This is a genomic window from Streptomyces sp. NPDC093018 (assembly GCF_040684035.1).
In the GTDB taxonomy this organism is placed as follows: Bacteria; Actinomycetota; Actinomycetes; order Streptomycetales; family Streptomycetaceae; genus Streptomyces; species Streptomyces murinus.
In genome coordinates this window covers 351209-408879 of sequence record NZ_JBFBFF010000002.1, presented here as the reverse complement: position 1 = coordinate 408879, position 57671 = coordinate 351209, and the positions used below count along the sequence as shown (strand labels likewise).

The following is a 57671-nucleotide window of genomic DNA, read 5'->3' as shown; positions in this document are numbered from 1 at the left end:
ACCTCATCGGCGAGAAGATCGACATCAACGGCGACGGCACCCCGCTGCGCTACATGGACAAGCCCAGCAAGGACGGCGGCTCGGCGGACTACTGGTCCTCCTCCGTCGGCAACCTGGACGTGCACTACTCGTCCGGTGTCGCCAACCACTTCTTCTACCTGCTGTCCGAGGGCAGCGGCGCGAAGACGATCAACGGGGTGTCGTACAACTCCCCGACGTCCAACGGCTCCACGGTCACCGGCATCGGCCGGGACAAGGCGCTCCAGATCTGGTACAAGGCGCTGACGACGTACTTCACGTCGACCACCAACTACAAGTCGGCGCGTACGGGCACGCTGTCCGCGGCGTCCGCCCTGTACGGCTCCTCCAGCGCCGAGTACAAGGCGGTGGCGGCGGCCTGGTCGGCGGTCAACGTCAGCTGACCCCCGCACGGCGGTGACGAGGGCAGGGTTGTGAAGAGGGCGGCACCCGGAGCGGATCTCCTGCGGGTGCCGCCCTACCCTTGTGCCCCATGTCCTCGGCACCCTTCACGTACGAACCGGTCGGAGCGACCCGCGACGACCTGACCTTCTGCCCGCCCGGGTTCCGCCCGCTGCTGGTGCGCACGCGTCTCGGCGAGGGCCACAAGGTCTTCAGCCGGGCCGCCGAGGCGGTCCTCACCTGGGAGATGCACCGCGCGCTCGGCGTGGGCATAGAGGCCACCGCCGACCGCGCCGCCCCCGGCGTGGACGTCACGGTCACGCTGGCCGGCATGGTCAAGGCGCCCTGCCGGATCATATGGACCGCCGAGGAACCCCGCCGCGCGGGCTGGGCCTACGGCACCCTGGAGAGCCACCCCGAATGCGGCGAGGAAGCCTTCCTGATAGACCGCACCGGTGACGGCACGGTCTGGCTCACCGTCGCCGCCTTCAGCAGACCGGCCAAGTGGTACGCCAGGGCGGGCGGCCCGGCCACCCGCGGACTCCAGCACGCGTACGCACGGCGCTGCGGGACCGTGCTGAAGAAGATGTGCGCCGCGTACGACACGGCCTGAACCGGCACCGGGCCGCCCGGCGCCGGTCTCCGGTACCGCCCCGCATCCCCCCTCGGCTACCGCAGCAGCACCCCCGCCCCCTCCCCCGCGTCCTCCGCGGGCAGCGCCACCACGCCCACCTCCGCCGCCGAGGCGAGCAGGCGGTGGGCGGGCAGGATGCGGACCGTGCAGCCGTAGGGACCGGTGCGGTCCAGGGAGAGCTGGCCCTCGTAGAGGCGGTGGCCCTCCAGATCGGGGGTGCCGGCCGGTTTCAGCGGGACGACCACGGCGTCGGTGATGCGGTCCTGCGCGTCCACCCGCCCGGAGACCGCCTGGACCTCGACGTCGTCGGGGGTCAGCGCGCCGAGCCCGACCCGCACCCGAAGCCCGATCGTCGTCCCCAGCTCCGCCGTGGCCGTCGTCTCGGTGGTCTCCACATGGTCGACGCTCACCGCGTGCCAGGCGTCCCGCACCCGCGCCTTCCACCCGGCCAGCTCCCCCGCGGTGTCCGGGGTCAGCGCGCGGTGGGAGCGGGCGGCCGGGGCGTAGAGCCGCTCGACGTACTCGCGGACCATGCGCCCCGCCAGCACCTTGGGGCCGAGCAGGGTGAGGGTCTGGCGGACCATCTGGATCCAGCGGTCGGGCAGCCCGCCCCGGCCGCGCTCGTAGAAGCGCGGGGCGATCCGCTGCTCCAGCAGGTCGTACAGGGCGGCCGCCTCGATGTCGTCGCGCCGCTCCACGTCAAGGCCGGTGCCGTCCGCGGTCGGGATGGCCCAGCCGAAGTCCGGCCGGAACCACTCGTCCCACCAGCCGTCCCGCACCGAGAGGTTGAGGCAGCCGTTCAGCGCCGCCTTCATCCCGGAGGTGCCGCACGCCTCCAGCGGGCGCAGCGGATTGTTCAGCCAGATGTCGCAGCCGGGGTAGAGCCGCTGCGCCATCGCCATGCCGTAGTCGGGCAGGAAGACGATCCGGTGCCGCACCCGGGCGTCGTCCGCGAACCTGACCAGCTCCTGCACCAGCCGCTTGCCGCTGTCGTCGGCCGGATGCGCCTTGCCCGCCACCACGATCTGCACCGGCCGCTCGGGATGCAGCAGCAGCTCCCGCAGCCGGTCCCGGTCGCGGAGCATCAGCGTCAGCCGCTTGTACGACGGCACCCGCCGGGCGAACCCGATGGTCAGGACGTCCGGGTCGAGCACCCCGTCGATCCAGCCCAACTCGGCGCCGCCCGCCCCGCGTTGCCGCCAGGACGCGCCGAGCCGCTCGCGCACCTCCAGCACCAGCTGCTCGCGCAGGGTGCGGCGCAGCTCCCAGATCTCCTGGTCCGGGATGTCCGCGACCGAGTCCCAGCGCTCGGAGCCGCCGACGGCGAGCGCGTCCTCGGCCCGCTGGGTGCCGATCTTCCGGGCGCCGAGCCGCAGTACCTCGGGGGCCACCCAGGTGGGGGCGTGCACCCCGTTGGTCACGGAGGTGATCGGCACCTCCTCGGTGTCGAATCCCGGCCACAGTCCGGCGAACATCTCCCGGCTGACCTGTCCGTGCAGCAGCGAGACCCCGTTGGCGCGCTGGGCCAGTCTGAGTCCCATCACGGCCATGTTGAACAGGTTCGGCTCGCCGCCCGGGTACGTCTCCATGCCGAGCGCGAGGATCCGGGGCGTCTCGATGCCGGGCAGCTCGGCGTCCGGGCCGAAGTGCCGGGCGATCAGGTCCCGTTCGAAGCGGTCGATGCCGGCCGGTACCGGGGTGTGGGTGGTGAACACCGTGCCGCCGCGCACCGATTCGAGCGCGGCGTCGAAGTCCAGCCCCCGCGCGCACAGTTCGGCGATCCGCTCCAGCCCGAGGAAGCCCGCGTGGCCCTCGTTGGTGTGGAACACCTCCGGCTCCGGGTGCCCGGTGATTCGGCCGTAGGCGCGCACCGCCCGGACGCCTCCCATGCCGAGCAGCATTTCCTGGAGCAGCCGGTGCTCGCTGCCGCCGCCGTAGAGCCGGTCGGTGACGGAGCGGGCGCCGAGGTCGTTCTCCTCCACGTCCGAGTCGAGCAGCAGCAGCGGCACCCGGCCGACCTGCGCCAGCCAGATCCGGGCGTGCAGGGCGCGTCCGCCGGGCAGCGCGAGCGAGACGCGCGCGGGCGTTCCGTCGGTCTCCGCCAACTGGGTGAGGGGCAGCTCGTTGGGGTCGAGCACCGGGTAGTGCTCCTGCTGCCAGCCGTCGCGGGAGAGGGTCTGCCGGAAGTACCCGTGCCGGTACAGCAGACCGACGCCGACGAGGGGCACGCCGAGGTCGCTGGCCGCCTTCAGATGGTCGCCCGCGAGGATGCCGAGACCCCCGGAGTACTGCGGCAGGGCGGCCGTGATGCCGAACTCGGGGGAGAAATAAGCCACGGCGCGGGGCAGTCCCTCGGGCTGCGCCTGATACCAGCGGTCACCGCTGAGATAGTCGTCCAGATCGTCCGCGACCGCGTTCAGGCGGCGCCGGAACCGCCGGTCCCCGGAGAGTTCGGCGAGTCGCGCGGGCCGCACCCGGCCCAGCAGCCGCACCGGGTCGCACCCGGCGGCGACCCATGCCTCCGGGTCCACGGACTGGAAGAGATCGCGCGTCTCCGCATGCCATGACCAGCGCAGATTGTGCGCCAGCTCGCTCAGCGGCCGGAGGGGTTCGGGGAGAACGGGACGGACGGTGAACCGACGGATCGCCTTCACATGCCACCTCGGCGGGCGCGTTACGGGGTGAGACGCACGGCGGCGTACGTCTCGTCGTCCCTTTCGACGGTAGTGGTTACCGGAGCGTCGGTGGGGACGTGCCTGCGGGGGTGTCGGGCGTGGGGAGACGGGCCCGGGGCACCCGTACAAGTGGGCCGGTCTGGTGGGTGGACATACGCGCGAGTAGTTAACAAAGTTCCGGATTGCCCACCCGAAAAGGGTGGGAAGGCTCCACCGGTACCCACCCCACAGGCAGTACCCGGCACCGCCCGCAGGACCCACCTCCCCTGGTCATCCACGTTGACGCGGACAGGAGCGGTCATGCCCGCCACGCACCACTCGTCAGCCGTATCGCACACCCCGTCGGCCGCCGCGCGCGCCGGGTCGTCGTCCCCGCCGGGCGACGCCCCGCCCCCGGGCGGCGCGCCCGCGGCGGCGGCGCAGAAGCCGGCGGCCAGGAAACGCGCCAAGTCCCCCGCCGGGACACCGTCGGAGCAGGCCACCGCCGTCGGCCGTATCCCGGTCCTCGATGTACGCCCCGCGGTCCAGCACGGGCGCCGGCCCGCCAAGGCGGTGACCGGGGAGTCGTTCGAGATCTCGGCCACCGTGTTCCGCGAGGGGCACGACGCGGTGGCGGCCGATGTGGTGCTGCGCGATCCCCGGGGCCGCCGGGGCCCCCGGACGCCGATGCGGGAACTCGCCCCGGGCACCGACCGCTGGGGCGCCACCGTCACGGCGGGACCGCCCGGCCGCTGGACGTATACGGTCGAGGCGTGGGCCGATCCGCTCACCACCTGGCGGCACCACGCCGGGATCAAGATCCCGGCCGGTCTGGACACCGAACTGGTGCTGGAGGAGGGCGCGCGGCTGTACGAACGCGCCGCCGCCGGGGTCCCGAAGACCCACCGGCGCAAGATCCTGGACGCGGCGGCCGCCCTGCGCGACGAGGACCGCCCGGCCGCCTGGCGGCTCGCGGAGGCGCTACGGCCCCCCGTGCGGGAGGTCCTGGACCGTTACCCGCTGCGGGAGTTGGTGACCGCCTCCGATCCGCTGCCGCTGCTCGTGGAGCGGGAGCGCGCCCTGTACGGCTCCTGGTACGAGTTCTTCCCGCGCAGCGAGGGGACGGCCGAGAGGCCGCACGGCACGTTCCGGACGGCGGCCCGGCGGCTGAAGCCGATCGCGGAGATGGGCTTCGACGTCGTCTATCTGCCGCCGATCCACCCGATCGGCGCCACCTTCCGCAAGGGCCCGAACAACTCCCTCACCGCCGGTCCCGACGACGTCGGGGTGCCCTGGGCGATCGGCTCCCCCGAGGGCGGCCACGACGCCGTCCACCCGGATCTCGGCACCATCGAGGACTTCGACCACTTCGTGGGCGAGGCACGGAAGTTGGGCCTGGAGATCGCCCTGGACTTCGCCCTCCAGTGCTCCCCGGACCACCCCTGGGTGCAGAAGCATCCGGAGTGGTTCCATCACCGCCCGGACGGGACGATCGCCTACGCGGAGAACCCGCCGAAGAAGTACCAGGACATCTATCCGATCGCCTTCGACGCCGACATGGACGGGCTGATCGCGGAGACGGTCCGGGTGCTGCGGCACTGGATGGACCACGGGGTGCGGATCTTCCGCGTCGACAACCCGCACACCAAGCCGGTGGTGTTCTGGGAGCGGGTCATCGCCGAGATCAACCGCCGGGACCCCGATGTGATCTTCCTGGCGGAGGCGTTCACCCGCCCCGCCATGATGCAGGCCCTGGCGCAGATCGGCTTCCAGCAGTCGTACACCTACTTCACCTGGCGCAACACCAAGCAGGAACTCACCGACTACCTCGGCGAGTTGGCGGGCGAGACCGCGGCCTATATGCGGCCCAACTTCTTCCCCAACACCCCGGACATCCTGCACGCCTACCTCCAGTACGGCGGCCGTCCCGCCTTCGAGGTCCGTGCCGTGCTCGCCGCCACCCTCTCCCCCTCCTGGGGCGTCTACAGCGGCTATGAACTGTGCGAGAACACCCCGCTGCGCGAGGGCGGCGAGGAGTACCGCGACTCGGAGAAGTACCAACTGAGGCCCCGGGACTGGGAGTCGGCCGAGCGTGAGGGCCGTACGATCGCGCCGCTCCTCACCCGGCTCAACGCCGTCAGAAGGCGCAGCCCCGCCCTGCGGCAGCTGCGTGACCTGCACTTCCACCACGCCGACAAGGACGCGGTGATCGCCTACTCCAAGCGTGCGGGATCGAACACGGTTCTGGTCGTCGCCAACCTCGACCCCCACCACACCCAGGAGGCCACGGTCTCGTTGGACATGCCGCAACTCGGCCTGGAATGGCACGAGTCGGTGCCGGTCCGCGACGAGCTGACCGGCGAGACCTACCACTGGGGCAGGGCCAACTACGTGCGCCTCGAACCGGGCCGACGCCCCGCGCACGTCCTCACCGTCCTGCGACCGTCCAACCCGCAGATCGGAGGGTCACCCACCATATGATCGTCAATGAGCCCGTCCCGGACACCTTCGCGGACACTCCCGCCCGGGACCGGGACCCGGACTGGTTCAAGCGTGCCGTCTTCTACGAGGTCCTGGTCCGCTCCTTCCAGGACAGCAACGGCGACGGGATCGGCGACCTCAAGGGCCTGACCGCCAAGCTCGACTATCTCCAGTGGCTCGGCGTGGACTGCCTGTGGCTGCCGCCCTTCTTCAAGTCACCGCTTAGAGATGGCGGTTACGATGTCTCGGACTACACCGCGGTGCTCCCCGAGTTCGGTGACCTCGCCGACTTCGTGGAGTTCGTGGACGCCGCCCACCAGCGCGGCATGCGCGTGATCATCGACTTCGTCATGAACCACACCAGCGACCAGCACCCGTGGTTCCAGGAATCGCGCAAGGACCCCGACGGCCCCTACGGGGACTACTACGTCTGGGCCGACGACGACAAGCAGTACCAGGGCGCCCGCATCATCTTCGTGGATACCGAGGCGTCGAACTGGACTTACGACCCGGTACGCAAGCAGTACTACTGGCACCGCTTCTTCTCGCACCAGCCGGACCTCAACTACGAGAACCCGGCGGTGCAGGAGGAGATGATCTCTGCGCTGAAGTTCTGGCTGGACCTCGGCATCGACGGGTTCCGGCTGGACGCGGTGCCGTACCTGTACCAGCGCGAGGGCACCAACTGCGAGAACCTGCCCGCGACCCATCAGTTCCTCAAGCGGGTCCGCAAGGAGATCGACACCCAGTACCCGGACACCGTGCTGCTGGCCGAGGCCAACCAGTGGCCCGAGGACGTGGTCGACTATTTCGGGGACTTCCCGAGCGGCGGCGACGAGTGCCACATGGCGTTCCACTTCCCCGTCATGCCGCGGATCTTCATGGCGGTGCGGCGGGAATCGCGCCACCCGGTCTCGGAGATCCTCGCCAAGACGCCCGCGATTCCCTCGCGTTGCCAGTGGGGGATCTTCCTGCGCAACCACGACGAGCTGACCCTGGAGATGGTCACCGACGAGGAACGCGACTACATGTGGGCGGAGTACGCCAAGGACCCGCGGATGCGCGCCAACATCGGCATCCGCCGCCGTCTCGCGCCGCTGCTCGACAACGACCGCAACCAGATCGAGCTGTTCACCGCCCTGCTGCTGTCCCTGCCCGGCTCGCCGATCCTCTACTACGGCGACGAGATCGGCATGGGCGACAACATCTGGCTCGGCGACCGCGACGCCGTCCGCACCCCCATGCAGTGGACACCGGACCGCAACGCCGGGTTCTCCTCCAGCGATCCGGGGCGGCTCTTCCTGCCCACGATCATGGACCCGGTCTACGGCTACCAGGTCACCAATGTCGAGGCGTCGATGTCCTCGCCGTCCTCGCTGCTGCACTGGACCCGGCGCATGATCGAGATCCGCAAGCAGAATCCCGCCTTCGGACTCGGCTCGTACAACGAACTCCCTTCCTCCAACCCGGCGGTGCTCGCCTTCCTGCGCGAGTACGAGGACGACCTGGTGCTGTGCGTGCACAACTTCTCCCGCTTCGCCCAGCCCACCGAGCTGGACCTGAGCCGCTTCGGCGGCCGGCACCCGGTCGAGCTGTTCGGCGGGGTGCGCTTCCCCGCGGTGGGTGATCTGCCGTATCTGCTGACCCTGGCGGGACACGGCTTCTACTGGTTCCGGCTGCGCCGCGATCCGGCGTAATACCGCCACGCGGGGCGGCGGAGCGTTTTCGCCGCCCCGCCCCGGGCACCTGACAGTGACACCCCGACCAGATCCGGGGAAAGGACGTGACGCCCGTGACGGAAGCGGTCACCCCTTCGGCGAGTACCACCCTCGACTCACTGGCCCCCCTGCTGCGCGCCTGGCTGCCCCGGCAGCGCTGGTTCGCGGGCAAGGGCCGCCCGGTCACCGGGTTCACCCCCGTGGCCGTGACCCAACTCCTGCCGCGAGGCGGCAGGTTGGACCTGTACCACGTCCTGCTGCGCGTCCATCAGCCACCGGAGTCCGCGCACCCCGGCGACTGCTACCAGCTCCTCATAGGCGCGCGCGAGGCGCTGCCACCCCGGCTGGCGCCCGCGCTGATCGGCCATGTGACCCGGGGCCCGCTCGCCGGACGCACGGTGTACGACGCCCTGTACGACCGCCGGCCCGCCGAGGTGCTGCTGGAGGCCCTGCGCACCGGGGCCCGCGTCGGCGGGCTGCGCTTCGAGCGGGACCCGCGCCAGGAGATCCGGCCCCATCTGGTGGCCCGGATGCTGGCCGCCGAGCAGTCCAACTCCTCGGTGGTCTATGGAGATACGTTTATTCTCAAGCTGTTCCGCCGGGTCGTCCCCGGCGTCAACCCCGATCTGGAGCTGCCGCGGGCGCTGGCCCGCGAGGGCTGCCCCCGAGTGCCCGCGCCGACCGCGTGGCTGCGCGCCGATCTGGACCAACAGCCGTACGTACTCGCGGTGTTGCAGCCCTTCGTGAGCGGTGCCGCCGACGGCTGGGAGCTGGCGCTGCGCGAGCTGGCCAAGAGCGAGGACTTCACCACCGAGGCGCGGGCGCTGGGCCGGGCCACGGCCGAGGTGCACACCGCGCTGGCCCGCGCCCTGCCGACCGTCACCCTCGGCCCCGCCCGGCTCGGGCCGCTGGTCGACGGGATGACCGAGCGGCTGGCGGCGGCGGTCCAGGCCGTACCGGCGCTGGGGCCGTACGAGCGGGGGCTGCGGTCGGCGTACACCGCGCTCGCCGAACTGGCCGCCGGGGGCCGCACCTGGACCGCCCAGCGCATCCACGGCGATCTGCATCTCGGGCAGTGCCTGCGCGCGCCGTCCGGTGACTGGTCGCTGATCGACTTCGAGGGGGAACCGGCCAGGCCCCCCGCCGAGCGTCGGCTGCCGCAGCCGGTGGCGCGGGACATCGCGGGGATGCTCCGCTCCTTCGACTACGCGGCCTGCTCGGCGAGTTCGGCCCCGGCGCGGTGGGCGCACGACTGCCGGGCGGCCTACTGCTCCGGCTACGCGGAGGTGTCCGGCCGCGATCCGCGCACCGATCCGGTGCTGCTGCGCGCCTTCGAGACCGACAAGGCCGTCTACGAGGTGGTGTACGAGGCACGCCACCGCCCCGACTGGCTGCCCGTGCCGCTGTCGGCGATCCGCCGCCTCGCCGTGTCCGACCCTCACTGACCCGACTCTCGCCCCGGGAGACTCGCTCGTGACGTCGAAGAAGCACCAGACCGATCCCGCCGTGGGAGCCGAGGACCGCGCCCGGCTGCTGGCCGGCACCCACCACGACCCGCACTCCGTGCTGGGCGCCCACCCGGTGCCGGGTGGGGTCGCCTACCGCGCCCTGCGCCCGGGCGCCCGCTCGGTCACCGTCGTCTCCGGCCCGCTGCGCACCGAACTGCGCGACGACGGCGACGGATTCTTCTCCGGACTGCTCCCCCCGGACGCCGCAGCGGAGGCGAGCCGGCTGCGGGTGGCGTACGGCGACACGGTCCAGGAGACGGCGGACGCCTACCGCTTCCTGCCCACGCTCGGCGAACTGGATCTGCATCTGATCGGCGAGGGCCGGCACGAGGAGCTGTGGCGGGCGCTCGGCGCGCACGTCCTTGAGCATCAGGGCGTGCGCGGAACCCGGTTCGCGGTGTGGGCGCCCAACGCCCGGGGCGTCCGGGTCGTGGGCGGCTTCGGCTTCTGGGACGGCACCGGGTTCCCGATGCGCTCGCTGGGTTCCTCGGGGGTCTGGGAGCTGTTCCTGCCGGGGGTCGGCGAGGGCGAGCTGTACAAGTTCGAGATCACCCGCCCGGACGGCTCGGGCACCCAGCGCGCCGACCCGCTGGCCCGCCGTACCGAGGTGCCGCCCGCGACCTCGTCGATCGTGCATGTCTCGCATCATGAGTGGGGCGACGCGGAGTGGATGGCGCACCGCGGGGACACCCCGGTGCACGAGGCGCCGTTCTCCGTCTACGAGGTCCATCTCCCGTCCTGGCGCCCCGGCTCGACCTACCGCGAACTGGCCGACCGACTCACCTCCTACGTGCTGGAGATGGGCTTCACCCATGTGGAGCTGATGCCGGTCGCGGAGCATCCCTTCGGCGGTTCCTGGGGCTACCAGGTCACCGGGTTCTACGCGCCGACGGCCCGGCTGGGCACCCCGGACGACTTCAAGTACCTGGTGGACCGGCTGCACCAGGCCGGGATCGGGGTGCTGATGGACTGGGTGCCGGCCCATTTCCCGCGCGACGAATGGGCGTTGGCCGAGTTCGACGGGCGGCCGCTGTACGAGCACCCCGATCCGCTGCGGGCCGCGCATCCCGACTGGGGCACGCTGGAGTTCGACCTCGGCCGGCGCGAGGTGCGCAACTTCCTCGTGGCGAACGCCGTGTACTGGTGCGAGGAGTTCCATGTGGACGGGCTGCGGGTGGACGCCGTGGCCTCCATGCTCTACCTCGACTACTCGCGCGAGCTCGGGGGCTGGCGGCCGAACGAGCGCGGCGGCCGGGAGAACCTGGACGCGGTGGCCTTCCTCCAGGAGATGAACGCCACGGTCTATCGGCGCTGCCCCGGCGTCGTGACCATCGCCGAGGAGTCCACGGCCTGGGACGGGGTGACGCGGCCGACCCATGTACAGGGTCCGAGCGGGTTCGGCGGCCTCGGCTTCGGCCTGAAGTGGAACATGGGCTGGATGCACGACTCGCTCCAGTACATGTCCCACGACCCCGTGCACCGCGCCTACCACCACGGCGAGCTGACCTTCTCCATGGTGTACGCGTACAGCGAGAACTACGTCCTGCCGATATCCCATGACGAGGTGGTGCACGGCAAGGGCTCCCTGGTCTCCAAGATGCCGGGCGACTGGTGGCGGCGGCGTGCCGACCTGCGCGCCTATCTGGCCTTCATGTGGGCCCACCCGGGCAAGCAACTCCTCTTCATGGGGCAGGAGTTCGCGCAGGGCGCGGAGTGGTCAGAGGCGGTCGGGCCCGACTGGTGGCTGCTCGACCCGGCGTACCCCGCGGCCCCCGACCACAGGGGCGTCCGCGACCTGGTCCGCGATCTGAACGCCTGCTACCGGGCCACCCCGGCACTGTGGCAGCGCGACACCGACCCCTCGGGCTTCGAGTGGATCACCGGCGACTCGGCGTCCGACAACGTGCTCGCCTTCCTGCGCCGCGACGCCGACGGCTCGCCCCTGCTCGCCGTCTGCCACTTCTCCCCCGTGGTCCGCCCCGACTACCTCATCGGCGTCCCCGACTCCGTCCCGGCCTGGACCGAGGCCCTGAACACGGACGCGGAACGCTACGGCGGCAGCGGCGTGACCAACCCGGGCCCCCTGAAGCCGGAACCCCAGCCCGCCCACGCCCAGCCGACGGCGGTCCGCCTGACCCTGCCGCCCTTGGCCACGGTGTGGCTACGACCGGCTTAGGGAGCGCCGGACGGCTGGGCGGGTCCCGGCCGGACGGGCCCCGGAGAAGAAGTCCTCCGGGGCCCGTCGGACGGCCGCTCTACTCGTCCCGCCGGGCCAGCGCCCGCGGCAGATCGCCGGTGTGCAGGACGCCCAGGCGCTGGGTGGCGCGGGTCAGGGCGACATAGAGGTCGCTGGTGCCGTACTCGGCCGGTTCGACCACCAGGACCGAGTCGAACTCCAGGCCCTTGGACTGCCGGGGGTCGAGGAGGACGACCGCCTGGGTGAGGTCGGGTTCGGCACCGGCGGTGACACCGTCCAGGCGGGCGGCGATCGCGCGGTGCAGCCGGCGCGGCGCGATGACCGCCAACCTGCCCTCCACCGGCGCGAGTTCGGCGGCCGCCTTGGCCACCGCGCCGGGCAGATCGTCGTCCTCCCGCCGCACCCAGGGCCGTACCCCGGTGGAGCGCACCGAGCTGGGCGGCCGGAAGTCCGGCTGCTCGGCGCGGACCACGGCCGCGGCGAGGTCCATGATCTCGGACGGGGTGCGGTAGTTGACGCCGAGGCGGGTGTGCTCGTACCGGTCCTCGACATACGGCGCGAGGATCTTCGACCAGGAGCCGACCCCGGCCGCCTCGGCGGTCTGCGCGGGGTCGCCGACCAGGGTCATCGAGCGGGTCGGGCAGCGCCGCATCAGCAGCCGCCAGGCCATCGGCGACAACTCCTGCGCCTCGTCCACGATGATGTGCCCGAACGCCCAGGTCCGGTCGGCCGCCGCCCGCTCCGCCGCGCTGCGATGGTCCGCCTCCTCCTGCCGCTCGGCGAACCGCTCGGCGTCGATGATGTCGTGCGCGGACAGCACCTCCGAGCCGTCCGGGTCGCCGTCCTCCTTGTCCTCGAACTCGTACGTCCGTGACGCGTAGGACACGTCCAGCACGCCCTGCGCGTACGCGATCTGCGTCTCGCGCTCACGATCGGCGCGGAAGCGGGCGAGCCGGTCGTCCTCGCCGAGGAGTTCGGCGGCCTCGTCCAGGAGCGGCACGTCGGCGACGGTCCAGGCGCGGGTCACCGGGCGGCGGACCGCGGCGGCGTCCGCGTCGCTCAGATACCCCTCGGGCTCGGCCAGGAAGTCGGCGATCAGGCGCTTCGGGGTGATCCGGGGCCACAACCGGTCGATGGCGGACCAGACTTCGGGGTTCTCGGCGAGTTCGTCGCGGATCTGGGTGATGTCGGAGGCGTCGAGCAGGCTGCTCCCGTCGTAGGGGTCGGTGCCGACCCGCTCGGCGTACAGCTCGGTGAGCGTGTTGAGGATGTGGCCCTCGAAGTACTCGCGGGCCGCGTTGTGCGGCAGCTTCGCGGCGCGGGTGCGTTCACGGGCGACGCCCACCAGGCCGTCGTCCAGCATCAGCACCTCGCGGTCATGCTCGATCGCGAGGACCGGGTCGGGCAGCGCCTGCCGGTCGCGGACCACCTCGGCGAGCACGTCCGCCATGTCCGCGCGCCCCTTGACCGCGGCCGCCCCGGGGGTGTCGGTGCCGGTGGCCCGCACCCCGGGGAACAGCTCGCCGACCGTGGCCAGCAGGACGCCGGTCTCGCCGAGGGAGGGCAGCACCTCGCCGATGTAGCCGAGGAAGGCCGGGTTGGGCCCGACGATCAGCACGGCGCGGCGGGCCAGCAGCTCCCGGTGCTCATAGAGGAGGTACGCCGCCCGGTGCAGGGCCACGGCGGTCTTGCCGGTACCGGGGCCGCCCTCCACGACCAGCACGCCCTGGTGCGGTGCCCGGATGATCCGGTCCTGGTCGGCCTGGATGGTGCGCACGATGTCGCCCATCCGGCCGGTACGGGCCGAGTTCAGCGCGGCGAGCAGCACGGCGTCGCCGTTGTGGTCCTCGTGCCCGGTGCGGGTGGCGTCGCCGAGGTCCAGGATCTCGTCGTGCAGATGGGTGACGGTACGGCCCTCGGTGGCGATGTGCCGGCGCCGCCGCAGCCCCATCGGGGTGTGCCCGGTGGCCAGGTAGAAGGGCCGGGCGACCGCGGCGCGCCAGTCGATCAGCACCGGTGTGCGCTCGGCGTCGTCCGCGCGCAGTCCGATCCGGCCGATGTGGTGCGTCGTACCGCTCGCGAGATCGATCCGGCCGAAGCAGAGCGAGCCGTCGACGGCGTTCAGCGCGGCGAGCAGCCCCGACCGCTCCGCGACCAGGATGTCCCGCTCCAGCCGGGCCTGCATGGGCTTGTCACCCTGCGCGAGCGCGTCCCCGACCGAGTCCTCGGCGTCACCGCGCAGCACGTCGACGCGCGCGTACAGTCCGTCGATGAATTCCTGCTCGCGACGCAATTCATCGTCTGGAAATTCGGTGTTTGACAATTCCGCTCCCGCCCGGATATACTGTGCCCACAAAGCTTTTCCGTGACCGCAGCCATGTGAAGTCACGAACCATTGAATATACGCGCAGAAATCCCCCGGACGCAATTGTCCGGGGGATTTCTTGTGTGCGGGCGCGACTCCCCGGCTCACGTCCAGGCCCCGCCACCCACCCGGCCCGCCGGGTCGAAAACCGGCCGTCTCCGACCACGGATCTCTCGTTCACCGCCACGGAAGACACACAGGAGACGCACAAGTTCCTCATGGTGAGGCCACATATCGCCCGTCGATCCAGGTGCTGGAACACCGCAAAAGGTTCAGGCCAACGCTGCGCGACCCGAGCATAACGCTCTGTACTGCACGTTCCGTGTATGCGTAAGGTATCGCCGCGCCTTACCGGATCTTGACCAATCCGTTGTTGCGCGCACATCGCTCGATGACCGGGGGAACACCCGCGTGCGCGGGGAGCGCTCTGCTCGTACCGGAGCTTTCTGCTGCCGTCGTACGGCGGATCTCCCGGTCCGGCCGTCCGACAGTGAAGAAGGGGGACGCTGCTTTGCGCTCCAAATCCTGGTTACGCCTGCCCGGGTTACGAAGATCAGGGAAGCTGACCGCGGGTGTGTCGTCCGTGGCCGCGCTGGCTGTGGTGGCCGGTCTCGCGGTGCAGCCGGGTCTGTCCCGGTTGACCGCCGAGCCGGCGGCCGATTCCTATCCCTGGTACCAGGACTCGGCTGCCGAGCAGTTGCGGCAGGACCAGTGTCTGATGACCGACGTGTTGCGCCTGGGCGGGCCGTCGATGGCCGCGACCGCGCGGGACGGCCTCAACCAGAGCCCGGACAAGCTGCATGTTCTCGCCGACCGGAAGAACTGGGAGCAGACGCCGCTGGCCGTCGCGTACCGGAGCGACCGGGACGCGGCCGGCAAGCAGCTGGACGACCTCGACGCGCTGCGGGCCGGCTGGAAGAAGCCTCTCGACGGCCTGGCCACCCCGGCCGGGTTCACGGAGGTGGGTTTCCACTGGCCGCCGGACGGTGACCAGAGCTTCTACGACCAGACCGGTCTGAGCAAGTGGGTCGCGGACCGGTTCTGGCAGCAGGACGACGACTTCTATCAGGACGAGACTCCTGAGGCCGACGGCAAGACCCTCAAGGCCGTCGACGATCTCGGCAACGCCCTCTACGGCAAGGACCCGGACACGTCCGGGCTGTCCCCGCAGGAGCGGGACCGGGCGTGGGCCGAGCACGATGCGTTCCAGTGGATGCACGGCGTGCCCGGCGCGAACGCGGGTGCCGACGATGCTCGGCTCTTCCTGTCCTCCGGCGGCTTCCCGCGTACGGCTCCGCAGCCGGGGACACCGGAATACCGCATCGCGGTGGAGGACGTGAAGTCGCGGTTCGCGGCGTGTGGTTGGCGTGATCCGCTCGACCCGGACGGGGTGCTGGGCGATGTCACCTCCACGGCCGCGGACGAGTGGCAGCAGGAGGTCTCCGCGCAGGCCGCGCAGCGCAACCGGATCCTGGACACGGACAAGACCGCGGTGGACGCTCTGTCCAAGGGCGCGAAGGCGCTGAGCGACATGCTGGGCGACTCCTGGGTCGCGGACCATCTCACACGCTGGCAGGACTACTGGTCGCCGGGCGGCGTCGGCTGGATCGGTGACGGCTCCCTGGTCATGCAGGTCGAGGCGGCCAACGGGAAGTGCCTGGACGTGCAGGGCGGCGGGACGGCCGACGGCACCCCGGTACAGATCTACACCTGCAACGGCAGTGCTGCCCAGCAGTGGAAGTTCTGGGGCTCCTACGACGGCGGCTACGCCCTGTACAACGCCAAGGCACAGAAGTGCCTCGATGTGAAGGGCGCCGCCGACGCCAACGGCACGAAGATCCAGGTGTGGACGTGCAACGGCACCGCGGCTCAGCAGTGGCAGTTCGACATCCGCGCGGCGGGCGAGCTGCGCAATGCCGCCACCGACAAGTGCCTGGACCTGCATACGTTCGACAACGGCAACGACAGTCAGCTGTACACGTGCAACGGCACGGACGCGCAGAAGATCCGCGTGGTGGCGCAGTCGCACGACGGCACCGACAAGCCGTCGTACCCGGACAAGGCGCAGTTCACCAAGGCGACGGCCGGCGTCACCGCTGCCCGCAACGGCGCCGGCAAGCAACTGGCTCTGCTCAAGGTTCAGTTGGTCGCCGCGAGAAGTGCCGGTGTCGTCTCGGATGCCGCCCTTCAGACCGCCTACGGCATCGCCGATACCCAGGGCGCGCCGCGCGGCCGGGGTCTGCTGGTGGGGCAGCAGAAGGCGCAGGTGACCCGGGGTGCGGTGGCCGCGCTCCAGGCGATGGAGAAGGCCGGTGAGACGGCCGAGGCGGCCACCCGTGCCTCGGCCGGGGACAGCGCGACCATCGCGCAGCGTGCGCTGGCGCAGGCCGCGCAGGTCAAGGCGGAGTTCCGCAAGGAGGCCGCGAAGGCGGCCGAGGAGCAGGCCCAGGCGGCCGCGGACGCGGCCAAGGTGCACCGTGACAACGCCAAGGCGGACAAGGAGACCGCCGAGGCGAGACTCGGTGACGCACTGAAGGCCGAGGGGGACGCGAAGGCGGCCGCCGCGGACGCCCACGCCAAGCGGCTGGCCGCGGAGGCGGAGGAGAAGACGGCCAAGGCGGAGAAGGAGACGGCCGCCGCCAAGCGGGCCGACGCCGCCCGGTACAAACAGGATGCGCAGGCGCAGGCGACCAGGGCCGGGACCGCCAAGGACAAGGCGGCCGCGGCCGAGAAGACCGCCCAGGGCAAGCGCGACGACGCCGTCAAGGCCAGTGACCACGCCAAGGCGATGCGCGACGACGCCTGGGACGCCGAGCAGAAGGCGGACGCTGCCCGCGCCAAGGCCGACGCCAAGAACGCCTACGCCGACTCCCTCGACTCGGGGGACGCGGCCGACGCGGCCCGATCCGCCGCCGACGACGCGGACAAGGCCGCCACCGAAGCCGAGACAGCGGCGACGAAGGCCCGCGCGGACGCGGACGCGGCCACCCAGGCGGCGGCCGACGCCGACGCCGCGGCGACCCGTGCGGAGGCAGCCGCCGAGCGGGCCCGCGCGGACGCGGACGCCGCCCAGGCGGACAAGCTGAAGGCGGACGCGGCGGTCCGCACCGCCACCAGCGCGGTGGCCGACGCCATCGCGGCCTCGCAGGACGCCGCCGCCGAGGCGAAGTCCGCGGTCAAGCTCGCCGGCGAGGCCGAACAGCACGCCAAGGACGCCAAGAACCAGGCCGACCAGGCGAACACGGAGGCGGGCAAGGCCGTCGCGGCCGCCGCGAAGGCCGCCGGGTTCGCGCATGTCACCGCGCAGGCCGCCGTCGACGCCGGGAAGGCCGCCGAACAGGTCGCGAACCCGGCCAACGACGCGATCCAGCTCGGCTCACCGTACGTCGACACCGACTCGGCGGCCGCCCTGGTGGTCCTGACCGGACAGGCGTCCAAGTCCATCGCCGACCAGCAGCGGGCCGTCGCCGACGCCCACGCCAAGAACGCCGCCGCCGAGGCGGACGCCGCCAAGAACCTCGCCGACCAGGCCAAGGGCGACGCCAAGGAGGCCTACCAGCACGCGGCGGGCGCCGCCCAACACGCGGCCGACGCCCGTACCTATGCCAAGGAGGCCCTCGGCTACGCGGCCGACGCCGCCACCGCCGCATCGGCCGCCGCCGCGTCACTGACCCGCACCATCGACTACGACAAACAGGCCGCCGACGACGCCGCGGCCGCAGACAAGGCAGCCGGCAACGCCGAGGGCTACGCCAAGGACGCCCGCGCCTCCGCCGACGCCGCCGAACTCGACGCCGCCGCCGCCCGCTCCGCCGCCGACCAGGCCGAACAGGACGCCAAGGACGCCCGCGCGGCCGCCGACCGCGCCGACACCGCCGCAACCGAGGCCGAACAAGCCGCCAAGGACGCCGACAAATACGCCAAAGACGCCCAGGACGCGGCCGACAAAGCCGAACACGAAAAGGCCAACCAACAAGTCCAGAGCGGTGCCACGACCGGTGTCGGCGGAGTGTTCTCCGTCATCGACGACATCAAGCAGAAGGGCGACCCGGAGCGCCTGCCGGACGATTGTCACCGCCTCCCATGTGACTTGGTGTACCGGGTTCACTTCGACGCGGTCGTCAGCTTCTACATGTGTGTCAACCCGGACGTGCCCGCGACCGACGCCGGCTGCCCCGACACCGACACCGTCTATCTCGGCACACAGACATTCGCCGACCAGACCCACGAGGTGAAGGTCTCCTCCTGGCAGGCGACCGTCGACCTGTGGAAGGGGCTGTTCGAGGCGATCACCGGCGACTTCACCGGCTGCTATCACAAGCTGAAGGGCGACGGCGGCAGCCTCGGCGACTGTGCCTGGGCCGCGTCCAACTTCATCCCCGGCAAGGCGATCGAGGAGGCGGCGAACGCCATTCGCCTCTTCGAGATCGCGCTGCGCAGCGGAGTCGGCATCGAGGACGCGGCCAAAGCCCTGCGCGTACTCAATCTGGATCCCAAGGTGATGGCCGCCATCGAGCGCAGGGCCGAAGTGGCCGAAGTGGCGTTCACGGCGTGCACCAAGAACAGTTTCCCGGCCACCACGCAGGTGGTCATGGCCGATGGCTCGTACCGGCCGATCGATTCGCTGCACGTGGGTGACCAGGTGCTGGCGGCCGACCCGGACACCGGCACCGCTCGCTCCGAACCCGTCACCGACACTTACCGGCACAGCACCGACCGACTGGTGAGCATCGATCTGGCCGACGGCAGCAGTCTCGACACCACCGCCGGGCACAAGATCCGTACCAGGGATCGCGGCTGGATCGTCGCATCCCAGCTGCTGGCGGACGACCGGCTGCTCGGCTCGGACGGGTCTCTGCGCCCGGTGACCCGTGTGCGTGACCACTCGGGGCTCGCCCCTCGGCGGGTGTACGACCTGACCGTCGACGGCTTGCACACGTTCTATGTGCGCACCACGGGCCCTGGGTCCACGGCGGACGTGCTGGTGCACAACTGCCTCAACCTCGGCGACGAACTGCTGCCTGCTCTCCAGCCGTACAAGGACGAGATCCACACCCTCAAAGAGCATGTGAATGTCGACGAGGAAACGGCATTCAAGCTTGCCGAGAAGAAGGGAATGCCCAACACCGTCTGGACCAGTCAGGACATCGCCCAGCAGGCAGTGGACCGCGTGGTGAGCGACTACTTCTCCACATTCAACAGTGCCGGCCAGAGGGTGCTGGACACCAGGAAGTGGGCGAGCTTCGAGAAATGGCTGGCCCGGGCCCGGGACGGTGAGCAGTATCAACCCATGACGGGCAAATGGGATGCCTACCAGTCGCTGGGCAAGGCGTATCATCCGGACGGCCGAACGATAACGGACGCGGGCAACGACGTCGTGGTGATCCTGATGAAGGTCAAGGGCCACAATGGCGCCGGTCGGGGCGGGTACGTCGTCAAAACGGCTTACCCGCGGTGAGGGGCCGGATCATGGACGAGCACTCCACGTACGTCACGCTCGGCTACAGCGATGACTTCGGGCTGACCGGGCTGGCGGAGCGGATCCACTCCTGCGGGCGCCGTATCGACCGGACGTCGGCTCTCGCCCTCGCGGCCGAGTCGGCGGACGAGTCAGACGGAGAAGAGGCGGTCGAACTGGGCGAGGACGCACGCCGTTTGCTGTCCTCGCCGGTCTCCGACGAGATCCTGCGCACCGTGTGGCTGGCTTCCGTCGGAGCGTGCTTCGATCCGGCCTCCCACGGGATGGATGCCCGTGCCTGGCTGACGAAACTGTCGGAGATGGCGACGGGCCGGCTACGGCGGAACAAGCGCTCCTACGTCCCACCGGAGGTCCGGCCGGTGCGGGATGCCGGGCTCGGCCGCCTGGTCGTAGCGGAGATCCGGGACCTGGGTGCGGCCCTGGACCGTGCGCAAGGAGTTCCGGGCCTGGCCGCGGACCTGGAGCAGATCGTCGTCCGGGCGGACGTCGACCTCGGGTACCGGCTCTTCCTGAGAGTGCTGAAGGTGTCCCGGCCGCGGATCGAGAAGGAGCGCTACGACCGGCTCCTCGCGCTGGCAGAGCCCCTCGGCTACCCTCTCGCGGTCGTCCATGACGGTCTCGACGTGTGCTGGCCGCCCGTCGACACCCGGCGGCGGGGCATGGAACGGGATTTCGGTCTGTCCGGACTCGCCGAGCGGTTCGCCGGTTCATGGCACCCTCATACCGCCCGGGAAACCTTGAGCGATCATCTCTCCTGGGACGGCTTCGAGCGAACTCCCGGTACGGAAGCGGCACTTCTGCTGGAGGACGTGCTGCGGTTGCTCCGCTCCGATCTCTCCACGGAAACCCTCACCACTCTGTGGCTCGCGACCTCGGAACGAGGCGGCGGTATCCATCTGTTCGGTGGCGACGGGCGCCGATGGCTGGAGGAAGTCGACGCGGTGTGCGAGGGACGGCTGCGTGCCGTCGCTCCCGCGTACGTCCCGGCCCTGCGACCCGTCGACATCGAGGCGACACCGGGTGTACTGCGGCGGCTCCGCGAGATGGAGGAGGACATGGCGGGGCGGGTCGTCGGCCACGGCCAGGAGGCCCTGCCCGGCTCCGTCGTGGCGGCAGCGCTGGAACAGGTCGTCGCCCGGGTGGATCCCGACCTGGGATTCCGGCTGTTCCTGCGGGCCCTGGCCGCGTTGGCCGTGCCCCTGACCCGCGAGCGGATCGCCGAGTACGAGGCTATGGGCGAACGGTTCCGGTACGGCGAGTCCCACTTCTTCCGGATCGAACAGCTGGTCAGGAACGACTGAGAAGGCCGCCACGGACCACCCGCACACGGCGTCGCCCTCCTTCCCACCGGTCGTGGGAGGGAGGGCGACGCCGCACGGTGGCCTCAGACCAGCACCCCCGCCGACTCCTCCACCTCCAGCAGGGACGCGCTGTGGCGTTCCTCGTCGAATTTGCGGCGGCCGCCGCGCAGGCCGAAGAGGCGTTTGGCGAGGGCGATGTAGAGGACGGCGAGGATGTTGAGGGCGAGGGTGGCGATCTTGAGGTAGCTGATCTTCTCGGTCAGCTCGTAGATCTCCAGCGGGAGGAACGCGGCGGTGGCGACCACCGTGAGGTACTCCGCCCAGCGCTTGGCGCGCCACAGGCCGACCGCCTCGACCAGTTCGATCAGGGCGTAGGCGAGGAGCAGCCCGGCGACCAGGAGAAGCGTGGAGTGCCGGTAGCCGAACGCCTTCTGGATGGAGCCGACCACGGGTGAGTGGTCGAGGTCGTAGTGGAAGTGCCGGAAGACCGGGCGCAGCACGGTCAGGTACTCGTTGAAGAGCCGCCGTACCGCGTCCTGGCTGTTGCTGAACTTCCACACGGCCACCGCGACCAGCACTATGAACACCCCGCGCACGGCCCGCTCGATGGCGAGGAAGCGCAGGATGAACAGGTCCCGCAGCACCTTGCCCCGCGGCACCAGCGGCGCGTCCTGCGCCGGTCCCGATCCGTGCGGCTCCCCGAGCGCGAAGTCCCCGCAGCGCAGACAGCGCCACGCGTCCCCCAGCCCGGTCTGCGCGTGCAGCCGTACCCGCAGTCGCGGATCGTCCGGCGCGTAGGTCACATGCCCCTTGCGCGCGCAGGTCCGCCGGTCCCAGTCGATCTTCATGTCCCCCGTGCCTCCATACAGGTACAGACGCCACGCACAAGCGTGCCGTTCCGGTCGTCCGGAACGGCACGCTAATGGATGTCGGCAGGAAAGCGTCAGCCGGTGGTGGTCTCCGCCAGTTCCTTCTCCGCTTCCTTCACCTCTTCGGTCGTCGCGCGGCGCGGCAGCAGGAGCGCCACCAGGACCGTGCCGACGCCGAGGACGACCGCGCCGACCAGGCTGGTGTGGGCGACGGCGGAGGAGAAGGAGGAGCCGACGGCGTCGGCCATCTGGCGGGCGCCCGCGGCGAGTTCGGTCGCCTGCTGCTTGAGCGCGGCGGCCTGCTGGGGGCTGCTCGCGTGGGCGGCCTGGGCGGCGACCTGGTGGGCCTTGTCGGCGATGCCCTGGGCGACGGCGTAACCGGCGCCGACCGAGTCCTGGGCGGTCTCCAGGGCGCTCGGCGGGAGCTTGCTGCCGGCGGTGGCGTCGGTGAGGTGGTTGCCGTACGACGTGGCCAGCAGCGAGCCGAGGATGGCGATGCCGAGCGAGCCGCCCAGCTCCAGCGAGGTGTCGTTGACCGCGCCGCCGACGCCCAGTTCGGACTCGGGGAACGCGCCCATGATCGCGTCGGTGCAGGGCGAGAGGGCGAGGCCGATGGCGAGGCCGAGGATGATCAGCGGGGCCACGAAGTCGCCGTACGTCGAGCCCGCGTCCACCTGGGTGAGCAGCGCGAGGGCCACCGTGCCGAGCACCATGCCCGCGCTGACGGTCCACTTCATGCCGACGCGCGGGGTGAGCCAGCCGGTGAGGCCCGAGCCGACGAACACGGCGCCGGCCAGCGGCAGCATCCGCACACCGGTCTGGAGGGCGTCGTAGCCGAGGACGAACTGGAGGTGCTGGGTGAGGAAGTAGAACGCGCCGAACACGGCCAGGAAGAACAGGGCGACGGCCAGGTTGGAGCCGGCGAAGCGGCGGTGCGCGAAGCGGCGGACGTCCAGGATCGGGCGCGGGTGGCGCAGCTCCCACAGGACGAAGGCGATCAGGCCGACACCCGCGATCACGGCGGCGGCGACGGCCTTGCCGCTCCAGCCGAAGTGCGGGCCCTGGATGATCATGTAGACCAGCGAGCCGGTCCAGATCACGGACAGCAGGCCGCCGACGTAGTCGATGCGGTCGTGGTGGCCGGCCTTGGACGGCGGGACCAGGACGAAGGCGGCGACCAGCGCGACGAGCGCGATCGGCACGTTGATCAGGAAGGTCGAGGACCAGCCGTGGTCGCGCAGCAGCGCACCGGCGACCACCGGGCCCGCGGCGATGGCGAGGCCCGCCGTCGCCGTCCACAGCACGATCGCCTTGGCCCGCTCGGCCCGCGGGAAGGTCGCCGCGAGCAGCGACAGCGTGGCCGGCATGATCAGCGCCGCGCCGACGCCCATCACCGCACGCGCCGCGATCACGGTCGCCGCGCTGTCCGCGAGGTAGCCGAAGACCGCGCCGCCGCCGAAGACCAGCAGGCCGAGCACGAGCGCCCCGCGCCGGCTGTACTTGTCGCCGATCGCGCCGAGCAGCAGCATCAGCGCCGCGTAGGGCACGGTGTAGCCGTCGATCACCCACTGGAGGTCGGCGCTGGAGAGGCCGAGGTCCTTCGTCATGTCGGGCGCCGCGACCGTGAGGGCGGTGTTGGCCATCACGATGATCAGCAGGCTCAGGCAGAGCACCAGCAGGGCCCACCAGCGCCGGGCGTAGGGGCGCTCCATCTTCTCGACCGGTTCGGTCATGACGAGTCGCATGGCAGGGGTTTGCCTTCCTCAGGTTCGCGACGGAACTTGCACACCATCGTGCAATTGCACAACGATGTGCAATGTACGCCGTTACACAGTGCTGTGCAAGTTGGGTGAGGAAGTGCAGAATGGCCACCATGACCACGGGTAACCCCAGCCGCGCCGACGCCAACCGCCGCCGCATCCTCGACGTCGCCCTCGCCGAGCTGCTGCGCGACCCGGACGCGTCGATGGACCAGATCGCGCGCGCCGCCGGAGTCGTACGACGGACCGTGTACGGCCACTTCCCCAGCCGGGAGGCGCTGATCAGCACGCTGACCGACGAGGCCGTGCAGGCGCTCGCGGACGCGGACGCGGCGGGGCGCACGGGGGTCACGGACCCGGCGGAGGCGCTGGCCCGCTCGGTGCTGGCGCTCTGGGCGACCGCCGACCGCTACCGGCTGCTGATCGCCCTCGCCCAGCGCACGGTCACCGTCCAGGGCATCCGCGAACGGCTCGCACCGGTGCGCGCGGCCAAGGTCCGGGTGCTCCGACAGGGCCTGGAAGAGGGTGTGTTCACCTCGCCGCTGCCCGCCCCGGCGCTCGCCTATGTGCATGAGCAGACGCTCTTCGCGGTCATGGAGGCGGTCAACGACGGGCTCCTGGCGGCGGAAGAGGCGGGCCGCGCCGCCACGGTCACCGTCCTGACCGCGGCGGGCGTACCCGCCTCACTGGCCACCGCCCTGGTGACCAAGGTGAGTGCGGACCTGTAGCCCGCGACAGGGCGAGTCCGCGCCCGCGGGTCCGTGAACGGCCGGATGCCCGGCCCCGGTTCAGGCGGAGCCGGGCATCCGGAGTAGGAGGCCGGGGTAGCTGGGGGCGACCAGGGGCTATGCCTTGGCCAGCCGCTCCTCCCGGGGCTCGGGAACCTCCGCCACGGTACCCGCCGTCACGTCCATCACCGTCTCGTCGAACGGCAGTTCACCGGAGAGCACCTTCGCCACCCGCACCTTGTCGATCTCCTTGGTCCAGGTGCCCACGAGGACGGTGGCGATCGCGTTGCCCGCGAAGTTGGTCAGCGCCCGCGCCTCGCTCATGAACCGGTCGATGCCGACGATGAGTCCGACGCCGTCCACCAGCGCGGGCTTGTGCGACTGGAGGCCGCCGGCCAGCGTGGCGAGGCCCGCGCCGCTGACCCCCGCCGCGCCCTTCGACGCCAGCAGCAGGAAGAGCAGCAGCGGGATCTGCTCGCCGACCGACATCGGGGTGCCCAGCGCGTCCGCGATGTACAGCGACGCCATGGTCATGTAGATCATCGTGCCGTCGAGGTTGAAGGAGTACCCGGTCGGCACCGTGATGCCGACGACCGGCTTGCTGACCCCGAGGTGCTCCATCTTCGCGATCAGGCGCGGCAGCGCGGACTCGGAGGAGGAGGTGGACAGGATCAGCAGGAACTCACGGGCGAGGTAGCGGCACAGGGAGAAGACGTTCACCCCGGCGAAGATCCGCAGCACCGCGCCGAGCACCATGAAGACGAACAGGACACAGGTGATGTAGAAGCCGAGCATCAGCACGGCGAGGCTCTTCAGCGCGTCCAGTCCCGCCGAGCCGGTGACCGCGGCGATCGCGCCGAACGCGCCGATCGGCGCGGCCCACATGACCATGGACAGGATGCGGAACACGAGCCGCTGGATGTGCTCGATGCCGCGCAGCACGGGCTGCCCGGCCGTGCCCATGGCCTGGAGGGCGAACCCGGCGAGCAGGGCGACCAGCAGGGTCTGCAGGACCTGGCCCTCGGTGAAGGCGGACACGAAGGTCTGGGGGATGACCGACAGGACGAAGTCGACGGGCGGCAACGCGTCGCTGCTCACCTGCGCGTGGCCGGTCTGCTTGAGGGCGCTGGTCAGATGGAGCCCGGCGCCGGGGTGCAGCACATTGCCGACGACCAGGCCGATGGCGAGCGCGACCAGCGACATCACGAGGAAGTAGCCGAGGGCGATACCGCCGACGGCGCCCACCTTGGCCGCCTTGCGCACCGAACCGATGCCGAGCACGATCGTGCAGAAGATGATCGGCGAGATCATCATCTTGATCAGATTGACGAACCCGGTGCCCAGCGGCTGGAGCTGGACGGCGGCATCCGGCCAGATGAGTCCGACGGCGATGCCGAGCGCGACGGCCACGATGACGGCGATGTACAGGTAATGGGTCCGGTCCCGCCGCTTGCGGGGTGCGGCAGCTGCCGTATCGGGAGTGGTGGCGGCCACGACTGCCCTCCTTGACGTCTTCGTCGACGTCGTCGTCGGTGCACGACCGGCGTGCGGCTCACGTCCGGGTGGTGCTGGGGAACGCGGTGACTATCTCCCGTCCTGTGAGGGCGGTCACGCTTGCGTTCATTTAGTTCACGCCAGAACCAGGGGCACACTGGCTGGCATGCGCCTTCCGTCCCTGACCCGTCCGCGCAGCCTGGCGGGCCAGCTGTTCGCCATGCAGGCGGTGCTGATAGCCGTGGTCGTGGCCGGATACGCGCTGTTCACGTACGTCAGCGACCGGCGGCAGGCGGAGGACGCGGCCGCCCGGCAGGCCACCGCGGTGGCCCGCTCGATCGCCGACTCCCCCGCGGTCCGCGCCGCGATCCGCACCCCGGACCCGACCGCGCTCCTCCAGCCGTACGCCCTGAAGGTCACCCGGGACGCCAACGTCGACTTCGTCACGATCATGAGCCCGGACGGCATCCGCTGGACGCACCCGGACCCCCGGCAGATCGGCAAGCGCTTCCTCGGCACCACCGCCCCGGCCCGCGCGGGCCGCACCTTCACCGAGACCTACACCGGCACCCTCGGCCCCTCCGTGCGGGCGGTGACCCCGGTGACGGACGGCGGCCGGATCGTCGGCCTGGTCAGCGCCGGCATCACCGTGGACCGGATAAGCGAGCGGCTCCAGGACCAGGTCACGGCGCTGCTCGGAGTGGCCGGCGGGGCGCTGCTGCTGGGCGCGGTGGGCACGTACGTCATCAATGCCCGGTTGCGCCGGCACACCCACAACATGAACGCCGCCGAGCTGAGCCGGATGCACGACTACCATCAGGCGGCGCTGCACGCGGTCCGCGAGGGGCTGCTGATGCTGGACGGGCAGTACAGGGTGGCGCTGATCAACGACGGCGGCCGGGAGCTGCTCGGGGTCGGCGAGGAGGACCAGGTGGTGGGACGGTCGGTGGCCGGGCTGGGCCTCCCGGCGCCGCTGACGGGTGCGCTGCTGTCCTCCCGGCCCCGGGTGGACGAGGTGCATCCGACCGCCTCCCGGGTGCTGGTGGTGAACACCTCCCCGGTCTCCGGCGGGGAACGCAGGGGTACCGTCGTCACCCTGCGCGATGTCACCGAACTCCAGTCGCTGATGGGTGAGTTGGACACCGAGCGGGGCTTCAGCCAGGCGCTGCGCGCACAGGCGCACGAGGCGGCGAACCGGCTGCACACCGTGGTCTCGCTGATCGAACTGGGCCGCTGCGAGGAGGCGGTGGAGTTCGCCACGGCCGAGCTGGAGCTGGCGCAGGCGCTGACCGACCAGGTGGTGGCGGCGGTCGGCGAACCGGTCCTCGCGGCGCTGCTGCTGGGCAAGACCGCGCAGGCCAACGAGCGGGGCGTGGAGCTGGTGGTGTCGCCGGACAGCAGGCTCGACGACGGGCTGCTGTCCGGCGGTCCGCCCGCGCGGGACCTGGTGACCATCCTCGGCAATCTGATCGACAACGCGGTGGACGCGGCCCAGGGCAGCGCGCGGGCGCGGGTGACCGTGACGGCGTACGCCCCGGCGGCCGGGCTGGTGCTGCGGGTCGCGGACAGCGGCCCCGGCGTCGACCCCGGCCACGCCGACCTGGTGTTCCAGCGCGGCTTCACGACCAAGCCGGCCGGGCCCGGCGGCCGGGGCCTCGGGCTCGCGCTCGTCCGGCAGGCGGTGACCCGGCACGAGGGCACGCTCACGGTCATGGACGCGGCGCCGGAGGGCGGCGCGGTGTTCGAGGTGCGGCTACCGCTGCGCCCGGCGCCGGTGGCGGCCGAGGGCGGTGCCGGATGACGGACCCGATCAGAGTGCTGGTGGTGGAGGACGACCCGGTCGCCGCCGACGCGCACGAGCTGTACGTGGGCCGGGTGCCGGGCTTCGTCGCGGTCGGCAAGGCCCGCACGGGCACGCAGGCGCGGCGCGTCCTGGACCGTACGGAGGTGGATCTGCTCCTCCTCGATCTGCATCTGCCCGATGTGCACGGGCTCCAGTTCGCCCGCTCGCTGCGCGCCGCCGGCCATCACGCGGATGTGATCGCGGTGACCTCGGCACGGGATCTGGCGATGGTGCGCGAGGGGGTCTCGCTGGGTGTCGTGCAGTACGTGCTCAAGCCGTTCACCTTCGCCACCCTGCGCGACCGGCTGGTGCGCTACGCGGAGTTCCGGGGAGCGGCGGGCGAGGCGAGCGGGCAGGACGAGGTGGACCGGGCGCTCGCGGCGCTCCGGGCGCCGGCCCCGGCCGCGCTGCCCAAGGGGCTCAGCGGACCGACGCTCCAGCGGGTGACCGGCGCGCTGCGCGAGGCGGCCGACGGGCTCACCGCGGCCGGGGCCGCCGAGGCCGTGGGCATATCGAGGATCACCGGGCGCCGCTATCTGGAGCATCTGGTGGACACCGGCCGGGCCGCCCGCAGCCCGCTGTACGGCCAGGTGGGGCGGCCGGAACTGGTCTACCGCTGGGTGTCGCAAACACCGTGAGCCCGCGGTGATCGCCAACTCCCGTTCACCGCACACGCATTGACCTGACCGGACCGCCGCTCATACCTTCACGGACACCACCGAGGCCACCCCCACGTGTGCCCGCAGGAGGTCATGCCCGTGCGCCCCACCGCCGCCCTCACCGCCCTGCTCACCACCGTCCTCGCCGCCACCGCCCTCACCGCGTGCGGCACCGGCTCCGACGAGGGACCCGACACCCTGAAGGTGTCGTACAAGCAGTCGACCGACAACTCCATCAAGGTGATGGACACCTACCTCGCCGGTATCAAGAAGCAGTTCGAGCGCGAACACCCGGGGAAGAAGGTCGAGTTCGTGCCGATCAAGGCGCCGGACTCGGAGTACTACACCAAGCTCCAGCAGATGCTGCGCTCCCCGCGCACCGCGCCCGACCTGGTCTACGAGGACACCTTCCTCATCAACTCCGACATCACCAGCGGGTACTTGAAGCCCCTCGATCCGTATCTCGCGAAGTGGCCGGACTGGGGGCGGTTCATCGGCACCGCGAAGGCCGCGGCCCGGGGGCAGGACGGGAAGACGTACGGCGTCCCGGACGGCACCGACACCCGCGGACTCTGGTTCGACAAGCGGGTGTTCCGCAAGGCCGGACTGCCCACCGACTGGCAGCCGCGGACCTGGGACGACATCCTCGCCGCCGCCCGCACCATCAAGGAAAAGGTCCCCGGTGTCACCCCGCTCAACATCTACACCGGCAAGCCCGCGGGCGAAGAGGCCACGATGCAGGGCTTCGAGGAGCTGCTGTACGGCACGAACGACGGCCGGAGCGATCCGCTGTACGACGCCACGAGCAAGAAGTGGATCGCGGCCGGCCAGGGTTTCAGGGACTCGCTGGCGTTCGTGCACAGCGTGTTCCAGGAGAAGCTGGGCCCGGACGTGTCCGACGCGCTCGACCCCAACTACTCCACCACCGTGCGCGGTGAGCTGCTCCCCGAGGGCAAGCTGGGCATCGATCTGGACGGCTCCTGGCTGCCGCAGGACTGGCTGCCGGGCAGCGGGCACGAGTGGCGGGACTGGTCCAAGGAGATCGGGCTCGCCGCCATGCCCACCCAGCACGGGCAGGCGCCGGGCAAGGTGAGCATGTCGGGCGGCTGGACCTGGTCGGTCCCGGCGCGGGCCGCCCATCCGGATCTCGCCTTCGACTTCGTCAGAACGCTCCAGACCAAGGACAACGCGCGCAAGTGGTACATCGCCAACTCCGGTATCGCGGTGCGCGAGGACGTGGCGGCGGACCCCGCGTACGTGGACGCGCAGCCCGGGATCAAGTTCTTCACCGATCTGGTGGCGACGACGCACTACCGGCCCGCGTTCCCCGCGTACCCGAGGGTGTCGACCGCGATCCAGGAGGCCATGGAGAGCGTGACCACCGGGGACCGGTCGGTGGCACAGGCGGCGGGTGACTACGACGCCGCGCTCAAGGACGTCACCGGCGGCCGGGTGGTGGGCGGGTGAGGCGTCGGGGCGCGCTGCCCGGGATCACCCGGGCGCTGCCCCTTGCCCCCGCCGTCGTCCTGCTGCTGCTCTTCCTCGCCGGACCCATCGCCTACTGCGTCCTCATCGCCTTCACCGACCTCCAGCTGACCGGTCAGGCGCACTCCTCCTTCGTGGGATTCGCCAACTTCCGCCGGGCGTTCGGGGATCCGGCGTTCCTCAACGCCGTCTGGCTGACCCTGGTGTTCACCGTGCTGTCCTCGATCGTCGGGCAGAACACCCTGGGGCTGGCGCTCGCCGCGCTGATGAAGCGGGCCTCCCGGCCGGTGCGGACGGTGGCCGGCGCGGTGGTGGTCACGGCGTGGGTGCTGCCGGAGGTGGTGGCCGGGTTCCTGCTGTACGCGTTCTTCCGGCGGGAGGGAACCCTGGACGCGATCCTCGGCTGGCTCCAACTGCCGCGCCAGAACTGGCTGTACACGCTGCCGATCCTCGCGGTGTCGTTCGCCAATGTGTGGCGCGGTACGGCCTTCTCGATGCTGGTGTACTCCGCCGCGCTGGACGAGATCCCGGCCGAGATCAGCGAGGCGGCCGAGGTGGACGGGGCGGGCGGCTGGCGGCGGCTGTGGCACATCACGCTGCCGATGATCCGCCGGTCCATCGGCACCAATCTGATGCTCAACACCCTCCAGACGCTCTCGGTGTTCGGGCTGATCTGGGTGATGACCCGGGGCGGGCCGGGCGACCGGAGCCAGACGCTGCCGCTGCTGATGTACGAACAGGCCTTCCAGAACAGCATGATCGGGTACGGCACCGCGGTCGCGCTGCTTCTGCTGCTGGTGGGGGCGCTGTTCTCGGTCGGGTATCTGCGGCTGCTGCGGACGGAGGTGTGATGGCCCCCGCCCGCACCAAGTCCCGTACCCGGGCCCGCACTCGGCCCCGCGCCCGCGCCCGCGCCGTACGGCGGCACACCGCCGACGCCTGTCTGCTGCTGGTGGCCGCGGCGTTCGCGCTGCCGCTGGCCTGGGTGGTGCTGGCCAGTGTGGACCCGGGCGCCGATCTGCGCGTCCGGGTCCCGGGCAGCCTCACCCTCGGCAACTTCCGGGCGGTCCTGACCCCGGAGATCACCTACACCCCGCTGCTCAACAGCCTGATCCTGTGCGGCTGCGCCACCGCGCTCACCGTCGGGTGCGCCGCGCTCGCCGCGTACCCGCTCTCCCGGTTCCGGTCCCGGCTCAACCGGCCGTTCCTGCTGACGATCCTCTTCGCCACCAGCCTGCCCATCACCGCGATCATGGTGCCGGTGTACGCCCTGTTCGTCCGGGTGAACCTGATCGACACCCTCCAGGGCACCATCCTGTTCTTCGCGGCGACCCAACTCCCGTTCGCCATATGGCTGATGAAGAACTTCATGGACGGCGTCCCGAAGGAGCTGGAGGAGGCCGCCTGGACCGACGGCGCCTCGGCCCCCCAGTCGCTGCTGCGCATCGTGCTGCCGCTGATGGGGCCGGGCCTCGCCGTGGTGACCGTCTTCTCGTTCGTCATGATGTGGGGCAACTTCTTCGTCCCCTTCATGCTGCTGCTCAGCCCCGACCGGATGCCGGCCTCGGTCAGCGTCAACGACTTCTTCGGCAACCGCGGCATGGTCGCCTACGGCCAGCTCGCCGCGTTCTCGGTCATCTACTCGACCCCGGTGATCCTGCTGTACGTCCTGGTCGCCCGCCGCCTCGGGAACGGCTTCGCGCTCGGGGGCGCGGTCAAGGGCTGACGCCGCGGACAGGGGCCGGCGAAGGGGGGCCGACGAAGGGGCGGGGGCTGTGCGTTCGGACAATACGTGATCCTGGCGGAACGGACCGTATCCCCCGCGCCCCACCGGGCCTACCTTGTGCGGGGTGCGCCCACCCTCCTCTCCCCCGCCGCCGCCCCCGTTCGACGCCCAGGCCGCCCGCCGGCTGCGCGGTGCCCTCGGCATGAGTCCCGAACATGTCGCCCACGCCCTGCGCTCCGCGTACGGGCTGCCCCACGTCACACCCGGGCACGTACTCGCCTGGGAGCGCGGCACCGCCACCCCGGACCACACCGAACTCGCCGCGCTCGCCGGGGCGTTGTGGTGCGACCCCGGGGAACTCCTGGACCGGCCCCGGACCCTGCGCGAGCACCGCATCGCCCGCGGCGTCGCACCGCAGGACGTCGCCCGCGCCGTCGGTATGGACCTGCCCGGGTATCTGCGGATGGAGGAGGACGGCGTCTGGCGCGGCACCGAGCGGCAGATCGGGGACCTCGTGCGGGTGCTGCGCCTCGAACCGCCGGACGTCGTGGCCGTCACCGGCCGTACGGAGCCGCTCGCCGCGCTGCTGCGCGGGGCCGTGACCACCCGCTGGCAGGCGTATGTGCGCCAGGTCGGGGAGCTGGTCGCCGTGGCGCGCCCCGACCTGGAGGAGGCGCTGCGCCGGCTGCACCGGGACTACCAGGGCAGGATGACCGCCACCCTGGGCTGGGGCGGCGGGGACACGGCGGGGGCCGCCGGGGAGGAGTTCCTGGAGCGGATCGTGGAGAACTTCTGGGCGGCCGTGCGGCGGGAGCCGTAGAACTCCCGCCGTAACAGGGCCACTTCCGGGAAACGGGGCGGTCTAGAAGACCGACTCCGCCTCGTCCATCCGGTCCTTCGGGACCGTCTTCAGCTCGGTGACCGCCTCCGCGAGCGGGACCATCTCGATGTCGGTGCCGCGCAGGGCGGTCATCCGGCCGAACTGGCCGCGGTGGGCGGCCTCCACGGCGTGCCAGCCGAAGCGGGTGGCGAGGACGCGGTCGTAGGCGGTGGGCACGCCACCGCGCTGCACATGGCCGAGGATGACCGGCTTGGCCTCCTTGCCAAGGCGGCGTTCCAGTTCGTAGGCGAGGGCGGTGCCGATGCCCTGGAAGCGCTCATGGCCGTACTGGTCGATCGCGCCCTTGCCGTAGTCCATGGTGCCCTCGGCGGGGTGGGCGCCCTCGGCGACGCAGATCACGGCGAACTTCTTGCCCCGGGAGAAGCGCTCCTCGACCATCTTGACCAGGTCCGCGGGGTCGAAGGGCCGCTCGGGCAGGCAGATGCCGTGGGCACCGGCGGCCATGCCGGACTCCAGCGCGATCCAGCCCGCGTGCCGGCCCATGACCTCGACCACCATCACCCGCTGGTGGGACTCGGCGGTGGTCTTGAGGCGGTCCATCGCCTCGGTGGCGACGCCCACCGCGGTGTCGAAGCCGAAGGTGCGGTCCGTGGCGGAGATGTCGTTGTCGATCGTCTTGGGCACGCCGACGACCGGGAGGCCCGCGTCCGAGAGCATCCGGGCCGCCGTCAGGGTGCCCTCGCCGCCGATCGGGATCAGTGCGTCGATGCCGAACTCCCCGACCATGTCGGTGGCCCGCTCGCAGGCCTCCCGCAGCCGGTCCCGCTCCAGGCGGGAGGAGCCGAGGATGGTGCCGCCGAGGGCCAGGATGCCGCCGACCGCGTCCAGGTCGAGGGCGCGGTAGTGGCGGTCGAGCAGACCCCGGTAGCCGTCCTCGAATCCGATGACCTCGTCGTCGTACTGCGTCACCGCGCGGTGCACGACCGAACGGATCACGGCGTTCAGGCCGGGGCAGTCGCCGCCTGCGGTGAGAACTCCGATGCGCATCGTGCTGTGTCTCCTGCTCGCTGTCTCGTCCGTGCGTGAGCCTTCACCGATTGTTTCACGTCCGCCGGGGAGCCTCGCGATCCTGACGGGCGCCTTATCCCGGCCGAGGGGTACTGTCAAGAGGGTTCCGCTCACCCTGGTGGGCGATTTTTATGCCGACCCTTCGACGACGATCTTTCGACGACGACCTTCGCCGATGTCCATATCGACGGCGACATGAGAAACGGAGTGGACACGTGACGCGCAGCGTGTACCTGACCGGCATCGACCGCGGCGACGGCCGCCAGGTCGTGGAGCTGGGGGTCATGGAACTGCTGACCCGGCAGGTCGACCGGGTGGGCGTCTTCCGCCCGCTCGTGCACGACGGCCCCGACCGGCTGTTCGAGCTGCTGCGGGCGCGCTACCGCCTCTCCCAGGACCCGGCGACCGTGATCGGCATGGACTACCGGGAGGCGTCCGCGATCCAGGCCGAGCAGGGCACCGACGAGCTGGTGTCCACCCTGGTCGACCGCTTCCACCAGCTGGCCCGCTCCTTCGACGTGGTCCTGGTCCTCGGCACCGACTTCGCCGCCACCCAGCTCCCCGACGAGCTGGCCCTCAACGCCCGTCTGGCCAATGAGTTCGGCGCCTCCGTGCTGCCGATCGTCGGCGGCCGCGGCCAGAACGCCGAGTCGGTGCGCGCGGAGGTCCGCAACGCCTACCGCGCCTACCACGGCCTGGGCTGCGACGTCCTCGCCATGATCGCCAACCGGGTCGCCCGCGAGGACCGCGACGAGCTGGCCGAGCGCCTTGCCTCCCGGCTGCCGGTGCCCTGCTATGTGCTGCCCGACGAGCCCGCCCTGTCCGCGCCGACCATCGCGCAGATCGCCCAGGCCCTGGACGCCCGGGTGCTGCTCGGCGACGACTCCGGGCTCGCCCGCGACGTTCTCGGCTTCGTCTTCGGCGGCGCCATGCTGCCGAACCTGCTGACCGCCCTGACCCCGGGCTGTGTGGTCATCACCCCCGGGGACCGCGCGGACCTGGTCGTCGGCGCCCTCGCCGCGCACAGCGCCGGCACCCCGCCGATAGCCGGCATGCTGCTCACCCTGGACGAGGTGCCGAGCCAGGAGATCCTGACGCTGGCCGCCCGGCTCGCCCCGGGCACCCCCGTCCTGTCGGTGCGCGGCAACAGTTTTCCGACCGCCGAGCGGCTCTTCTCCCTGGAGGGCCGGATGACGGCGGCCACCCCGCGCAAGGCGGAGACCGCGCTCGGCCTGTTCGAACGCCATGTCGACACCGCGGAGCTGGCGCGCCGTATCTCCGCGCCGAGCGGTGATCGCGTCACCCCGATGATGTTCGAGCACACGCTGCTGGAGCGGGCCCGCACCGACCGGCGCCGGGTGGTGCTCCCGGAGGGCACCGAGGAGCGGGTGCTGCACGCGGCCGAGGTGCTGATGCGCCGGGGTGTGTGCGACCTGACCCTGCTCGGGCCCGTCGACCAGATCCGCAAGAAGGCCGCCGACCTGGGCATCGACCTCGGTGACACCCAGCTGATCGACCCGGCCACCTCCGAGCTGCGCGACGGCTTCGCCGAGAAGTACGCGGCCCTGCGCGCCCACAAGGGCGTCACGGTGGAGCTGGCGTACGACGTCGTCACGGACGTGAACTACTTCGGCACCCTGATGGTCGAGGAGGGCCTCGCCGACGGCATGGTCTCCGGCTCGGTGCACTCCACCGCGGCCACCATCCGGCCGGCCTTCGAGATCATCAAGACCCGTCCGGAGGCCGAGATCGTCTCCTCGGTGTTCTTCATGTGCCTGGCCGACAAGGTGCTGGTCTACGGCGACTGCGCGGTCAACCCCGACCCGGACGCCGAGCAGCTCGCCGACATCGCCGTCCAGTCGGCCGCCACGGCGGCCCGGTTCGGGGTGGAGCCGCGGATCGCGATGCTGTCGTACTCCACCGGCACCTCCGGCACCGGCGCCGATGTCGACAAGGTGCGCGCGGCCACCGAGCTGGTGCGCGCCCGCCGGCCCGATCTGAAGATCGAGGGGCCGATCCAGTACGACGCCGCCGTGGAGCCCACGGTCGCCGCGACCAAGCTGCCGGGCTCCGAGGTCGCCGGGCAGGCCACGGTGCTGATCTTCCCGGACCTGAACACCGGCAACAACACCTACAAGGCCGTGCAGCGCTCGGCCGGCGCGATCGCCGTCGGCCCGGTCCTCCAGGGGCTGAACAAGCCGGTCAACGATCTGTCCCGGGGCGCCCTGGTGCCGGACATCGTGACCACCGTCGCCATCACCGCCATCCAGGCCCAGACCTCCGCAGACCGAGCAGAAGCAGACCGAGCAGAAAGCGTGCCTGCACCGTGACCGCGACCCGTGTCCTCGTCCTCAACTCCGGCTCCTCGTCGCTGAAGTACCAGCTGCTCGACATGCGGGACGCGAGCCGGCTCGCGCTCGGTCTGGTCGAGCGGATCGGCGAGCAGACCTCCCGGCTCAAGCACACCTGCGTCGGCACCGGTGAGACCCGTGAGCAGAACGGCCCGATCGCCGACCACGACGCCGCGCTCAAGGCGGTCGCCGAGGAGCTGGCCCGGGACGGCATCGGCCTGGACTCGCCGGACCTGCTGGCGATCGGGCACCGGGTGGTGCACGGCGGGATGTTCTTCACCGAGCCCACCGTCATCGACGACGAGGTGATCACCGAGATCGAGCGGCTGATCCCGGTCGCCCCGCTGCACAACCCGGCCAACCTGACCGGTATCCGCACCGCCCGCGCGCTGCGCCCCGATCTGCCGCAGGTCGCCGTGTTCGACACCGCGTTCCACACCACGATGCCGGAGTCCAGCGCGCGCTACGCGATCGACCCGCGGCTCGCCGACCGCTACCGGGTGCGCCGCTACGGCTTCCACGGCACCTCGCACGCCTATGTGTCCCGCGAGACGGCCCGGCTGCTGGGCAAGGACCCCGCCGAGGTCAATGTGATCGTGCTGCACCTCGGCAACGGCGCCTCCGCGTCCGCGGTGGAGCGGGGCCGGTGCGTGGACACCTCCATGGGGCTCACGCCTTTGGAGGGGCTGGTGATGGGTACGCGCTCCGGTGATCTGGATCCCGCCGTCATCTTCCATTTGGCACGGGTTGGCGGAATGTCCATGGACGAGATCGACACTCTTCTCAACAAGAGGAGCGGTCTGTTCGGTCTGTGCGGGGACAACGACATGCGGGAGATCCGCCGCCGGATCGACGAGGGCGACCGGGAAGCCGCTCTCGCCTTCGACATTTACATTCACCGGCTGAAGAAGTACATCGGCGCCTATTACGCCGTCCTCGGGACGGTGGACGCGATCGTGTTCACCGCCGGGGTCGGGGAGAACGCGGCGCCCGTGCGGCAGGCGGCGATCGCGGGCCTGGAGGGGCTGGGCGCGGCGGTCGACCCGGAGCTGAACTCCGTACGCGGCGACGGGGCGCGGCTGATTTCGCCCGCGTCCGCGCGGGTGGCCGTGGCCGTGGTGCCGACGGATGAAGAACTGGAGATCGCGACGCAGACCTACGCACTGGTCGGAAAGAGCAATTGAGCAGCACCTGAGCAGGACTCCTCTCATTTGTATCTTCCGCCAGACGGAATATTCCGTAGCGAAACAAACCGATAGGATCGCTCCATGCGCCGTTCGAAAATCGTCTGTACTCTCGGCCCCGCGGTCGACTCCCACGAGAAGCTCGTCGCCATGATCGAGGCGGGCATGAACGTGGCCCGCTTCAACTTCAGCCACGGCTCCCACGCCGAGCACCAGGCGCGGTACGACCGCGTCCGGGCGGCGGCCGAGGAGACCGGCCGGCCCATCGGCGTCCTCGCGGACCTCCAGGGCCCGAAGATCCGCCTGGAGACGTTCGCCGAGGGCCCGGTCGAGCTGGAGCGCGGCGACGAGTTCGTCATCACCACCGAGGACGTGCCCGGCGACCGGCACATCTGCGGGACGACGTACAAGGGGCTGCCGGGCGATGTCTCGCGCGGCGACCAGGTCCTGATCAACGACGGCAACGTCGAGCTGAAGGTCGTGGACGTGGCGGGCCCCCGGGTCCGGACGATCGTGATCGAGGGCGGTGTCGTCTCCGACCACAAGGGCATCAACCTGCCCGGCGCGGCCGTCAACGTGCCCGCGCTGAGCGAGAAGGACATCGAGGACCTGCGGTTCGCGCTGCGCATGGGCTGCGACATGGTCGCGCTGTCCTTCGTGCGGGACGCCAAGGACGTCCAGGACGTGCACCGCGTCATGGACGAGGAGGGCCGCCGGGTCCCGGTCATCGCCAAGGTGGAGAAGCCCCAGGCGGTGGAGAACATGCAGGACGTCGTCAACGCGTTCGACGCCGTGATGGTGGCCCGGGGTGACCTCGCGGTGGAGTACCCGCTGGAGAAGGTCCCGATGGTGCAGAAGCGCCTGATCGAGCTGTGCCGGCGCAACGCCAAGCCGGTGATCGTGGCGACCCAGATGATGGAGTCGATGATCACCAACTCCCGTCCGACCCGCGCCGAGGCCTCCGACGTGGCCAACGCGATCCTGGACGGCGCCGACGCGGTGATGCTGTCCGCCGAGTCCTCGGTGGGCGCCTACCCGGTCGAGACGGTCAAGACGATGTCGAAGATCGTCCAGGCCGCCGAGCAGGAACTGCTCTCCAAGGGCCTGCAGCCGCTGGTGCCGGGCAAGAAGCCGCGCACGCAGGGCGGTTCGGTGGCCCGCGCGGCCTGCGAGATCGCCGACTTCCTCGGCGCCCGTGGCCTGGTCGCGTTCACGCAGTCCGGTGACACCGCGCGCCGCCTGTCGCGCTATCGCGCCGCCCAGCCGATCCTCGCCTTCACCACCGAGGAGTCCACCCGCAACCAGCTCACGCTGAGCTGGGGCGTGGAGCCGTACGTGGTGCCGTTCGTGGACACCACCGACGACATGGTCGACCAGGTGGACCAGGAGCTGGCCAGGCTGGCCCGCTTCGAGAAGGGTGCCACCGTGGTCATCACGGCCGGCTCGCCCCCCGGCGTCCCCGGCACCACCAACATGATCCGGGTGCACCACCTGGGCACCGACAACTGACGCGACCCGCACGGGTCTTGTACGGCGCTGAGGGCGCCCCCTGCGAACAGGGGGCGCCCTCTGCGGTGTTGCGGCTCCCGGACGGGTCTGGGGGACCGGTCAGCCGGTCGTGTACACATGCATCCCGGGCACGTGCAGGCTGCCGCCGAACTGGGCGGCCTGGGTCACCTTCACATTGGTGAAGTAGATCAGCGGGAGGTTCAGCGGGGGCGGGCTGTCGGGGGTGAACGTCATCGGGATCAGACCGAACAGGTTGCCCGAGATCGACTCGGTGTACATCACGGTCTTGCCGTCGCGGATGGTCGACGTCGAGCCCTTGGACGCCTGGACGTGGTACGTCTTGCCGGACAGCGAGTCGTGCACCGTCTGATGCAGGTCGCCGATGTCGGTGCCGTCGGAGATGACGTACTTCAGCACCTTCTTGGTGGTGCCGCCCGCGGTCTTCACCTCGACGATGCCCTGGTAGTCGGCGCCCTTGAGCAGCAGCGAGCTGGCCTGGAGGTACCAGGGGTCGTTCGCCACCGGCACCGGGTTGTCGACGCCGCCCTCGTCGGTGGTGGCCGCCGGGCAGTCCTCGGCCGAGGGGCTCGCGCTGGTGGTCGGGCTCGGGGTCGCCGAGTCCGCCGTGTCCTTGACCGCCTTGCCCGCGCCCTCGGCCGCCTTGCCCGCGTCGCCGACCGTCTTGGAGACCGTGCCGGTGGTGTTCTTCACCGTGTCCCCGACCGTCTTGGCGGCCTTGGAGGTGGTGTCCTTGACGGTGTCGGACAGCTTCGTGCCGGACGACGACGCCGTGGAACCGGACGCGGACGGCGACGGGCTCGCCGAGGGCGTGGCGCTCGCGGACGGCGTGGCGGTGTCCTGCTTGCCGCCGGTGAGGATGTTCCCGAGGGTGTCGCCGATGGTGCCGAGGAGTCCGCCGCCGCCGCTCTGGCTCGGCGACGCGCTCGGCGTCGTCGTACCGGAGCCGGAGCCCGTACCCGAGCCGGAGGTCTCGGTCGGCTTCGGCGCGGTCTTGCCCGCGGAACCCGAACCCGAGTCCGAACCCGAGCCGGAGCCCGCGTCCTTGGACGGCGAGCCGGACGGGTCCTCGGCGGAGTCCTTGCCGGTGTCCTTCGTCGCGTCGCCGCTCGGCGAGGACGTCGGCGTCGGCGCCTCGGTGGACTTGGTGGCCGAGGGCGACGGCGAGGACGAGGGGTCCTTGCTGTCGTCCAGCGCCTTGACGCAGTCCTTGTACTCGTCCGCCGTCAGGCTCTTGGCCGCGGGCGAGGAGGCCGGGCCGCCGCCGTTGCCCGCCGCGAGGGCGAGCGTGGAGGTGAAGCCCATGCCCATGAGCACGGCCGTCGGCATCGCCACGGTGGCTATCGCCTTGCCGGCCGGCATGTGGAACCTGGTGAACAGCGGCTTTCTGGGGGCCGCGTGGCGGGCTCCGGTTCTCCCGCGGGACTCGTCCGCGTCACTCCCGCGGCTCACCTCGTCAGCCGGCACTGTGCCTCCCGTTCGCCCCGTTGGCCGGGCTCGTTCCTGACAGGTCGTTCGGCTCGTACGTACCGTCCGTGCGCTGGTCGGGCAGCGGCGCGGCCTCGGGCGCACCGCCCATGCCCGGGGCGGCCTCACCGGCCGCCGACTCCGGTCCGCCGGGCTCGCCCGGCGCCCATGCGACGGCCATCGCCCCGCCGATGAGGGAGAACAGGAAGCCGAGGACGAATCCACCGAAGTTGGACACGGGGAGGGACACCAGCGCCAGCAGGATCGCGGCGACTCCCGCGAAGGTCCGCACATGCTTCTGGAACCAGAGGCTGATGCCCAGCACGACGAGCAGCACACCGATGATCAGGGATCCCGCTCCCGCGGTGGTCGCCATCGCCAGCGTGAGGTGTCCCAGCTGGAGGTGGGCGTACGGGAAGTACATGATCGGAAAGCCGCCGAGCAAGACGAACAGACCTGCCCAGAACGGCCGCGCGCCCCGCCAGGCGCGGAACTGCTGCCTCCGGACATCGAACTGGCCGGGGTCGGCGGCAGGGGTCTCGGCGCTCATGGAAAACAGCTCCCTGGTGCGGCATTGCTGTGGTGATGACGTGTGCCACGTGTGAAGACGCGGCGGATGTGGCGCGGGCGGGGGCGCCGTCGGCTCCCCCGCCCGTCAACGAGTGCCTAGTAGCACTCGTGCGTGCCCGCCTGCACGGACATGTGCAGACCACTGAGCTTGAAGGTGCCGGCCGTGGTCGCCCACGCCGTCTGCTTCACACCGGTCAGCGTGGCCGAGTCGGCCTGCTGGGCGAAGCCGAACGGGTTGGCCTGCTCCTTGCCACCCTTCATGCCAGGACCCTTGCCGGCGTCCTGGGCGGCAACACCGATGTCGATGTTGTTGAAGGTGGCGTCGGCGCTCAGGTCGTCGACGTCGATGTACAGCTGGCTGGCCTCGACCGGCTTGTCCGCGCCCGCCTTCAGCACGAGGCTGACCGAACCCAGCACCGGGATGTTCGGCGTGACGACCGACTGGCACATGTTCGTGATCTCGGCCGAGTTGAAGGCCGAGACCGCGACCGGGTGGGTCGTCTGGCCACCGCTGAGGGTGTAGCCGTTGTCGAGCGCGCCGTACTGCTCGAAGCCCTTACCGACCAGCTTGTCGGCGGACACCTTGAAGGACTGCCCGGACACGCTGAACGAGGCGGCCAGCGCACCCTGAGCAAGGGCGACACCTATACACGCCGTGGCGGCGACGCTGGGCACCATGACCACAGCGAACCGCTTCCATCTGGTCCCGCCACGCACCTGGGACTCCATATTTCCTCCTTCTCGGACGTACATCTCCTGGCCCGGACTCGCCCACGTACGGCGGCCCAGCCGGGCAGGGATGGGAGAAGTGCTACGTCCTCGGGAAGGAGAGCGCCTGTACCCGGAGGCGCGTACGCGCCCGAATCACCGGCGATCACCCCCGAGCGACAACCACTGGTCGCGCCTGACACACATCACGCACAACCCTGCCGGGCAGGCTTCGCCGGCCGGCGAAGACCCCCCTGCCCGAGAGCCGGCGCCACTGCCGCCGGCTCTGCTCGGTGGGGACCCAGAGTCTCCCTCGCCCCGACCGGATGCCGGGGTACGGGAATGGACCGAGCGTCGCCGATCGTGGTGCAAATTGGCCGCCCGCACAAGGGGGTTCGTTACTGGCTAGTAACGGGCGGATAACCGAGAAACGACCGGGTGATCTCGGAGGGCGACACTCAGTCGCAACACAGGGCAGAGCAAAGCCGTTGATCTCTGTACGAAACCAGACAGATCAACGGCCTTGATTTACTCGGAGTAACAGCCGCCCCGATTGCCAAGATTTGGTAAAGCGGAGCGGCCTCAACGCCTTGTCGGCAAACCTTTCACCCCGGCGTCACAGGCCGTGGCGTTTAGCGACTGGTCAGAAAAGCGCCCGCGCGAGCGCCCTGCGAGCGCCGATCACCCGGGGGTCCTCGGAGCCCACGACCTCGAAGAGTTCCAGGAGGCGGAGACGTACCGCGTCCCGGTCGTCACCCGCCGTGCGCTGCACCGTCTCGATCAACCGCCCGAAGGCGTCCTCGACATGACCGCCCACCAGATCCAGGTCCGCGGCGGCGATCTGCGCGTCCGCGTCCTTGGGCTTCTCGGCCGCCTCCCGGCGCACCTTCTGCGGGTCCATGCCCTGCACCCGGCGCAGCAACTCGGCCTGCGCGAGACCGAGTTTGGCCTCGGGGTGGGCCGGGTCATCGGCCAGCACATTCTGGTACGCGGTGACCGCGCCGTCCAGGTCGCCGGCGTCCAGGGCCTGGGCGGCCGCGTTCAGCAGCGCCTCGTACGGACCCACCGGGGCCTCGGCGCCCGCACCGGGGGTGCCGCCCGGCTGCGCGTCCGGGTCGACGGTCAGACCGGTCAGACCGAAGCGCTCCTCGGCGACCTGCACCAACTGGTCGAGGGTCCCGCGGATCTGCTCCTCACCGGCCGTCCCCTGGAACAGGGGCAGGGCCTGGCCCGCCACGACGGCGAACACCGCCGGGATGCCCTGCACCCCGAACTGCTGCATCAGCATCTGATTGGCGTCGACGTCGATCTTGGCGAGGAGGAAGCGACCGGCGTACTCGACGGCCAGTCGCTCCAGGACCGGGCTCAGCTGCTTGCAGGGCTGACACCACTCGGCCCAGAAGTCGATGACGACGGGCACCTCGGCGGAGCGCTGGAGGACCTCGCGCTCGAAGCCCGCCTCATCGACGTCGATGACGAGATCGGCCGGGGAGACGGCACCCGTGCCGCCCTGCCGGGCCGCTTCGGCGCGCGTCTGCTCGGCCTTGGCCTTGGCCTCCTGGGCCGCCTTCACCGCGGCGAGGTCGACCACGCCGCTCATGGACATGTTCCGTGGCTGCATGCGTCTATCCTCCCCCGATCCCGCGTCTGAAGAAAAAAGCGTCGATGTCCGGCGCCGGGTCCCCACCCGCGCCGTGCCGTTCTGCCCGCCTACGTCCGTCGCGTCCGCCCGCGTACGTCCGTCGCGAGCTTTCGCTACGACCCGTAGCGTAATGGCAATGAGGGGTCGGGCGACACCGCGTTCCGGTGATCTCCCTCACGAGGCCACGGATCCGGCCGCCACCGGCCGGTTATGGTCGGGGGATGCAGAGCCGCACCCCCGCCAGCCGTCCCGGGCGCCCGCGCAGCGCCACCGCGGACGCCGCGATCCTGGCCGCGACCCGGGAAGCGCTGGTGGAGCTGGGCTGGTCCAAACTCACGCTCCAGGACGTGGCGATGCGCGCGGGGGTCGCGAAGACCACGCTGTACCGCCGCTGGGCCGGCAAGAACGAGCTGGTCGTCGACGCGGTCGCGGAACTCTTCGACGAGCTGCGGCTGCCGGACGCGGGCAGCCTGGCCGCGGACATCGAGGGCGTGGTCCTGCAGTTCGCGGCGCTCCTGGACCGCCCCGAGTGCCGCAGCGGTCTGATGGCGGTGGTCGCGGAGTCGACCCGCGACGAACCCCTGCGCGAACGCATCCGCGCCTCGGTCGTGGAACGCCAGAAACGCCTGGTCGTCGAGGGCCGCTCGCGCGCCCAGGCCCGCGGTGAACTCCCCCCGGAATCCGACCCCGAGGAAACCGCCCGCACCATCGACCTCACCTTCGACATGGTCGCCGGCGCCGTCGTCCACCGGACCCTGGTCAGCGGCAAACCGGCCGACGGCCCCTGGATCCGGAGCTTCATCAGAGTGCTGCTGCTGGGGTTGTCGGCCCCGGCGTGACGGCCCGGGACCGTTCCCGGAAGCGGCCGGAACGGTCCGGACCGACGCGCGTTCCGGCCGCGCCCGGACATCCACGCTCCCCACCCGGCTCCGACGGACCCGGCACCCGAGCCCGCCTGCATGCCGGTGGCGCCCGTGCCGAGCTACCGAGCCATGCTCACCCGCGGCCGCCCCGAGCCGCTCCGCCACCGGCCCGAACCGCCTCGGCCCCGGCCGCGGCCCCGGTCCGATCCGGTCCAGTCCGACGAACACCGGGCCCCTGCCCGCGCCCTCTGGTACCCGGCCGGAACGGACCGGTTCCGCGCATCGCGCAGCACGCTCCGCGCTCCGGTGCCACGCGATGACCGGTCCGGCCGCGGGGCCGCGTCAAAAAGCCCCGCCGGCCACGGCTGCGCGGCCCTCGCCCGGCCGGACCCCCGCCGTCTCGCGCGGCCCGGCCGCCCTCAGAACCCCGCCGGTTCCGTGTACGCGCCCCATTCGTCGCGCAGGATGCCGCAGATCTCGCCGAGGGTCGCCTCGGCGCGGACCGCCGAGAGCATCGGCTCGATCATGTTGGAGCCGTCGCGGGCGGCGGTGAGCAGGGCGGTGAGGGAGGCGCGTACGGCGCCCTCGTCGCGCGCCGCCCTGCGCTCCCCGAGGATCTGGACCTGGGCCCGCTCCACCTCATGGCTGACGCGCAGGATCTCCAGTTCGCCGGTGACGGAACCGGTGTGCGCGTTGACGCCCACTACCTTCTTCTCGCCCTTCTCCAGGGCCTGTTGATAGCGGAAGGCGGACTCGGCGATCTCCCCGGTGAACCAGCCGTCCTCGATCCCGCGCAGGATCCCGGAGGTCATCGGCCCGATGGGATGCCGCCCGTCCGGATGGGCCGCGCGCCCCCGCTCCCTGATCCGCTCGAAGATCTGCTCCGCGGCCGCCTCGATACGGTCGGTCAGCTGCTCGACGTACCAGGCGCCGCCCAGCGGATCCGCCACCCCCGCGACCCCGGTCTCCTCCATCAGCACCTGCTGGGTGCGCAGCGCGATCTCCGCGGCCCGCTCGCTGGGCAGCGCCAGCGTCTCGTCCAGGGCGTTGGTGTGCAGCGAGTTGGTCCCGCCGAGCACCGCGGCCAGCGCCTCCACGGCGGTGCGCACCACGTTGTTGTACGGCTGCTGCGCGGTCAGCGAGACCCCGGCGGTCTGCGTGTGGAACCGCAGCCACTGCGCCTTCTCGCTCCGCGCGCCGTACACGTCCCGCAGCCAGCGTGCCCAGATGCGCCGCGCGGCACGGAACTTGGCGATCTCCTCGAAGAAATCGACATGGGCGTCGAAGAAGAACGACAGGCCGGGCGCGAACACATCGACGTCCAGGCCCCGGCTCATCCCCAGCTCGACGTACCCGAACCCGTCCGCGAGCGTGTACGCCAGCTCCTGCGCGGCCGTCGCCCCCGCCTCCCGGATGTGGTAGCCGGAGACCGACAGCGGCTTGTAGGCGGGGATGCCGGCGGCGCAGTACTCCATGAGGTCGCCGATCAGGCGCAGATGCGGCTCCGGCCGGAAGAGCCACTCCTTCTGGGCGATGTACTCCTTGAAGATGTCCGTCTGGAGCGTGCCGTTGAGGACCGAGGGATCCACGCCCTGCCGCTCGGCGGCGACCAGGTACATGCAGAAGACGGGCACGGCCGGCCCGCTGATCGTCATCGACGTGGTGACCTCGCCGAGCGGGATGTCCTTGAACAGGACCTCCATGTCGGCGGCCGAGTCGATCGCCACCCCGCAGTGCCCGACCTCGCCGAGCGAGCGGGGGTCGTCCGAGTCCCGGCCCATCAGAGTGGGCATGTCGAACGCCACGGACAGCCCGCCACCGCCCGCGGCGAGGATCATCTTGTAGCGCTCGTTGGTCTGCTCGGCGTTGCCGAACCCGGCGAACTGCCGGATGGTCCAGGTGCGCCCGCGGTAGCCGGTCGGATGAAGCCCCCGGGTGAACGGGTACTCCCCCGGCCAGCCGATCCGCTCGAATCCCTCGTACGTGTCCCCGGGCCGCGGCCCGTACACCGGCTCCACGGGGTCCCCGGAGAGCGTGGAGAAGTCAGCGTCACGCTTGTGCGCGGCGTCGTATCGGGCCTGCCAGCGCCGGCGGCCCTCCTCGATGGCGTGAGCGTCCATACCATCGAATTTACTTGGACGTCCTAGTATATGTCGATGGCAAAGCCGCCGTACGGGTGGGTACGGCGGCTGCGACCGGGTGTCGCGGCGGAGCCTACGCCTCGGCGACGGCCGGGGTGCGACCGGCGATCTTGCCGTCCAGCTCCCGGCTGATCCTCCGCTCCACGACGAAAGCCGCGGTCGGAATGGTGCCCGCGAGCAGCACCCACAGCTGCTTGCCGACCGGCCACTTCGCCTTGGAGCCCAGGTCGAAGGCGAAGACCAGGTAGACGACGTACAGCCAGCCGTGGGCGATGGCGATGACACGGGTCATGTCGGCCGCGCCGCTGATGTCCAGCCCGTACTTCGCGATCATGCTCAGGCACAGGAGCACCAGCAGGACACCCGTGGTGTAGGCCATGACGCGGTAGCGGGTCAGCACGCTTTTCTTCATGGAGTCGAGCGTAACCACCCGTTCCGGGAGATCTTGGCGGGGGTCACCCCTCGTCGAAGTCCAGCGCCGCGACCCGCAGCGGGCGGAACATCGCGAAGATCTCCCGGCACTCCTGCGCGTCGTACGCCCCGAGGCCGAAGTCCATGGCCATGAGGTCGCGGGAGGCCGCGTCGACCACCTCGCGGCCCTTGTCGGTGATCACGGCGAGGGTGCCGCGCCCGTCGTTGGGGTTGGGCCGCTTGGCGACCAGGCCGGACTTCACCAGCCGGTCGACGGTGTTCGTCACGGACGTGGGATGCACCATGAGCCGCTCGCCGATCTTGGACATCGGCAGCTCGCCGGCCTTGGAGAAGGTGAGCAGCACCAGCGCCTCGTAGCGGGCGAACGTCAGCCCGTACGGCTTGACCACCGCGTCCACCTCGGCGAGCAGGATCTGCTGGGCCCGCATGATCGAGGTGATCGCGGCCATGGACGGCACATTGCCCCAGCGCTGCTGCCACAGCTCGTCGGCGCGGGCGATGGGGTCGAACGGGAGGCTGAGTGGCTTCGGCACGTCATCAGACCCTACCCGCCGGTCATATGCCGGTCAGCTCCGTCTCATCTTTCGGCCATGGCGGACCGATTCCTCCCGCCCACCTCGGCCACCGTCCCTCACCGCCCGGCCCGCCGCAGGCGATGCCGTACGGCGCGCTGCGCGACCGGCCCCAGCTCCTCCAGCGCGGCCACCAGCACGGCCAGCTGGTCCAGCGCCGCCAGCGCCGCCTGCGCGCCCTCCGCGTCGGCCCCCTCGTACAGCTCGATCCCCACGAACGACGCGGCCACCGCGCGCGCGAGCCCCGCCGGGTCGACGAACTCGGCGATCGGGGTCCCGGCGAGCACCCGGGTGAGCACCTGTTCGATCTCGGTGATCCACAGCCGCAGCCCCGCCGCCGTCGCGGGCCCGAGCGCCGCGTGCGTGGGGGCGCCGGCGAGCAGCTGGCCGAGGAGGGCGACATGGCCGCCGTCCCGCTCGCGCTCATGGATCTCCCGGCCGACGGCGAGCAGTTCGGACAGGGAGCCGACCGCGGCGAGCCGTTCGCGGTAGCGGGCGACCGCCTGCTCCGCGCCGTAGCGGCAGGCCGCCGCGAGCAGCTCGTCCACCGTGCCGAAGTGGTAGAAGACCAGCGCCTGGTTGACGCCGGCCGCCGCCGCCACCGTACGGGCCGAGGTCTTGGCGATGCCCTGCTCGGTGAGCGTGCGCAGGGCGCCCTCCAGCAGCTTGGCCTTGGTCTCCCGGGCCTTCGGCGTCTCGGGGCTCACGCGGGGGCCTCCACGCGCTTCTGGAGGGTGCGCAGCAGCCGCGGTGCCCGGATCCGGGTGGCGGGGGCGCGCAGGCAGCGACGGGCGGCCGGGGTGCAGGCGAGCGGCGACTTGAACAGGGCGAGGCAGACCGCGGCGAGCAGCAGCACCGGGCACAGATAGGCCATGGCGGCGGCGAACGATCCGAACAGGCGCATCAGCCGCTCCAGGCGCAGCCCGCCGAGGCACGCGGTGAGCAGCAGGAGGCGTACGGCGATCTCGGCGAGCCAGTTGCACAGGGCGCGCTCGGGGGTGATGCCGCGCTCCAGCCAGAGCCGCAGCCGGTCGAAGGACCAGGCGGTGGCCCAGTCGAGCAGCGGGCGCACCAGCAGGCGGTCGGCGGCGGCGCCGAGGACTCCGCCGCGGGGGCGGTAGTCGTAGCCGGTGAGGAAGCGCACGCCCCGGTCGTCGGGGACGTAGCGCCAGTAGCCGCTGCCCTCGGCGATCAGGCCGAGGGGGTGGGTGGAGGAGAAGCACAGGGCGGAGGTGCGGGTGCCGTCGGGGCGTTCCTTCTCGCCGGCCGAGACGCCGGTGCCGGAGAGGGTGAGGAAGGGGGGCAGGCGCGCGGTGAAGCGGAAGGGGCGCGGCTCGCCGGGGGCGCACGGGAGGTGGTGCAGCTCGGTGACGAGCAGGTACCAGCGCCGGTGCAGGACGGGGTCCTGGGTGTGCGCCCACAGTCGGTCGAGGTCGGCGCGTATGTGTGTCTCCGTATAGAGACCCATGGTGTTCCCCCACGTCAGGCCGCTGTTTGAGCGACCGCTCAAAGGATCTTCGAGAAGAAGGTACTTCCCTTTGAGCGATCGCTCAAAACTACTGGCCCGCCAGGTGGCGTTCGACCGTCTCCACCTTGGAGGTGAGTCCGTCGGTGACACCGGGCCGGATGTCGGCCTTGAGGACGAGGGAGACGCGCGGGGCGCGCGCCTCCACGGCGGCGACAGCGCGCCGGACGACGTCCATGACCTCGTCCCAGCTCTCGCCCTCGATCGAGGTGAACATGGCGTCGGTGCGGTTCGGCAGGCCGGACTCGCGGACCACGCGGACGGCTTCGGCGACGTACTCCCCGACGTCCTCGCCGACCCCGAGGGGCGTCACGGAGAAGGCGACGATCATGCGCTCAAGGCCCCTTCCTTGCGGGCGCGGGCGGCGATCACGGCGTCCTCGGCCTCGCGGCGCAGCTTGCGCTCGGCGAAGAAGCCGCCGGTGGGCAGCACCGAGAGGACGAAGTAGAGGGCGGCGGTGCCGGGGCTCCACTTGGCGCGGTTCCAGGCGTCGGCCCAGAAGAGCACGTACAGGACGAACAGGACACCGTGGATCGCGCCCATCACGGGCACCGCGTTGAAGTCCGTGGTCCGCTTCAGCACCGAGCAGACGAGCAGGACGATGAAGGACACGGCCTCGGGGGCGGAGACGAGGCGGAGGCGGCGGATGGCGGTGGCGGTCTTGATGTCCACGGATCACCTTCGGTGGGAGTTGCGAGGAGTGGCGGCCGGCCGGGTCCGGCGGTCGCCGGTCCTGGGTTGCCGGGCCGAGGTCGTCGGTCCGGCGGTTACGGAGCGCCGTCGGGGGGCTACCGGTTTGTGAACGCACGCACAAGCGTGCCGCCATTGTGGCAAACCGCGCCCCTAGGGGTCCGCTCAGGGTGCGGCTCCACCCGCGGGTGCTGTTCGGTCCACCCGCGCTGCCGCTACTTTCGCAGCGTGGCGATGTTCCGATTGCAAGGCAGCAAGGTGCTCGCCGTCGAGATGACCGGGGACGCCGTGAAGGCGAAGAACGGCTCGATGGTCGCGTACGACGGGCAGATGTCGTTCAAGAAACTCACCGGGGGTGGGGACGGGCTGCGCGGGATGGTGACCCGCCGGCTCACCGGTGAGCAGATGGCGGTGATGGAGGTGAAGGGGCAGGGGACCTGCTGGTTCGCCGACCGGGCGACCGAGATCAATCTGGTGCGCCTCCAGGGCGAGAAGCTGTACGTGGAGTCGAGCAATCTGCTGGTGACGGACGCGGCGCTGCGTACGGGCACCACGTTCACCGGGCTGCGCGGCGCCTCCCAGGGCAACGGCCTGTTCACCACGACGGTGGAGGGGCACGGCCAGGCGGCGATCATGTCCGACGGCCCCGCGGTGGCACTGCGGGTCAGCCCCCAGTACCCGCTGACCGTCGACCCGGGGGCCTATGTCGCCCATCAGGGCAATGTCCGGCAGTCCTTCCAGTCCGGTGTGACGTTCCGCACCTTCCTCGGGGAGGGCGGCGGCGAGGCCTTCCAGATCCGCTTCGAGGGGGACGGCCTGGTGTACGTGCAGCCGAGCGAGCGGAACACGATCGCGGGAGACCTGTGAGATGACCTTCCGAGAGATCAACTCCAAGATGGTGGAGGCGACCGTGCTCCCCGGGCAGCGGCTGTTCAGCCAGCGCGGGGCGATGCTCGCCTACAAGGGTGACGTGTCCTTCACGCCCAACATCCAGGGCGGCCAGGGCGGGGTGATGTCCATGCTGGGGCGCCGGGTGTCCGGCGAGGCGACCCCGCTGATGACGGTCGAGGGCAGCGGCACCGTGTTCTTCGGGCACGGCGGCCATCACGTCCATGTCATCCAGCTCACCGGCGACACCCTGTACGTGGAGGCGGACCGCCTGCTCGCCTTCGAGGGCACGCTGCGCCAGGGCACGATGTTCATGGGCTCGCAGGGCGGGGTGATGGGCCTGGTGCGCGGCCAGGTCACCGGCCAGGGCCTGTTCACCACCACCCTCCAGGGCCGGGGCGGGGTCGCCGTGATGGCGCACGGCGGCGTTTTCGAACTGCCGATCAGCCCCGACCGCCCGGTGCATGTGGACCCCCAGGCCTACGTCGCCCACCACGGAGACGTCCGCAACAAGCTGTCCACCGCCCTCGGCTGGCGCGAGATGGTGGGCCGGGGCTCCGGCGAGGCGTTCCAGCTGGAGCTGAGCGGCAGCGGCACGGTGTACGTCCAGGCCTCGGAGGAGAAGCTGTGAGCGCGTACTCAGGCACGTACGGCACCGCCGGTCCCGGCGGACCGGTGGTCCACGACCCGATGACCCTGCCCGTCGACGACAACGTGAACAGCTACGTGTTCTGCGTCGAGCTCAAGGACGGGCAGTGGTTCCTCCAGAAGGGGAAGATGATCGCCTACTACGGGGCGATCGAGTTCAACGGTCTTGGACACGGCCGGCTCGACCGGGTGGTGCGCACCTCGTTCCATTCGCCACTGCACGCGAGCGACTGGGTCGTGGCGAGCGGCTCGGGCCGGATGCTGCTCGCCGACCGGGCCTTCGACGTCAACTCGTACGACCTGGACGACGGGAACTTGACCATTCGCGCGGGCAATCTGCTCGCTTTTCAGCCAAGTCTTGCGCTCAAACAATCGATCGTGCCGGGTTTTCTGACCCTCATCGGAACCGGAAGATTCGTGGCCGCGTCCAACGGGCCGGTGGTGTTCATGGAGCCTCCCCTGCGGGTGGATCCCCAGGCACTCGTCGGCTGGGCCGACTGCCCCTCCCCGTGCCATCACTACGACCATGGGTACCTGACCGGTGTACTGGGCGGACTCCGTGCCATGACAGGCCTGGGCGGGGTTTCCGGGGAGGAGCACCAGTTCGAGTTCGTGGGTGCCGGGACGGTGCTGCTCCAGTCCTCGGAGGCGCTGATGGCGGAGGTCGACACGGGGGTCGTACCGTCCGATCCGGGGACTCCGGGCGGTGGCGCACCGGGGCGGCCCGGACACGGTCCGCAACCATCCGGTGCACCGCGCCTTCCCGGACAGCTGGGGGACCTCCAGCGTCGCTTCGGGCTGTGAGCGGTAGTCTGCGGAGTGTGACGTCGAACGCGTGCGCACAGTCACACCACCCGAAGTAGTTCGCCATTCAACTTCTTAGGTAGACTTCATTCATGGAGACCGAAACGGCCACGCGCTGGCTGACCGATGCGGAGCAGTGCGCCTGGCGCACCCACCTGGAGGTCAACAGGCTGTTGACGTACCAGCTGGAGAAGGATCTGCAGCCGTTCGGCCTGACGATGAACGATTACGAGATCCTCGTGAACCTGTCCGAGTCGGAGGACGTGCGGATGCGGATGAGCGACCTCGCCTCCGCCACGCTCCAGTCCAAGAGCCGGCTCTCGCACCAGATCACGCGGATGGAGAACGCGGACCTCGTGCGCCGCGAGAACTGTGAATCGGATCGGCGGGGGCTGTACGCGGTGCTCACCGAGCACGGCATGGAGACGATGAAGAAGGTGGCGCCGCACCATGTGTCCTCGGTGCGGCGGCACTTCATCGACCTGCTCTCACCGGAGGCCCTGGTGGAGCTGGACAAGGCACTGAAGCCGATCGCGGAACACCTGCGGGGACAGCGGGGGCGCCCCTAGAGGGGCCGCGCGGTTCCCCGCGGCCCCGGAAGGGCCGCGGGGAACCGTGCGATCAGCCGCGACGTGGCCGCGTGAGGCCACCGGCCCCGGCCATGGCGGCGGACACCAGAGCCGTGCTGCCGGCCACCAGGAAGCAGACCCCCAGCGGCATCCGGCCGATCAGCAGCCCCGTCACCAGGGCCCCGGCCGAACTGCCCGCGTTCACCCCCATGTTGACCCACGCCCCGGCCCGCGTACGGGACTCGGCGGTCACGGACTCGTCGGCCGCGAGGTACGCCGTCGTCAGGGTCGGCGCGACGAAGACCCCGGCGAGGGCCAGCGCGGCGGTGAGCACCCAGAGGTCGGGCGCGAGGCCCGCCACCGCGACGACCAGGCCCAGCGCCACCGAGAAGCGCGCCAGCCGGGTGCGGGCGGGTGCCGTCCATCGCACCGCCCCGTTCGCGAGACCCCCCAGCGCGCTGCCCGCCGACAGCGCCCCGAGGGCCCATGGCACGAGATCGGTGTCGTACCCGTGCGCGGAGGCGTAGGCCATGGTCAGCAGGTCCACCCCGCTGAGGGCCAGCCCGACACAGAGGGCGACGGTGGCAGGGGCGAGCAGACCGGAGACACCCCCGAGCCGTGCGCCCCGGGTGGCGGGCCGCGGGCCCGGCAGCACCGGTGACGCGACGAACACCCCGGTGCCGGCCGTGATCAGCAGCGCGCTGAGCAGGATTCCGGCGGCCGGCGGGGCGAACCCGGTCAGGACGCCGACCAGGACGGGCCCGGAGACGAAGAGCAGTTCCTCGGCGACGCCGTCGAGGCTGTAGGCACGCTGCAGCAGATGCCGGTCGGGGGCGAGTTCGGCCCACAGCGCGCGCATCGTCGGCCCCAGTGGGGGCGTGCACGCGCCGGCGAGCGTCGCGGCCGCGGCGAGCAGGGCCACCGGTGCGCCGGGACGCCAGGTCAGGGCGGCGAGCAGGGTCAGCAGGGCGCCGTACAGCAGCGCCATGGGCGCGAGGGCCCGGCGCGGCCCGTGCCGGTCGATCAGGGCGCCGCGCACCGGCATCAGGAAGACCGACGCGGCGCCGAACAGGGACATCACCATCCCGGAGACGGCGTAGGAGCCGGTGGCGCGGGTGACGGACAGCATCACCGCGAGGGACACGGTGCCGTAGGAGAGACGGGCGGTCAGGGCCGCGGTGAAGGCGCGGCGGGCGCCCGGAAGGCGCAGCACGGCGGCGTACGAAGGCCGCACGGGAGCATGCGTGGACATGCGGGAAGTTCCTCTGACGGAGGCGGGAAAAGGGCATGCCGAGGCACGCGAGCGCCAGAACGGTCACGGCGTCGCGTGCGGGGCGGGCCCTATGCCAAGAGAAGGAACATGAGGGACAAGTTAGCCGCGGGTGCCCGGAGTTGGCCAGGCTCAGCCCTTGGTGATCCCCGCCACCAGCTCGTCGGCGGCGCGGTACGGGTCGAGTTCGCCCGCGACGATCCGCTCCGCGAGGGCGTCGAGGCGGCGGTCGCCGTGCAGATCGCCGATGCGCTCCCGCAGCGCCGTCATCGCGATGCTCTCCACCTCGCGGGCCGCGCGGGCGCGCCGGCGTTCGGTGAGGACCCCGTGCTCCTCCATCCAGGCGCGGTGCTTCTCCAGCGCCTCGACCACCTCGTCCACGCCCTCGGCGCGGGAGGCGACCGTCTTCACGATCGGCGGCCGCCAGTCGCCGGGGCGGCGGGCCTCGCCGAGGCCCAGCATGTGGTTCAGCTCGCGCGCGGTGCTGTCGGCGCCGTCCCGGTCCGCCTTGTTGACGACGTAGACGTCGCCGATCTCCAGGATGCCCGCCTTGGCGGCCTGGATGCCGTCGCCCATGCCCGGGGCCAGCAGCACCACGCTGGTGTCCGCCTGGGCGGCGATCTCCACCTCGGACTGGCCCACGCCCACCGTCTCGACCAGGACCACGTCGCAGCCCGCCGCGTCCAGGACGCGGATCGCCTGCGGGGCGGACCGGGCGAGGCCGCCGAGGTGGCCCCGGGTCGCCATGGAGCGGATGTAGACGCCGGGGTCGGAGGCGTGCTCCGACATGCGCACCCGGTCGCCCAGCAGGGCGCCGCCAGAGAAGGGCGAGGACGGGTCGACGGCGAGGACGCCGACCCGCTTGCCCTGCTTGCGGTACGCCGTGACGAGCGCGGAGGTGGAGGTCGACTTGCCGACGCCCGGCGAGCCGGTCAGGCCCACCACATAGGCACTGCCGGTCAGCGGGGCCAGCGCCGCCATGACCTCCCGCAGCTGCGGGGACGCCCCCTCCACCAGGGAGATCAGCCGGGCCACGGCCCGCGGCCTGCCTTCCCTGGCCTGGTCCACCAGGGAGGAGACGTCCTGCATCGCACAGCTCCGTTCACTTCACCGACCTGACAAAAGGGCTCAGGCCTTCGGTACCCGCACGATCAGCGCGTCACCCTGGCCGCCGCCACCGCACAGCGCGGCCGCGCCGATGCCGCCGCCCCGGCGCTTGAGCTCCAGCGCCAAGTGGAGCACGAGGCGGGCGCCGGACATGCCGATCGGGTGGCCGAGCGCGATCGCGCCGCCGTTGACGTTCACCTTTTCCGTGGACACACCGAGGTCCTTCATTGACTGCACGGTGACGGAGGCGAAGGCCTCGTTGATCTCGATCAGGTCGAGGTCGGCGACCTCCTTGCCCTCCTTCTTGAGGGCGTTGAGGATCGCGTTGGACGGCTGGGAGTGCAGCGAGTTGTCCGGGCCCGCCACATTGCCGTGCGCGCCGATCTCGGCGAGCCACTCCAGGCCCAGCTCCTCCGCCTTGGCCTTGCTCATCACGACCACGGCGGCGGCGCCGTCGGAGATCTGCGAGGAGGTGCCGGCGGTGATGGTGCCGTCCTTGGTGAAGGACGGGCGCAGCTTGCCCAGGGTCTCCACGGTGGTGTCGGCGCGGATGCCCTCGTCCTTGCTGAACAGGATCGGGTCGCCCTTGCGCTGCGGGATCTCCACGGGGGTGATCTCCGCCTCGAACACGCCGTTCTTCTGCGCGGCGGCGGCCCGCTGGTGGGACAGGGCGCCGATCTCGTCCTGCGCGAGGCGGCCGATGCCGAGCCGGGTGTTGTGGTGCTCGGTGGACTCGCCCATCGCGATGGCCTCGAACGAGTCGGTCAGACCGTCGTGCGCCATCGAGTCGATCATCTCGATCGAGCCGTACTTGTAGCCCTCGCGGGACTTGGGCAGCAGGTGCGGCGCGTTGGTCATGGACTCCATGCCGCCCGCCACGACGATGTCGAACTCGCCGGCGCGGATCAGCTGGTCGGCCAGGGCGATCGCGTCGAGCCCGGACAGGCACACCTTGTTGACGGTGAGGGCCGGGACGCTCATCGGGATGCCGCCCTTGACGGCCGCCTGGCGGGCCGGGATCTGGCCGGCGCCGGCCTGGAGCACCTGGCCCATGATCACGTACTGCACCTGGTCGCCGCCGATGCCCGCGCGGTCCAGGGCCGCCTTGATCGCGAAGCCGCCCAGGTCGGCCGCGGAGAAGGACTTCAGGGAGCCCAGCAGCCGCCCCATGGGCGTACGGGCGCCCGCGACGATCACCGAGCTGTTCGTTCCAGAAGACATGAGGTGCGATCCCCTTCCAGCTACGCAGAGCCGAGGAGTGAACGAGGGTTTACATCGAATGTACTGAGAGTCACTCAGTGCCGTCATCGTCCTGTCGGTGTGATCGCGCGCACGTTGCGTAACCACCTTCGTGGCGCTGCACTGAAACCATGCTGACGCGAATCGACCACATCGGGATCGCCTGCCACGACCTCGACGCCACTGTCGAGTTCTACCGGGCCACCTACGGCTTCGAGGTGTTCCACACCGAGGTCAACGAGGAACAGGGCGTGCGCGAGGCCATGCTCAAGATCAACGAGACCTCGGACGGCGGCGCCTCCTACCTCCAGCTCCTGGAGCCGACCCGCGAGGACTCCGCGGTCGGCAAGTGGCTGGCCAAGAACGGCGAGGGCGTGCATCACATCGCCTTCGGCACGGCGGACGTCGACGCCGACTCCGAGGACATCCGGGGCAAGGGCGTACGGGTGCTCTACGACGAGCCGCGACGCGGTTCCATGGGCTCCAGGATCACCTTCCTGCACCCCAAGGACTGCCATGGTGTCCTCACAGAACTGGTGACTTCGGCGCCTGTTGAGTCTCCCGAGCACTGACCGCCGTACATAAGGGCCGGTAGGGTTGGGGGCGGTCGTCCCGCGAACCGGGGCGGCCGCATGCCGGGGTCCGGGTTTCGGGGGACGTGCGTCGGGGCAGCAGGCCGTGCTCCGCCGTGGATCTGACACCATTTCCCCGGGGGCCCCGTTCGGCGGTTGGACGTGGCTCGTTGGAGAAGCTGACCAGGGGACGGATGGGACCGCGCAGTGCGGGGCTACGAGAGCCAGGAGCGAGAGCCGGCGGCTGACGACGTCGACCACCTCTCTCGGTTCGAGGCCGATATGAAGCGGCTGAGGACCGAGCGGGAAAAGGCGATCCAGCACGCCGAGGACCTCGGCTACCAGGTCGAGGTGCTGCGCGCCAAGCTGCACGAGGCGCGCCGCACCCTGATGACCCGTCCCGCCTTCGACGGCGGCGACATCGGCTACCAGGCCGAACAGTTGCTCCGCAACGCCCAGATGCAGGCGGAGCAGCTGCGGCAGGACGCCGAGCGTGAGCTGAGCCAGGTCCGCGCGCAGACCCAGCGGATCCTCCAGGAGCACGCCGAGCAGGCCGCGCGGCTCCAGGCCGAGCTGCACCAGGAGGCGGTGACCCGGCGCCAGCAGCTCGACCAGGAGCTGGCCGAGCGCAGGGCGACCGTCGAGTCGCACGTCAACGAGAACGTGGCGTGGGCCGAGCAGCTGCGCGCCCGTACCGAGCAGCAGGCCCGCCGGCTCCTCGACGAGTCGCGCGCGGAGGCCGAGCAGGCGATGGCCGCGGCCCGCGCGGAGGCCGAGCGGCTGACCCGGGAGGCCCGGGACCGGCTGCGCGGCGAGGCCGAGGAGGCCCGTTCCGAGGCCGAGCAGATCCTGCGCCGGGCCCGTACCGACGCCGAGCGGCTGCTGAACGCGGCGTCCACGCAGGCGCAGGAGGCCACCGAGCACGCCGAGCGGCTGCGCACCACCACGGCGACCGAGTCGGACACCGCCCGCCGGCAGGCGAGCGAGCTGAGCCGGGCCGCCGAGAAGCAGATGGCCGAGGCGGAGGAGGCGCTGCGCAAGGCGCAGTCCGAGGCCGAGAAGCTGGTCACGGAGGCCGAGGAGGCCGCCGCCAAGAAGCTGGCGAGCGCCGAGGCCGCCAACGAGACCCGCACCCGCACCGCCAAGGAGCAGGTCGCACGGCTGGTCGGGGAGGCGACGAAGGAGGCCGAGGCCACCCGTTCGGACGCCGAGCAGCTGGTGGCGGACGCGCGCGCCGAGGCGGAGAAGATCCTCGCCGAGGCCGCCGAGAAGGCCCGTACGGCCACCGCCGAGGAGACCGCGACCCAGCTGTCCAAGGCGGCCAGGACCGCCGAGGAGGTCCTCAACAAGGCGTCGGAGGACGCCCAGAAGACCACCAGGGCGGCCGCCGAGAAGGCCGAGCGGATCCGCAAGGAGGCCGAGGCCGAGGCGGACCGGCTGCGGGCCGAGGCGCATGACATCGCCGAGGAGCTCAAGGGCGCGGCGAAGGACGACACCGAGGAGTACCGCGCCAAGACGGTCGAGCTCCAGGAGGAGGCCCGCCGGCTGCGCGGCGAGGCCGAGCAGCTGCGCTCCGACGCGGTGGCCGAGGGCGAGTCGATCCGCGCGGAGGCGCGCCGGGAGTCGGTCACCAAGATCGAGGAGGCGGCCAAGTCCGCCGAGGAGCTGCTGG

45 protein-coding genes (2 of these 45 running past the window's edge) are annotated in these 57671 nt (G+C 71.1%); 25 read left to right on the top strand and 20 right to left on the bottom strand.

Going from position 1 to position 57671, the window contains the following annotated elements:
* Together AB0N90_RS05720 and AB0N90_RS05715 are read left to right on the top strand one after the other, a co-directional pair.
* A protein-coding gene (locus tag AB0N90_RS05720) for a M4 family metallopeptidase (protein WP_365193214.1) crosses the window boundary here: on the top strand, positions 1-422 show its final stretch. The gene continues 1234 nt to the left of window position 1, outside the view; 422 of the gene's 1656 nt are visible here — the last part of the coding sequence; its start codon lies off the left edge, out of view; it ends in the stop codon at positions 420-422.
* 89 nt (positions 423-511) lie between these two features.
* Positions 512-1033 carry a DUF1990 domain-containing protein gene (locus AB0N90_RS05715; RefSeq protein ID WP_361677481.1) on the top strand — a complete coding sequence of 174 codons (522 nt, stop codon included), beginning with the start codon at positions 512-514 and terminating at the stop codon, positions 1031-1033.
* Between the two features lie 56 nt (positions 1034-1089).
* Here AB0N90_RS05715 and glgP read toward each other — a convergent pair whose 3' ends face one another.
* Positions 1090-3708, bottom strand: coding sequence for an alpha-glucan family phosphorylase (gene glgP, locus AB0N90_RS05710; RefSeq protein ID WP_365193213.1), 2619 nt, complete (start codon positions 3706-3708; stop codon positions 1090-1092).
* Positions 3709-4029: 321 nt separating this feature from the next.
* On the opposite strand from glgP, the gene AB0N90_RS05705 reads away from it, so the two are divergent.
* The 4 genes from AB0N90_RS05705 (at position 4030) to glgB (ending at position 11591) form a co-directional block, all read left to right on the top strand.
* A complete protein-coding gene (locus AB0N90_RS05705) occupies positions 4030-6189 on the top strand; it encodes a maltotransferase domain-containing protein (RefSeq protein WP_365193211.1) in 2160 nt (719 codons plus the stop codon).
* On the top strand, positions 6186-7886 hold the full coding sequence (gene treS / locus AB0N90_RS05700; RefSeq protein WP_162134305.1) for a maltose alpha-D-glucosyltransferase: 1701 nt from the start codon (positions 6186-6188) through the stop codon (positions 7884-7886). Before AB0N90_RS05705 ends, treS begins: the two co-directional genes overlap by 4 nt.
* 95 nt (positions 7887-7981) lie before the next feature.
* Positions 7982-9352, top strand: coding sequence for a maltokinase (locus AB0N90_RS05695; RefSeq protein ID WP_365193209.1), 1371 nt, complete (start codon positions 7982-7984; stop codon positions 9350-9352).
* A gap of 28 nt (positions 9353-9380) precedes the next feature.
* Positions 9381-11591 (top strand): 1,4-alpha-glucan branching enzyme, encoded by a 2211-nt coding sequence (gene glgB, locus AB0N90_RS05690; protein WP_361674503.1) that lies wholly within the window; start codon positions 9381-9383, stop codon positions 11589-11591.
* A 79-nt stretch (positions 11592-11670) separates the two neighbouring features.
* Here the strand turns inward: glgB and AB0N90_RS05685 are convergent, their stop codons facing one another.
* Positions 11671-13905, bottom strand: coding sequence for a UvrD-helicase domain-containing protein (locus tag AB0N90_RS05685; protein ID WP_365193208.1), 2235 nt, complete (start codon positions 13903-13905; stop codon positions 11671-11673).
* A 655-nt stretch (positions 13906-14560) separates the two neighbouring features.
* On the opposite strand from AB0N90_RS05685, the gene AB0N90_RS05680 reads away from it, so the two are divergent.
* Both AB0N90_RS05680 and AB0N90_RS05675 read left to right on the top strand, forming a co-directional pair.
* Positions 14561-19435, top strand: coding sequence for an RICIN domain-containing protein (locus tag AB0N90_RS05680; RefSeq protein WP_365193207.1), 4875 nt, complete (start codon positions 14561-14563; stop codon positions 19433-19435).
* Between the two features lie 11 nt (positions 19436-19446).
* Entirely contained in the window at positions 19447-20757 is a 1311-nt protein-coding gene (locus AB0N90_RS05675; protein WP_365193205.1) for a hypothetical protein, read from the top strand.
* 83 nt (positions 20758-20840) lie between these two features.
* Here the strand turns inward: AB0N90_RS05675 and AB0N90_RS05670 are convergent, their stop codons facing one another.
* Positions 20841-21605, bottom strand: coding sequence for a DUF2127 domain-containing protein (locus AB0N90_RS05670; RefSeq protein ID WP_365193204.1), 765 nt, complete (start codon positions 21603-21605; stop codon positions 20841-20843).
* Positions 21606-21700: 95 nt separating this feature from the next.
* Positions 21701-23371 carry an MFS transporter gene (locus AB0N90_RS05665; protein ID WP_361674509.1) on the bottom strand — a complete coding sequence of 557 codons (1671 nt, stop codon included), beginning with the start codon at positions 23369-23371 and terminating at the stop codon, positions 21701-21703.
* A 119-nt stretch (positions 23372-23490) separates the two neighbouring features.
* On the opposite strand from AB0N90_RS05665, the gene AB0N90_RS05660 reads away from it, so the two are divergent.
* A complete protein-coding gene (locus AB0N90_RS05660) occupies positions 23491-24114 on the top strand; it encodes a TetR/AcrR family transcriptional regulator (RefSeq protein ID WP_365193202.1) in 624 nt (207 codons plus the stop codon).
* Between the two features lie 117 nt (positions 24115-24231).
* On the opposite strand, the gene AB0N90_RS05655 is transcribed toward AB0N90_RS05660, so the two are convergent.
* The gene (locus AB0N90_RS05655) at positions 24232-25608 is read right to left on the bottom strand and encodes a cation:dicarboxylase symporter family transporter (protein WP_365193200.1); all 1377 of its coding nucleotides are present in this window, start codon (positions 25606-25608) and stop codon (positions 24232-24234) included.
* Between the two features lie 166 nt (positions 25609-25774).
* On the opposite strand from AB0N90_RS05655, the gene AB0N90_RS05650 reads away from it, so the two are divergent.
* From AB0N90_RS05650 to AB0N90_RS05625, 6 genes are all read left to right on the top strand, one after another.
* Complete coding sequence (locus AB0N90_RS05650; RefSeq protein ID WP_365193199.1) at positions 25775-27409, top strand: sensor histidine kinase; 1635 nt, start codon at positions 25775-25777, stop codon at positions 27407-27409.
* Positions 27406-28089: a response regulator gene (locus AB0N90_RS05645; protein WP_365193197.1), complete on the top strand. Its 684-nt coding sequence runs from the start codon at positions 27406-27408 to the stop codon at positions 28087-28089. The genes AB0N90_RS05650 and AB0N90_RS05645 overlap by 4 nt, the downstream gene beginning before the upstream one ends.
* Before the next feature lie 114 nt (positions 28090-28203).
* The gene (locus tag AB0N90_RS05640; RefSeq protein ID WP_365193195.1) at positions 28204-29577 is read left to right on the top strand and encodes an extracellular solute-binding protein; all 1374 of its coding nucleotides are present in this window, start codon (positions 28204-28206) and stop codon (positions 29575-29577) included.
* Entirely contained in the window at positions 29574-30446 is an 873-nt protein-coding gene (locus tag AB0N90_RS05635; RefSeq protein WP_365193193.1) for a sugar ABC transporter permease, read from the top strand. The genes AB0N90_RS05640 and AB0N90_RS05635 overlap by 4 nt, the downstream gene beginning before the upstream one ends.
* Positions 30446-31321, top strand: a complete 876-nt coding sequence (locus tag AB0N90_RS05630; protein WP_365193192.1) for a carbohydrate ABC transporter permease — start codon at positions 30446-30448, stop codon at positions 31319-31321. The genes AB0N90_RS05635 and AB0N90_RS05630 overlap by 1 nt, the downstream gene beginning before the upstream one ends.
* Positions 31322-31445: 124 nt before the next feature.
* Positions 31446-32141: a helix-turn-helix domain-containing protein gene (locus AB0N90_RS05625; RefSeq protein ID WP_365193190.1), complete on the top strand. Its 696-nt coding sequence runs from the start codon at positions 31446-31448 to the stop codon at positions 32139-32141.
* A 42-nt stretch (positions 32142-32183) separates the two neighbouring features.
* Here AB0N90_RS05625 and AB0N90_RS05620 read toward each other — a convergent pair whose 3' ends face one another.
* Positions 32184-33209 carry an ATP-dependent 6-phosphofructokinase gene (locus tag AB0N90_RS05620; RefSeq protein ID WP_085566617.1) on the bottom strand — a complete coding sequence of 342 codons (1026 nt, stop codon included), beginning with the start codon at positions 33207-33209 and terminating at the stop codon, positions 32184-32186.
* 236 nt (positions 33210-33445) lie between these two features.
* Between AB0N90_RS05620 and pta the strand changes: the two genes are divergently transcribed.
* The 3 genes from pta to pyk all read left to right on the top strand — a co-directional run bounded on the left by pta (position 33446) and on the right by pyk (position 38274).
* Positions 33446-35560, top strand: a complete 2115-nt coding sequence (pta, locus tag AB0N90_RS05615) for a phosphate acetyltransferase (RefSeq protein ID WP_365193188.1) — start codon at positions 33446-33448, stop codon at positions 35558-35560.
* Positions 35557-36765 (top strand): acetate kinase, encoded by a 1209-nt coding sequence (locus AB0N90_RS05610; RefSeq protein WP_361674529.1) that lies wholly within the window; start codon positions 35557-35559, stop codon positions 36763-36765. Before pta ends, AB0N90_RS05610 begins: the two co-directional genes overlap by 4 nt.
* 84 nt (positions 36766-36849) lie before the next feature.
* On the top strand, positions 36850-38274 hold the full coding sequence (gene pyk / locus AB0N90_RS05605) for a pyruvate kinase (protein WP_365193186.1): 1425 nt from the start codon (positions 36850-36852) through the stop codon (positions 38272-38274).
* 99 nt (positions 38275-38373) lie between these two features.
* Here pyk and AB0N90_RS05600 read toward each other — a convergent pair whose 3' ends face one another.
* The 4 genes from AB0N90_RS05600 to AB0N90_RS05585 all read right to left on the bottom strand — a co-directional run bounded on the left by AB0N90_RS05600 (position 38374) and on the right by AB0N90_RS05585 (position 42658).
* Positions 38374-39759 carry a hypothetical protein gene (locus AB0N90_RS05600; RefSeq protein ID WP_365193184.1) on the bottom strand — a complete coding sequence of 462 codons (1386 nt, stop codon included), beginning with the start codon at positions 39757-39759 and terminating at the stop codon, positions 38374-38376.
* Complete coding sequence (locus AB0N90_RS05595) at positions 39749-40309, bottom strand: DUF6114 domain-containing protein (RefSeq protein ID WP_365193182.1); 561 nt, start codon at positions 40307-40309, stop codon at positions 39749-39751. Before AB0N90_RS05595 ends, AB0N90_RS05600 begins: the two co-directional genes overlap by 11 nt.
* Before the next feature lie 116 nt (positions 40310-40425).
* Positions 40426-41058 (bottom strand): DUF6230 family protein, encoded by a 633-nt coding sequence (locus AB0N90_RS05590; RefSeq protein WP_086810437.1) that lies wholly within the window; start codon positions 41056-41058, stop codon positions 40426-40428.
* Positions 41059-41680: 622 nt separating this feature from the next.
* Entirely contained in the window at positions 41681-42658 is a 978-nt protein-coding gene (locus AB0N90_RS05585) for a tetratricopeptide repeat protein (RefSeq protein WP_365193180.1), read from the bottom strand.
* Between the two features lie 242 nt (positions 42659-42900).
* On the opposite strand from AB0N90_RS05585, the gene AB0N90_RS05580 reads away from it, so the two are divergent.
* Positions 42901-43518, top strand: a complete 618-nt coding sequence (locus tag AB0N90_RS05580; protein WP_037656446.1) for a TetR/AcrR family transcriptional regulator — start codon at positions 42901-42903, stop codon at positions 43516-43518.
* Positions 43519-43961: 443 nt separating this feature from the next.
* Here the strand turns inward: AB0N90_RS05580 and AB0N90_RS05575 are convergent, their stop codons facing one another.
* The 7 genes from AB0N90_RS05575 to AB0N90_RS05545 form a co-directional block, all read right to left on the bottom strand.
* The gene (locus AB0N90_RS05575; protein WP_365193178.1) at positions 43962-45662 is read right to left on the bottom strand and encodes a methylmalonyl-CoA mutase family protein; all 1701 of its coding nucleotides are present in this window, start codon (positions 45660-45662) and stop codon (positions 43962-43964) included.
* 94 nt (positions 45663-45756) lie between these two features.
* The gene (locus tag AB0N90_RS05570) at positions 45757-46095 is read right to left on the bottom strand and encodes a DUF3817 domain-containing protein (RefSeq protein WP_085566608.1); all 339 of its coding nucleotides are present in this window, start codon (positions 46093-46095) and stop codon (positions 45757-45759) included.
* Positions 46096-46138: 43 nt separating this feature from the next.
* Positions 46139-46648 (bottom strand): MarR family transcriptional regulator, encoded by a 510-nt coding sequence (locus tag AB0N90_RS05565; protein ID WP_361674543.1) that lies wholly within the window; start codon positions 46646-46648, stop codon positions 46139-46141.
* A gap of 98 nt (positions 46649-46746) precedes the next feature.
* Positions 46747-47394: a TetR/AcrR family transcriptional regulator gene (locus AB0N90_RS05560; protein ID WP_365193175.1), complete on the bottom strand. Its 648-nt coding sequence runs from the start codon at positions 47392-47394 to the stop codon at positions 46747-46749.
* Positions 47391-48155 carry a hypothetical protein gene (locus AB0N90_RS05555; protein WP_361674547.1) on the bottom strand — a complete coding sequence of 255 codons (765 nt, stop codon included), beginning with the start codon at positions 48153-48155 and terminating at the stop codon, positions 47391-47393. Before AB0N90_RS05555 ends, AB0N90_RS05560 begins: the two co-directional genes overlap by 4 nt.
* Before the next feature lie 88 nt (positions 48156-48243).
* On the bottom strand, positions 48244-48543 hold the full coding sequence (locus tag AB0N90_RS05550; protein WP_037656453.1) for an MTH1187 family thiamine-binding protein: 300 nt from the start codon (positions 48541-48543) through the stop codon (positions 48244-48246).
* Entirely contained in the window at positions 48540-48884 is a 345-nt protein-coding gene (locus AB0N90_RS05545; RefSeq protein WP_365193173.1) for a DUF3817 domain-containing protein, read from the bottom strand. Before AB0N90_RS05545 ends, AB0N90_RS05550 begins: the two co-directional genes overlap by 4 nt.
* 252 nt (positions 48885-49136) lie before the next feature.
* On the opposite strand from AB0N90_RS05545, the gene AB0N90_RS05540 reads away from it, so the two are divergent.
* The 4 genes from AB0N90_RS05540 (at position 49137) to AB0N90_RS05525 (ending at position 51811) form a co-directional block, all read left to right on the top strand.
* Positions 49137-49769: an AIM24 family protein gene (locus AB0N90_RS05540; RefSeq protein ID WP_361675088.1), complete on the top strand. Its 633-nt coding sequence runs from the start codon at positions 49137-49139 to the stop codon at positions 49767-49769.
* A 1-nt stretch (position 49770) separates the two neighbouring features.
* On the top strand, positions 49771-50421 hold the full coding sequence (locus AB0N90_RS05535) for an AIM24 family protein (protein ID WP_365193171.1): 651 nt from the start codon (positions 49771-49773) through the stop codon (positions 50419-50421).
* A 59-nt stretch (positions 50422-50480) separates the two neighbouring features.
* A complete protein-coding gene (locus AB0N90_RS05530; protein WP_365193603.1) occupies positions 50481-51242 on the top strand; it encodes an AIM24 family protein in 762 nt (253 codons plus the stop codon).
* 92 nt (positions 51243-51334) lie between these two features.
* On the top strand, positions 51335-51811 hold the full coding sequence (locus AB0N90_RS05525) for a MarR family transcriptional regulator (RefSeq protein WP_046424311.1): 477 nt from the start codon (positions 51335-51337) through the stop codon (positions 51809-51811).
* 52 nt (positions 51812-51863) lie between these two features.
* On the opposite strand, the gene AB0N90_RS05520 is transcribed toward AB0N90_RS05525, so the two are convergent.
* The 3 genes from AB0N90_RS05520 to AB0N90_RS05510 all read right to left on the bottom strand — a co-directional run bounded on the left by AB0N90_RS05520 (position 51864) and on the right by AB0N90_RS05510 (position 55409).
* Positions 51864-53063 (bottom strand): MFS transporter, encoded by a 1200-nt coding sequence (locus AB0N90_RS05520; RefSeq protein ID WP_365193169.1) that lies wholly within the window; start codon positions 53061-53063, stop codon positions 51864-51866.
* 150 nt (positions 53064-53213) lie between these two features.
* Complete coding sequence (meaB, locus tag AB0N90_RS05515; RefSeq protein WP_365193167.1) at positions 53214-54170, bottom strand: methylmalonyl Co-A mutase-associated GTPase MeaB; 957 nt, start codon at positions 54168-54170, stop codon at positions 53214-53216.
* 39 nt (positions 54171-54209) lie between these two features.
* Positions 54210-55409 carry an acetyl-CoA C-acetyltransferase gene (locus AB0N90_RS05510; protein WP_037656463.1) on the bottom strand — a complete coding sequence of 400 codons (1200 nt, stop codon included), beginning with the start codon at positions 55407-55409 and terminating at the stop codon, positions 54210-54212.
* 149 nt (positions 55410-55558) lie between these two features.
* Between AB0N90_RS05510 and mce the strand changes: the two genes are divergently transcribed.
* Together mce and scy are read left to right on the top strand one after the other, a co-directional pair.
* Positions 55559-55999: a methylmalonyl-CoA epimerase gene (mce, locus tag AB0N90_RS05505; protein ID WP_037656464.1), complete on the top strand. Its 441-nt coding sequence runs from the start codon at positions 55559-55561 to the stop codon at positions 55997-55999.
* Between the two features lie 207 nt (positions 56000-56206).
* Positions 56207-57671: the start of a polarized growth protein Scy gene (scy, locus tag AB0N90_RS05500; RefSeq protein WP_365193166.1), read on the top strand. Its footprint extends 2519 nt past the window's final position; only the first 1465 of its 3984 coding nucleotides appear in the window; its start codon is at positions 56207-56209; its stop codon lies beyond the right edge, outside the window.

Coding starts and splice junctions, on each gene's coding strand:
- AB0N90_RS05580 (WP_037656446.1), top strand. CDS start 42,901: ATGCAGAGCCGCACCCCCGCCAGCCGTCCCGGGCGCCCGCGCAGCGCC.
- AB0N90_RS05535 (WP_365193171.1), top strand. CDS start 49,771: ATGACCTTCCGAGAGATCAACTCCAAGATGGTGGAGGCGACCGTGCTC.
- AB0N90_RS05675 (WP_365193205.1), top strand. CDS start 19,447: ATGGACGAGCACTCCACGTACGTCACGCTCGGCTACAGCGATGACTTC.
- pyk (WP_365193186.1), top strand. CDS start 36,850: ATGCGCCGTTCGAAAATCGTCTGTACTCTCGGCCCCGCGGTCGACTCC.
- AB0N90_RS05575 (WP_365193178.1), bottom strand. CDS start 45,662: ATGGACGCTCACGCCATCGAGGAGGGCCGCCGGCGCTGGCAGGCCCGA.
- AB0N90_RS05510 (WP_037656463.1), bottom strand. CDS start 55,409: ATGTCTTCTGGAACGAACAGCTCGGTGATCGTCGCGGGCGCCCGTACG.
- AB0N90_RS05640 (WP_365193195.1), top strand. CDS start 28,204: ATGCCCGTGCGCCCCACCGCCGCCCTCACCGCCCTGCTCACCACCGTC.
- AB0N90_RS05665 (WP_361674509.1), bottom strand. CDS start 23,371: ATGCGACTCGTCATGACCGAACCGGTCGAGAAGATGGAGCGCCCCTAC.
- AB0N90_RS05670 (WP_365193204.1), bottom strand. CDS start 21,605: ATGAAGATCGACTGGGACCGGCGGACCTGCGCGCGCAAGGGGCATGTG.
- AB0N90_RS05595 (WP_365193182.1), bottom strand. CDS start 40,309: ATGAGCGCCGAGACCCCTGCCGCCGACCCCGGCCAGTTCGATGTCCGG.
- AB0N90_RS05540 (WP_361675088.1), top strand. CDS start 49,137: ATGTTCCGATTGCAAGGCAGCAAGGTGCTCGCCGTCGAGATGACCGGG.
- meaB (WP_365193167.1), bottom strand. CDS start 54,170: ATGCAGGACGTCTCCTCCCTGGTGGACCAGGCCAGGGAAGGCAGGCCG.
- AB0N90_RS05650 (WP_365193199.1), top strand. CDS start 25,775: ATGCGCCTTCCGTCCCTGACCCGTCCGCGCAGCCTGGCGGGCCAGCTG.
- mce (WP_037656464.1), top strand. CDS start 55,559: ATGCTGACGCGAATCGACCACATCGGGATCGCCTGCCACGACCTCGAC.
- AB0N90_RS05630 (WP_365193192.1), top strand. CDS start 30,446: ATGGCCCCCGCCCGCACCAAGTCCCGTACCCGGGCCCGCACTCGGCCC.
- AB0N90_RS05530 (WP_365193603.1), top strand. CDS start 50,481: ATGACCCTGCCCGTCGACGACAACGTGAACAGCTACGTGTTCTGCGTC.
- AB0N90_RS05705 (WP_365193211.1), top strand. CDS start 4,030: ATGCCCGCCACGCACCACTCGTCAGCCGTATCGCACACCCCGTCGGCC.
- AB0N90_RS05660 (WP_365193202.1), top strand. CDS start 23,491: ATGGCCACCATGACCACGGGTAACCCCAGCCGCGCCGACGCCAACCGC.
- AB0N90_RS05715 (WP_361677481.1), top strand. CDS start 512: ATGTCCTCGGCACCCTTCACGTACGAACCGGTCGGAGCGACCCGCGAC.
- AB0N90_RS05520 (WP_365193169.1), bottom strand. CDS start 53,063: ATGTCCACGCATGCTCCCGTGCGGCCTTCGTACGCCGCCGTGCTGCGC.
- treS (WP_162134305.1), top strand. CDS start 6,186: ATGATCGTCAATGAGCCCGTCCCGGACACCTTCGCGGACACTCCCGCC.
- AB0N90_RS05645 (WP_365193197.1), top strand. CDS start 27,406: ATGACGGACCCGATCAGAGTGCTGGTGGTGGAGGACGACCCGGTCGCC.
- AB0N90_RS05620 (WP_085566617.1), bottom strand. CDS start 33,209: ATGCGCATCGGAGTTCTCACCGCAGGCGGCGACTGCCCCGGCCTGAAC.
- AB0N90_RS05550 (WP_037656453.1), bottom strand. CDS start 48,543: ATGATCGTCGCCTTCTCCGTGACGCCCCTCGGGGTCGGCGAGGACGTC.
- AB0N90_RS05555 (WP_361674547.1), bottom strand. CDS start 48,155: ATGGGTCTCTATACGGAGACACACATACGCGCCGACCTCGACCGACTG.
- AB0N90_RS05585 (WP_365193180.1), bottom strand. CDS start 42,658: ATGCAGCCACGGAACATGTCCATGAGCGGCGTGGTCGACCTCGCCGCG.
- AB0N90_RS05525 (WP_046424311.1), top strand. CDS start 51,335: ATGGAGACCGAAACGGCCACGCGCTGGCTGACCGATGCGGAGCAGTGC.
- AB0N90_RS05570 (WP_085566608.1), bottom strand. CDS start 46,095: ATGAAGAAAAGCGTGCTGACCCGCTACCGCGTCATGGCCTACACCACG.
- AB0N90_RS05590 (WP_086810437.1), bottom strand. CDS start 41,058: ATGGAGTCCCAGGTGCGTGGCGGGACCAGATGGAAGCGGTTCGCTGTG.